Below are 57,671 nucleotides of genomic sequence, written 5' to 3' on the forward strand. Positions count from 1 at the left end.
GGTGTCCGATCCGGGCCAGGGCGCGGCCCGGAGTCGCGGCGGAGATGGTCACCGCGTCGTTGACCTCCAGAACGTCCATGCTGTCCATGCTGTCGGTGACACGCAGCGAGATCCGCAGGTTGGTGTTGGCGCGGATGTCGGCGGTGACGACGCCGGCGGGCCGCTGCGTGGCCAGGATCAGGTGCAGGCCGAGGGAGCGGCCGCGCTGGGCGATGGAGACCAGGCCGGGGATGAACTCCTGGACGTCCCGGGCCAGGGTGGCGAACTCGTCGATGATCAGCAGCAGCCGGGGCAGCGCGGCCAGCGACGGATCGCGCCGCCGCATGGCGCGGTACTCGATATGGTCCTTGGCGCCCACGTTGGCCAGGATCCGCTCACGCCGGGTGAGTTCCGCGCCGAGGGACGCCAGGGCGCGCTCCACCAGGTGGCTGTCGAGGTCGGTGACCATGCCCAGGACGTGCGGCAGTCGCACGCAGTCCTGGAACGCGCTGCCGCCCTTGTAGTCGACGAGCACGAACGTCATCTCGTCGGGCCGGTTCACGGCGGCGAGCGAGGCGACCAGCGTCTGCAGCAGCTCGGACTTACCGGCGCCGGTGGTACCGGCGACCAACCCGTGCGGGCCGTCCTTGACCAGGTCGAAGGTGACGGGACCGGTGTAGCCGACGCCCAGCAGCGCCGCGGTGGAGGCTGGCCGGTTGGACCACCTGCGGGCCAGTTCCTCGCCGCGCGGCGGCTCCAGCTCCAGTAGGCCGAGCAGCCCGACCCGGTCCGGCAGACCGTCGGAGCCGTCAGGAGTGACGTCACGGACGGGCGCGAGGGCCCGGCCGATCCGCTCGCACCAGTCGGTGTCGACCAGGTCCGGGCGGATCTCGGTGAGGTCGGCGCTGCCGGTGCGGCGCAGCGTCACGTCCCGGGCGTTGACGACGCAGACCGAGACGCACTCCTCGGGGAGCATGCGCTCCTCCTGGTCGATGCAGATCAGGAAGACCCGGACGGCCGGGCCCTCCTTCAGCACCTGCACGACACCGGGCACGTCACGCAGCCGCCGCGCCCCGTCGAGCACCACCACGAGGTCCGGTTCGCTGAGCAGCGCCCCGCTCATCGCGGAGTTGCGGGCGCGCATCCGGGCGCGGACGGCCGAGACCAGTTCCGAGACGCGGTTGGCGACGGTCTCCGGGTCGTTGCCGAGGGTGACGGCCGGACCGCCGGAGTTCTCCGCGGAGACGCCGCCACGGCCGGGCCGGGCGTGCGGCAGCCAGCGCACCCACTCCCAGGCCGGGGCTCCCGCTGTATCGGTGAGGACGGTGATCCGCACATCGCGGGGGCTGTGCAGGATCGCCGCCTGGGCCACGGCCCAGCGGGCGAGCGCGCGGGCCGCGTCGCGCTCGCCGGCGATGCCGAGCACACCGTCACCGGCCAGGTCGACGCCGACCGGCATGTCGGGGATCCGCCAGTTGACGGAGCGGTGGTTGTCCTCGCGGGAGGTGTCCTCGACAGTGAGCAGCGAGGACTGGTTGACCGTTCCGACCCGCAGTACGAGATGGTCCGGGTGACCGCGGCGGCGCTCCCACAGGCGGGCGCCGGGGCCGACCGCCCACAGTCCGGCGTCGGCCGGGTCGGGCCCGCCCGCCACCCGCAACCGCCGTTCCCGGTCGACCTTCTGCTGGATGTCCTGCTCCAGGGAGGCGCGCCGGGCGCGGTAGCTGGCGACGCCGTCGGTGTACTCCCGGCGTCCGCTCTTGCGGCCGCTCATCCAGTTGCCGATGGCCAGGACCGGGCTGAAGACCGCGAACATCAGGTAGAAGTACGAATGGAGGATGGTGACCATGCCGACGCCGAGGAGGAGCGGCGCGAACACCACCAGCAGCGGCACCGGGCGCTTGGTGGGCGGGCTCGGCGGCGACGGCAGGACGAAGCGTTCCGGCAGCAGCGGCGGAATGATCCGCGGCGGCCGGTTGAAGTCGAGGAACGCGCCGTCGGCGGAGACGGTGACGGCCGCGTCCGCCTCGGTGGGTTCCGCCACCCGCAGCAGGAATTCGCCCAGCACCAGTTCACCGCCGAGCGGCCACTCCTGCCAGCCTCGCGGCAGCGGCTCATGGGCGTCGGCGTACGGATCGGGCAGTTCCGGGGCGGGGGCGGGCGGCAGCGGGATCGCGTCGGCGCGCGGCCGGGCCGGCGGCGGCTCGGGCGCGGACAGCGCGACGCCCTCGGCCTGATGGGTGTTGAGCAGGACGGTCCCGTTGGGACGGACGGTGATCCGCACTCCCTGCGATGGAACGTCCCGGCCCTCCAGGAGGACCGCGCTGCCCGGCAGCGGGCCGGCACCGTGCGTGCCGGGCTCCAGCAGCCAGACCCGCCCGGCGTCCCGGCCGCCGACCAGCTGGAGTTCCACCCGGGGGCCGCGCGGCAGCCGTTCGCCGTCCGCGGACCGGGACGGCGGCGGCAGCAGGTCGCGCAGCGGGCCGTAACCCCCGCTCTCCGGCGCGGCCGGGCCGCCGAGGCCGAGCCTGGCTCCGTCCCGCACCCCGGCGGCGGACAGCGGCAGCTCGGCGGGAAGCCGGCGGTCCCCCAGATACAGCGGGGGCAGTTCATCGCCGCCATGAGCACCCGTCGTCTCCCGGCCGGCAGAGGCCAGTCTGGCGACGAGCGCGCCGACGGTGGTGGCGCCGGTGGCGTCGATCATGAGATCGCGGCCCTGGTCCGGCGTTTCGGCCGGAGTGATGCTGAGGAAGAGTCTCACGGGGTGGAAGAAGTCCGATCCGGGATTTCGCCGGGGGCGGCGGGCAGGGGACGTGACGCGGCGGAGATGCCCGCTGACCGCGCGGGCGCGGCGGCGGGCTCGGGCTCCGCGAGGTCGAGGTCCGGGTCCAGGGCGAGGGCTGGGACGGCGGCAGAGGCGGCGGCCGGGGCGGGGGTTGGAGCGGGTTCCGGGTCCAGTTCCCCTTCCAGGTCCGGGTCCGGGGAGGAGTCCGGTGCGGGCGCGGGGGCGGGGACGACGGCCGTCGCGGGGAGCGGATCGCGTTCGTTCCGGGAAGGGTCCGCGGGCCGCGTCGAAGAGCCGGCGGTGGCAGCGGGCGATACGGCGGCGGGTTCGGTGAAGTCCGGGTCGCCGGAACCGGGTTCGCCGGCCGTCGCTTCGGCGGTCGTCGCCACCGGCGGCGTTTCCGCAGCTCCAGGCGCTGCGCTCACGGAACGGGTCGTCACCGGAGCCGTGGCACGAGCGCGCGACCGGAGGCGCCGGATGGCGCGGCCCACGGCCCGGCCGAGCGAGGCCGCCTCGACGTCGATCTGCATGCCGGGGCCCAGCAACCGCCCGTCGGACTCCGCGTGCAGGGTCCAGCTGGAGCCGGGGAGGCTGCCGCCGACGAGTACCCGGGCCCTGCCCTCGGCGCTCAGCACGGCCAGCCGTTCCGCCTGCTCCGGCGTCGGCATCCAGCACGCCAGGATCGGCGGCAGCCCGGCGTACGAGCCACCGTCCGGGTCCGTGTCCCCGTCCGTATCTCCGTCCGATTCCCTGTCCGGATCGGCTTCCGGTGAAGCCTCCGTGCGCTCGCGCACGGACAACTCATCGATGAGTTCGTCGAGTTCAGGACCGGGAAAACGCGGATGCAGGCCCCGTGAGACGAGGACCTCCGGCCCGTCCGGCAGGCTGTCGAGCTGCGCGGTCAGCGCGTGCACGACGCTTCGCGCCACCCGCCCGTCGCCTTCGACCACCAGCGAGGGCGGGCCGCTCAGCCAGTCGACGAGGACGACCCCCGGCACTCTGCGGTCGACACCGACGACGAGCAGCAGCCGGTCCCGGTCCTCCGCGACGGACGAGGGCTCCGGCGGCTCCGCCTGCGCCGGGGCGGACCAGGTCCACTCCCCAGGCCCGTCGGTGGCATCCGTCCACTCCCCGGAGGGGCCGAGCGGATCCCGGCCGGCGATGACCACCCGCGTCCGGTCACGCGACGGAGCGATCCACACGGTCGGGGCGTAGCAGCCGACGCCCTGGGCCGCGTCGGCGCGGTCGAGCGCCGCGCCGGCGAGCACCCGGGCCTCCGGGTCGGCGAGGAAGGACGTCAGCATCCGCGCGCAGCGACGGTGCAGCCGGTAGGCGCGGAACGGCTGGGAGAACGCGAGGCGGGTCATCCGGGTCTCCCAGACGACGCGCCGGCACGTTCGCCGGAACCCGCCCTGGGACTTGATGATCCGGGCGGCCACCCAGATCAGCAGGACCAGCGCGACCAGCAGGCCGATGATGATCAGCCAGGAGTTCCGGTCCGGCATCGCCAGGGCGAGTGGCCGCGGGCCGGCGACGGGTGCCGTCCGGCCGGTCACGCGCACTCCCGCGAGTAGGCGGCCGAACGTCGCAGGTCGCGCATCGCGTGGTGCAGACGGGACTTGACGGTTCCGGTCGGGATTCCCAGGGCGAGTGCCGTGTCAGGGCCGGAACATCCGAGCAGGTACGTGTACACCAGAACCTCACGGTGGGGGCGGGAGAGTGGGGCGAGCAGCTCGACGAGGTGGGTGCGGTCGACCACCCGGGCCTGGTCGTCCGCGACGGCGGCGGTCTCGGGCAGATACGCGGTGGGCAGGGCGGGGCGGACACCGTCCCTGCGACTCCAGTCGATGACCACGTTGCGGGCCACGGTGCAGAGCCACGGCAGACCGGGCTGGAAGCCGTCGGCGCGCCGCGACCCCGAGCCGGTGGGGGACGCCAGCCAGGCCCTCAGAAGGGTCTCCTGCACGGCGTCCTCGGCCCGCTGCGGGTCGCTGGGCAGGAGCGAGCGCACGTAGCGCAGAAGCGGTTGGCGGTGGGGTCCGATCAAAGCGGTGAACCGCTCGTCCGTCTCGCGTGTCGCGTACCGCGGGGCGGAGAGTGCCGCTGAACTCATGGTGCTGCTGCCTCGGAGTGTTCGGGGTGATCGGGGCGCCCGGCGCGCGGGGAACCGGGCGAGGGAAGGGAGCGCCGGATAGGTGGATCCACCACAGACCGCACACCCTAGTCACCGGACGCAGCCGGAGGCAAAGGCGCCAATTGGCCAAATCACCCTTGGGGAAGGCAGTTTGCGCCATCTTCGCGTGATGCGTCACCCGGCCGCGTACGGCCGCTCAGCGGGCGTCCGGCCGCGGCCCACACCCCTTCGGGCCAACGGGCGCAAGGCCTCGGAAGCGATCACCCGGCCCGTGACGGCTCCGCCGGGAACGAGTCGACCATCACACTCGGTAGCCGCCCGTGCGGGAAGCGGGTTCCCTGGCTCGACCTGCGGAAAAGGCCGGGAATAGAGACGCGGGCCCCGCCGTTCCCGGTGATAGTTGAATCAGCAACTACATGGATGTGGTGAGCACAGTGCAGTTCGGGATCTTCAGCGTCGGCGATGTCACCGCCGATCCCACCACGGGGGCGACACCCACGGAGAACGAGCGGATCAAGGCGATGGTCGCCATCGCGCTCAAGGCCGAGGAGGTCGGTCTCGACGTCTTCGCGACCGGCGAGCACCACAACCCGCCCTTCGTGCCGTCGTCGCCGACGACCATGCTCGGCTACATCGCGGCGCGCACCGAGCGGATCATCCTCTCCACCTCGACGACGCTGATCACCACCAACGACCCCGTGAAGATCGCCGAGGACTTCGCGATGCTGCAGCACCTCGCCGACGGCCGCGTCGACCTGATGCTCGGCCGCGGCAACACCGGACCGGTCTACCCGTGGTTCGGCAAGGACATCCGCCAGGGCATCCCGCTCGCGGTCGAGAACTACGCGCTGCTGCACGAGCTGTGGCGCAACGAGGTGGTCGACTGGCAGGGCACGTTCCGTACGCCGCTGCAGTCCTTCACCTCCACGCCCCGGCCGCTCGACGGCGTTCCGCCGTTCGTCTGGCACGGCTCGATCCGCAGTCCGGAGATCGCCGAACAGGCCGCCTACTACGGCGACGGGTTCTTCGCGAACAACATCTTCTGGCCGAAGGAGCACTACGTGCGGCTCATCGAGCTCTACCGGGAGCGGTTCGCCCACTACGGCCACGGCACCCCCGAGCAGGCCGTCGTCGGTCTCGGCGGGCAGGTGTTCATGCGCAGGAACTCGCAGGACGCGGTGCGGGAGTTCCGCCCGTACTTCGACAACGCGCCCGTCTACGGCCACGGCCCGTCGCTGGAGGAGTTCACCGACCAGACACCGCTGACCGTGGGCAGTCCGCAGGAGGTCATCGACAAGACCCTGACCTTCCGTGACACCTTCGGCGACTACCAGCGCCAGCTGTTCCTGATGGACCACGCGGGCCTGCCGCTGAAGACCGTCCTGGAACAGCTCGACCTGCTCGGCGAGGAGGTCGTGCCGGTCCTGCGCAAGGAGTTCGCCTCGGTCCGGCCGGCCGGGGTGCCCGACGGCCCGACCCATGCCGCTCTGGTCGCCCGCCACCGGGCGGCCGACCCGGCCGGCCCGGCCGACGCCGCCTGAGCCGTCGTATCCGCCGACCCCTGTCGACCCTCCGGAGAGAAGGAGCCCATGAACACCGTGCATCTCGTCGTCGTCTCGGCCGGCCTGAGCCAGCCGTCCTCGACCCGGCTGCTGGCCGACCGGCTCGGTGAGGCGACCCGGCGCGCGCTGAGCGACCGGGACGAGGACCGTACGGTCACGGTCCGCGTCATCGAACTGCGCGAACTCGCCGCCGACATCGCCAACCACCTGGTGACCGGTTTCCCCGGTGCGGCACTGCGGGACGCCATCGAGGCGACGGAACAGGCCGATGGCCTGATCGCCGTGACCCCGATCTTCAGCGCCTCCTACAGCGGCCTTTTCAAGTCGTTCTTCGACGTGCTCGACAACGGGGTGCTGGCCGGAAAACCCGTACTCATCGCGGCCACCGGCGGTACCGCCCGGCACTCGCTCGCACTGGAGCACGCGATGCGACCGCTCTTCGCCTATCTGCGGGCGCTCGTCATGCCGACCGCGGTCTACGCCGCATCGGAGGACTGGGGCTCAGGCGGAGACGCGACGACGGACGGTCTCGCCGCCCGCATCGCCCGCGCGGCGGGAGAGCTGGCCGACCAGCTGGCCGGCAGGCCCGCCGCCGCCCCGGCCGCGGCCGAACAAGTGGTGCCGTTCGCACAGCAGCTGGCGGCACTCCGGCCCGCAGGCCGCTGACAGCATCCACGCACCTCGATGAACCCACCGCCGGCCGCCCTGCTCAACGGGGCGGCCGGCGGTGGCATTCCTCAGGCGGACGGCAGCAGCTGGAACACCGGATGAAGCACGGACTCGGCGGCGAACTCCTCGTCCGTCGAATCCTGAGTCACATCGAAGTACGCACGGGTGACCGGGACTTCGCGCAGGTACTGGCGCAGCACCGGGACGCTCTCCGCCGGCCCGAGCTCGACGCTGCGCAGATCCTCGGAGCGGCCGCCCCGGCTGATGGTGACCTGCCCCGCGGCCCGGGTGTTGTGCACCCAGTTGGTGACTCCGTACGCGGCGACCAGCCAGCGCCGGCCGTCGGACTCCATCACATCGACGGGCGTCGAACGCGGCTGCCCCGACTTCCGGCCCCGAACGGTCAGTATGTGCCGGTACCCCTTGCCGGTACCGAAGCGGGTCATCACCGCGAACACCCGGTTCACCACCCGTGTACCGGCACCGACCCGATAGCTCTTCGCCATCACCGCTCCTGCTCTCAGCAGAGGTCCAACGGGCCCCGCAGCACTGCGGGACAGACCCCATCACGTTCCTGGATACAAGCACATCCCCGGTCGGGGATGCCCTGGCCGGGGCTATCGCGGGGCGTTCTCCGGTTCCTGGTCGAACTCACCGTCCGACTCCGCCGCGGTGAACGGGAGAAGGGCCGGCGAGAGGAACGGATCCGTCGACGGTCCCGGGGACTGCTGGTTCGGGCTGGTTTCCGGGCGGAGCGTTTCGGAGAACAACGAAGACATGGGCACCTTCTGACAATCGGTCCCGTCCGCTGAGGCGAACGGGCAGCGCTACCCGAAAGGTACACGCGTACGAATCAGCCGAGATCACACCACGCCGCCGTGGCCGGTCCCCGCCCGTCGAAAGATCATCATGTCCGGGCACATTGACGGACCCTTTCGGCCGCATTAACTTCTGTGAGCGCTCTCCGACTTCGTGCCCGTCGCTCCCCGGCCGTCAAGTCTCCGGAGGTCCCGTGAAGGCAGTCCGGTTCTTCATCATCGTGCTCGCCGGAGCACTGTCGACAACGTTGTCAGTGCCTGCTGTGTCGGCTTCGCCGGAGGCATCCTCCCTCCCTCCGGTCCAGGCCGTCATGGCGCCCGTCTGCAACAGGTACTGCGACGGCCGCGATCCCGCCCTCTCCCCGCAGGACCGCGCGCCCGTGACCGCGGGTGTCTTCTCCCGTGTCATCGACCTGCACTTCGACGACCAGGACGCGATGGGCTGGGCGTCGATCGACAACGGCAACGCCGGCGATGAGGTCTGGCTCGACCGGTCCTTCGACGGCGGCCGTACCTGGAGCTCGGGCAGCCAGCTCGGGGACGGCACCGTGCCCGCGGGCCTGCGCGGCCGGCGGACGCCGATGTACAACGTGGACGACTGGAACGCCCACGGCGTCGGCGCCCTGCGCGCCTGCGGCAAGGCCGGCGACCGGGCGGACATCGCCTGCACCGCCTGGGCGCGCTCCACCTGGAACGCGGGCGAACGGCGGACCGCGGCGGCCACCGCGCAGATGCAGTTCTACGACTACGGCACCGGACTGTTCGACACGACGGGCTGGTGGAACTCGGCGAACGCCCTGACCGCGGTCATCGACAACTTCCGTGTGACGGGCATGGCGAGCTACACGTACGCCGTCGCGCGCACCTACGACCTGAACATCAACGCCCAGGGCGGCCAGTTCCGCAACGGTTATCTCGACGACTCCGGCTGGTGGGGGCTGGCGTGGGTGGCGGCCTACGACCTCACCGGCGACAGCCGGTACCTGAGCACCGCCCGCGCGGACGCCGACCACATGGCCGCGTACTGGGACACCACCTGCGGCGGCGGGGTCTGGTGGAACACCTCGCGGACCACCAAGAACGCCATTCCCAACTCCCTGTACATCCAGCTCAACTCCGCGCTGCACAACCGGATTCCGGGCGACACCGGCTATCTGCAGCGGGCCCAGGCCGGCTGGTCCTGGTTCCAGCGGACCGGCCTGGTCAACTCCTCGCACCTCGTCAACGACGGGATCAGCATGTCCACGTGCAGGAACAACGGCAGCACCGTCTGGTCCTACAACCAGGGGACGCTCCTGGCCGGCCTCACCGAACTGCACCGCGCGACGAACGACGCGGCGGTCCTGCCCGCGGCCCGCCGGATCGCGGTCGCGGCGACGACGTCCACGGTCCTCAACACCGCCGACGGCATTCTCCGGGACCCCTGCGAGACGGGCGGGTGCGGCGCCGACGGCCCGTCCTTCAAGGGCGCTCACGTGCGCGGCCTGGCCCGGCTCGACGCGGCCCTGCCCGACCATCCGTTCACCGCCTACCTGCACCGGCAGGCGGATCGCGCGTACGCGGCCGACCGCAACCCGCTGGCCCAGTACGGCCTGCGCTGGTCGGGCCCACCGGACGCGGCGGACGCGGCCCGGCAGCAGAGCGCGCTCGACCTGATGAACGCGGCGTCATGAGCCCGCGCACCAGGACGCGGCGGATCGGCGGCGCCCTCACCGTCACCCTCGTCGGAGCCGTGGCGCTGGCGCTGCTGCCTTCCGCAGCGCACGCCGCGGAGCCCGCCCCGCCGCCCGTCCTCCGGGTGATGCCGCTGGGCGACTCGATCACCTGGGGCGTCGGCAGCGCCACGAGCTCGTCGTACCGGCTGCCGCTGTGGAACCTGGTGGCCGGCCAGTCCCGCTACTCCGTGCGGTTCGTGGGCTCCCAGGCCTCAGGAACCCTGCCGGACTTCTCCAACGAAGGGCACAGCGGCTACACCATCGACCAGATCCGCAGCGGTGTCGACGGCTGGCTGGCGGGGACGCGGCCGGATGTCGTGCTGCTCCACATCGGCATCAACGACCTGGACCGCGGCATCGACATCGCCCATGCCCCGGACCGGCTCACCGCACTGGTCGACCGCATCTTCGCCGACCGGCCCGGCATCACCGTCCTCACCATGGGTCTGATCCCGACCACTCCCGGCCTGGAGACGCAGACCGGCGTGTACAACGCGCGGCTGCGGGCCCTGGCGGGCGCGGAGCAGCAGGCCGGCAAGGAGTTCCGCTACGTCGAGCCGCCCGCGCTGACCGCCGCGGAGCGGGTCGACCGTCTGCACCCCAACGACGCCGGCTACCGGCGCATGGCCCAGCCGTTCTACGGGGCGCTGGACCGGGCGTTCACCGATGGCTGGGCGGTGGGCGGAGCGCCGTTGGCCGCGGGGACCGAGGCGGGCGGTACGGGCAAGGTCCGCTGGGCCGACTTCGACGGTGACCGCAGGGCGGACTACCTGGCCGTCGCGAGCAGCGGCGCGGTCTCCGTGCACCTCAACCGCGGTGGCGACGGGCACGGCGGCTGGTCCGACCTGGGCCGGGTCGCCGCCGGTCTCACCACCGATCCCGCCAGGGTCCGGTTCGCGGACTTCGACGGAGACGGCCGCGCCGACTACGTCCTCATCAACGCCAACGGCTCGGTCACCGTCTACCTCAACCGCGGAGGCGACGGCCACGGCGGCTGGTCCTCACTCGGCCAGATCGCCACCGGCGTCACCACCGACGCCTCCAGGGTCCGGTTCGCGGACTTCGACGGAGACGGCAGAACGGACTACGTCCTCATCAATACGAACGGCTCGGTCACCGTCTACCTCAACCGCGGAGGCGACGGCCACGGCGGCTGGTCCTCACTCGGCCAGATCGCCACCGGCGTCACCACCGACGCCACCAAAGTCCGGTTCGCGGACTTCGACGCGGACGGCCGCGCCGACTACAGCGCGATCGCCGCGAGCGGTGCCGTCCAGACGTACCTCAACCGGGGCGGTGACGGCCACGGCAGCTGGTTGTCGCTCGGCGGGATCGCGTCGGGCGTGACCAGCAACGCCGCACTGGTCTCCTTCGCCGACTTCACCGGTGACGGAAACGCGGACTACGTCCTCACCGAGGCGGGCACCAACGCCGCAGGTGTGTACAGCTGGAACGGCGGCGACGGTCACGGCGGGTGGACCGACCGCGGGCGTGTCTTCGCGGGAATCCCCATCGGCTGACCCGCCCAAAACGGCCTTCCGACTCGGCGCTTGCATCATTGTTTGCCTTGGGTTTTGCCTTTGCGGTTCCTTTGCATTCGCCTTTGCGATCACCAAGTTGACAGGAGCCGCGCAGGCGTTGACGATGAGTGACGCCCCCAAAGCCCGCGTGCCCGAGACCGGTTTCTGACGGTCTCGACGTTCACGCGATGGCGCGGGGCACCGTGCGGACACCGTTGCCTTTGGCGCGCCCGCCGTCATGAACTGTGTGGAGGAATCTGTGATATCCAAGCGCGGGCTGGTCGCCGCCACCGCAGCCGGGGCTGGCGCGCTTCTGCTCGCCACCGGTCCCGCCGTCGCCTGCAGCATCGGTGACTTCAGTGCGAACGCCGTAGCGGCGTGCGACACGAGCACCGGTACGCCGATGGCTGCGATCACGGTCACGGACAAGGACCCTTCGGGTACTCCGGCCGACATCTCCGTGGTGCTCCGCATGGCGTCCGGCATGGCGGGACCGGTGTTCGGCACCGTGCACATCGCGCACCCGACCGCGGCCGGGGTCACCAGGAAGATCCTCGTGGAGTGGGCGCCCGGATATCAGTGGTACGTCCAGGTGACGGCCGGAAACCTCGTCGCGCAGAACCTGGACGTTCTCCCCACGTCCCCCGACACCGCCTGCACGGTCCCCACGAAGCCGACGACCACGCCGGCGAAGCCGTCGTCGACCCCGACGAAGGCCACACCCGTCTCCGCGACGCCGTCCACCACGCGTCCCGCCACGCCGTCCCCTTCGGACTCCTCCAGCGCAACGGTCCTCGCGACGACCGGTGGTGGCGGCGACAGCACGACGATCGCGGCGCTCGCCAGCGCGTTCCTCCTCGTCGGCGCCGGCGGTCTGTTCGTCCTGCGCCGCCGCGCCGACACGGGTCGGCACTGACACAGCACCCTCCGACGGCACAGCTCGCGGACGACACCTTCCCCCAGGCGCTCTGGGCGTGTCGTCCGCGAGTGGTTAACTGGTCACTGTCCGTAACGGATCGGTTCGCGGCCGCCAGGCCCTGTCGTCGAGGAGACACGTATGACTTACCGCTCGAAGCTGCGCGGTGCCGTGATCGGCGCCTGTACCGCGGCTCTGGTGGCGAGTTGTGGCCTGCTGGTCCTTCCGGCGCAGGCCGCCGACGGGGCGGCACCCGCCTCCGTGGCGGCCGTTCGTCAGGAGTCGAACGCCGTCAAGCGGGTCACAGCCTTCTACGACCAGTACCGGGCCGCCGTCGAAGGCACCAACCCGGCCATGAACCCGCGCGAGGTCCGCAACGAGTTCCTCACCCCGCGCTGAACCACAAGCTCGATGCCTGGGCCGAGACGAACGTGGCCGACCCGGTCTTCCGAGCACAGAACGTTCCGGCGGACAGGTCCGTGCGGTACGAGGGCAGCGGCGCCGGCCACGCGACGGTGGTCGTGACCGAGTACTGGGGCTCCGGCTCCCCCACCGAGGTCTGGTACCAGGCCCCTCTCGACGGCTCCCGCATCTCCGACCTGACAGACCCGCCCCCCGCCTGACCCGGCCGCCTCCCCGCCCCCGGCCCGGCGTCAGGTCCCGGGCAGCTGCTCCTGCTCGACATCATTGACCCCCGGCCGGGGCGCACTACGGGTATCAAGCTTGTTCCGGCACCCCTCCCCCAGCCCCCACAACCGCGATTCCGGATCGTTCAACGGCCGCCCACAGAGCCGACACAGCACCCGCGGACGCCCGCCGACCGGCTCGTCGGAGGTGGCGAAGCCGGGCAAGGTCGCGGGGTCGGATTCCGGTTCGTGAAGCATGGCCCCAGGTCTATCAGCTCGCGGTGCCGCCCGGGCGGCCCGGTGGGGTGATCGCTGATCACTACTATCGGGCCCATGTCCAGTGACAGCGGGATCGTAGGCGCCGACACCGGCCTTCCGGCGAAAGGGGTCTCCTGGGTCGAGCTCTCCTTCGACCTCGTCTATGTGTACGTCCACCGGCAGCGAACGCACTCACCGGCCGCCTGACGCCGGCGGACGACCCGACGACAGCCGCGACAGCCGCGGCGGCCACGCGGCGCCGCCCGCCCGGGGGCTTCCGGGCGGGCGGCGTTACTGCGACGACAGGACTCAGGACCGCGCCTAGTTGAACGGGTCCAGAGTGATGTACGCCTGCTGCGGGTTCGAGTCGTTCACCAGCGACTCGTGGTTGCCGACGTCGTCGAAGGCGAAGGCGTACGCCTTGCCGTCGACCATCTGCGCGTGGATCTTCCGGGCGAAGTGGTTGGTCACCGCGTCCTGGTAGAAGCTCGCTGAGCTCGTGTCGGGCTGGTTCGCGTTGACGAGCAGCGTCGAGCGGTTGTACGCCGCGCACAGGGTGCGGGAGATCGGGCCGCGCACCAGGTCGTTCGGCGCGTCCAGCAGCTTGTAACAGCCGAAGATGCTGTCGGCGTCGGGCTTCTGGAAGGTGGTGACCACCGCGCCTGAGCTGTTGGTGAAGTTCATGACGTTGCCGGAGACCTTGCCGAAGTACTTGGTGTTCGGCTGGTCGGCGAACGGCGTCACGGTCAGCGTGGAGCTCGCGTACTTGCTCCACACCCGGTTGATGTAGTCGTTCATCACGGTGGCCGGCAGCGCGCCGGACTCGATGCCGTGGCCGGGCGCGAGCGCGCGCAGCACGGTGCCGTCGGCGCGGGTCTGGATCAGATGGGCCCAGCCGCCCGGCTGACCGCGCAACGCGCTGTAGAAGCCGTTGTATCCGCCCGGCTTGAGGTGGCCGGTGGACTTGGTCGAACCGTTGGGAAGCTTGACGCCTACGGCGTAGGGCGCCGAGAACATGTCGACCTGGGTGCTGTTGATCCACAGCCCGGAGTCGTTGAGCGTGTATTCGGACCAGTTGAAGAGAATGTTGTGGTTCGGGTCGCTGGGATTCTGCACGGCGGGCTGCACCAGCCCGCCGAGGGCCAGTTTGAAGACGAGCTTCTGGCCGTAGGAGAAGTAGACCCGTCCGGAGAACTTCGGCATCCGGAGCGTCATGGACTTGCCGTTGGCAGGTCCCGTGATCGCGGCGTCCGGCGCCGGGGCGGGGGGATTGGCACCGCCGGGCCAGGCGTGGAACGTACCGTTCGCGTCGGCCCAGCCCTGCCGGCCCGTCGAGAGCTGCGTCCCGAGGTTGTAGATGTAGATCTGCTCGCCGCGGCCGGAGTTGTTCGTAAAGGTGAGCGGAATCGTCGCGGGTATCGCGGCTCCGGCGGGCGCGATGGGCCCGATGGTGGCGAGACCTGTGCCGATGACCGCCGCCGATATCAGCGACACCAACAGCTTCCATTTTTTGGCGAACACGCTTGCTCCTTGCTCTTGCACACCACGTGGGGGGAGGTGGGGGGTCGGGGCCGGTACGGCCGCCCGGGGGCCGGCTCCTGGCCGGGTGGTCCGGACCACCCGGGCTGAGAGCGCTCTCAGAATGCGAGCGCAGCAGTGCCCTGTCAATGGTCCGGACAGAAACTGCTCCAACTCCGACAAGCCCCCTGAGGAAGATCCCGGTTTGACGAACAGCCCGCCCGGGCCCGTACCGTCGACACGGTCGTCGACGCGATCGACGCCCTGCCGAAAACCTATGAAGGAGCCTCACCCGTGGCCAAGCCGATCGTCGGGATCCTCCACCCGGGCAGCATGGGTGCGGCCGTCGCCGCCCAGGCCGCGACCCACGCGGCGACCGTGCTGTGGTGCCGAGCCGGGCGCAGTGAGCGGACCGTGGCCCGCGCCACCCGGTTCGGGCTGGAACCCGTCCCGACGGCGGCCGAGTTGCTGGAACGGGCGGACATCGTCATCAGCCTGTGCCCGCCGGCCTCGGCCGAGGACGTGGCGCGGGAGGCCGGCACGCACGGGTTCGAGGGCCTGTACGTGGAGGCCAACGCCATCTCGCCGGAGCGCATGGAGCGGATCGTGGGCCTGCTGCCGGAGGCGCTGGTCCTCGACGGCGCGGTGACCGGGACTCCCCCGTCCGGCGGTGAGGCGCCGACGCTCTACCTCTCAGGGCTCGCGCCCGCGGCGGCCGTCGTGGAGAAGCTCTTCGCCGGAACGGACGTGACGACGAAGGTGCTCGGAGCCGAGGTCGGCCAGGCCTCCGCGCTCAAACTCGCCTATGCGGGCCTTCGGAAGACGTCCCAGGTGATGGCCGCGTTGTCGCTCGGGATGGCACAGGAGCACGGCGTCGGGCAGGAGCTCATCGCCCTCACGTCGCGCCTCACCGGCTCCCCACTCGCCGAACCGGGTCGCATCGCGGGTACGGCCGCCCGGGCCTGGCGTTGGGGACCCGAACTGGAGGAGGCCGCCGACCTGGCGGCCGCCGCCGGCCTGCCGGACGACCTGCTGCGGGCAGCCGCCCACACTCTCGCCCGCTGGAACGACAGCAAGGACGACGACTCCCTCAGCGCCGAGGAGGCCCTGCGGCGGCTTCGCCGCGCCTGACCGTCGTCGCAGCGCCGTGGAGCGGAGGTGGCGGCAACCGGCGGAAACACCGCGCCACCGTCCGCCCCGCCAACTGCCCGCCGGTGGTAACGCTCAGCCGAGTGGGATCGTGAAGTCGTCCTCGACCGGCGGGGCGACTTCCTGCTCGCGGTAGCCGGTGGCCGCGAAGCACCGGATCCGCAGGTCCTGCGGGGTGACGTCCAGGCGCAGGAAGCTCTTGAAGAACGGCGGGGTGTACGTCACCGAACCCGGTGAGAGCACCTGTGTGTAGATCTTGCGGACCGGGAGCCGGAACCAGGACCTGCCGTGCGGACGGGAGGGCACCCCGAGAAGGGAGGCGACCAGTCGGGTCCGCAGGGTCACCGCAGCCGTCGTCGTGCGTGTCGGGGGAATGCCGAGCCTTTTGGCGATGACCGCCGACGCCTGCTCGGAGGTGAGTGCGAAGAATCGTTTCATCCGCAACCGCCGACCGTAGAGCCCGCTGTAGAAGGCCAGCGAGTCCCCGCGCAGCGGATAGCAGCGGAAATCCTGCTCGGTGACTCCGGCCACCGTCACCCGCGGAATGATGTGGGTGGCGTGCATGAACGCTCCGCCGCCGCCCGAGACGACGTACTCGATGGTGCGGCCGTCCACATCCACCGGATAGTGCTGGTAGTTGTGGATGTCACCGCCGATGGCCGCCACAAAGTGGCAGTCCGCGTCGCGGACTATCTCATCGACGGTGCCGCCGCCCTCGATGGCGCACGGATGGTACTTGTCGTCCACGTATATCGGTGAACCGGTCACGAGGATCTTGGGCCTGGGGCCCTGGGAGACGCGGCGCAGCCACTCCCCCTGCTCCTTGTCGATCCCGCCCAGCAGCCCGGTGTCGATGCCGATGATGCGCAGCGGCCCCGAATCGATGGCCCAGTACGGTCCGGGCTGCTCGGACTGTTGCGCGGGGGCCGACCGCAGCGAGCGCGCCTCCGCCAGCCGCTGCTCGTCGGCGGCCGCCGGGCTCTTCCACAGCAGCGTCCGCCACCAGCCGGCCGACAGTACCTTCGGGCGGGCGGCCGCGGGCAGCGCCAGTGCCTCGCAGAAGACCCGCATGAATCCCGTCAGACCGTCGTACCAGTCGTGGTTGCCGGGTATCGCGTAGATCGGCGCGTTGTAGTCCCGGTAGGGCCGGAAGAACTTGGGCCCGTAGTCGTCGGCGCTGCCGACGGGGTAGATCACGTCACTCGACAGCACCGCGAAGCGGGAGCCCTCGCCTGCCTCCAGCAGTCCGGGAACCACGGCGTACTGGGGCGCGTCGCCCTCGCCGGTGTCCGCGATGAGCATGAACGAGTAGGTTTCCGGGTCGTCCCGCTCGATGACGAAGTCCGCCGGGACCCCGCGGTCTCGCTGCCGGGCCACCCAGCGTTGTCGTTCCTCGTTGGTCGGGTCACCGAAGAGGGAGGCGAGCGGTCCGTTGCGGGCGCTCCACAGGGTCGCCGGGTTCAGCCAGGAGAGCTTTTTGACCCGCTCCGGCATCAGGCTCTCGAACTGGCCGGGCTCCTGGCCGTGCCATCCGGCACCGGTCGCTGAATCGCGCGAAGAAACTGACACCGGCGCACCCTAGCAACCCCCCGTCCGGCGAACCGATTTGGAGCCCGTTCCCGGTTCGTCGCGAGGAACCGCAGGGAGTGGCGGGGAGCCGCAGGCGGTCGGAGCGGCGGCGCGGGCCGCGTCCGGACAACGTCCGTCCGGGCCCGCGCCGCGGCTCCCGCAGTTGTCACCGTTCGCGGCTACGCCTCGTCCGCGGCGGCGTAGATGGCGGCCACATCGAGCTTCTTCATCCCGAGGACGGCCGACATCGCCCGCTGGGCGCGGCCGGGGTCCGCGTCGTTCAGCAGCTCGTCCATTCCGGCGGGGACGACCTGCCAGGACAGCCCGTACTTGTCCTTCAGCCAGCCGCACGGGCCCTCCTCGCCGCCTTCGGAGAGCTTGCTCCAGTAGTGGTCGATCTCCTTCTGGTCGGCGCAGTTGATCATCAGCGAGACCGCCTCGGTGAAGGTGAACTCCGGACCGCCGTTGATCGCGATGTACTCCTGGCCGTCGAGCACGAAGGCGACCGTCAGCACCGTTCCCGCCGGCCGCGGACCGGCGTCGTTGTAGTGCGTGATGCTCGTGATCTCCGAATTCGGGAACACGGAGACATAGAACTCGGCGGCCTCCTTGCCCTCGGTGTCGAACCAGAGGTTGGGGGTGATCCGCGGCATGGGACTCTCCTCGCTTCGTCGGTGTTCTGCCCTGCTCCTGTATTGACCGTCGCACCGGTCGAAAGTCATCGCTACTCAGGAAGAAATATGGGAGCCCGGGGTGGCGGGGCACGGCCCGCCCCGACGGGCCGGTCCTCGACGTTCCCTGCCAAGACGCCCGATAGCGGCGAGGATGGGAGAACGACCTCGTCAGGAGATGCCATGACTGATGCAGCACACCGTCATGCCGGCCTTCGCCGGTCCGCCGCCACGTTCCAGGCCGAGCTGGTGGCACTGCGCCGGGCGCTGCACCGGGAGCCGGAGATCGGACTGGACCTGCCGTTGACGCAGGCCAGGGTGCTGGCCGCGCTGGAGGGGCTGCCGCTGGAGATCACCCTCGGCAAGCAGCTCTCTTCCGTCACCGCCGTGCTGCGTGGCGCGCTGCCGGGACCTGTGGTGCTGCTGCGCGGGGACATGGACGCGCTGCCGGTGCAGGAGTCCAACGACGTGCCGTACGCCTCCGCCGTGGCCGGGGTGATGCACGCCTGCGGCCACGACCTGCACACCGCGGCGCTGGTCGGCGCCGTACGGCTGCTCTGCGAGCGGCGCGACGAGCTGGCCGGGACGGTGGTGTTCATGTTCCAGCCCGGCGAGGAGGGCCTGGGCGGCGCCCGGCTGATGATCGAGGAAGGTGTGCTGGAGGCAGCGGGGAGCAGGCCCGTCGCCGCGTACGCCCTGCATGTCGCCGCCTCGCAGCTGCCCAACGGCTGGGTCGCCACCCGCCCCGGACCGATCATGGCTGCGGCCGACACCCTCACTGCGACGATGCACGGACGCGGCGGGCACGGCTCCAGTCCCCATCTCGCCCTGGATCCGATCCCGGCCGCCTGCGCGGCCGTCACCGCACTGCAGACCATGGTGACCCGCCGTTTCGACGCGTTCGATCCGGTCGTGGTCAGCGTCGGCAGCTTCCACGCCGGCACCGCCGAGAACGTCATCCCGGACGAGGCGGTCTTCGGCGCCACCATCCGCTCCTTCTCGCCCGAGGCGCGGGCCCGCGTGCTGGAGGAGGCGCCCCTGGTCGTCCAGGGAATCGGCCGGGCACACGGGCTGACGGTGGAGGCGGTCGTCACCGAGGGCTACCCGGTCACCGTCAACGACCCCGAGGAGATGGCCTTCGCGGCCGAGACGGCCCGCCAACTCCTGGGAGCGGGCCGCTACCTCGACATGCCGCGCCCGGTCGCCGGCTCCGAGGACTTCGCCGTCGTCGCCGAACTCGTCCCGTCGGCCTATCTGATGCTCGGCGCCTGTCCGGCCGACCGCGACCCGTCCACCGCCGCGTACAACCACTCCCCGCAGGCCGCCTTCGACGACTGCGTCCTGGGCGACGCGGCGGCGCTCCTCGCCGAACTGGCGCTGGGCCGGACGGTCAGAGGCTGAGAGCCTGCCGAGGGAATCGGGTGGCGGACCGTCCGCGGCCCGGCAACTCGCCGACGACAGAAGGACTTCGGGTACTCGTCGTCGCGGACGCGGAATTCCGGCTGCGCGGGCAACGGCAGCCATGGCAACGGACGACGACGGCCCCGGAGCTCCGGAAGAGCGACGGGGCCGTCGTAGGACGAGACGAGTACGGGTTTCAGTGCGCCTTTTCGTATGCCTCGCGAACCGCCGCGGGGACGCGCCCGCGGTCGTTCACGTCATAGCCGTTCTCCTTGGCCCAGGCCCGGATCTTGGCGGTGTCCTCGGAACCGGCGCCGGCGAGCTTGCGCGGTCCGCTCGCGCCCTTGTTCCGGCCCACCTTGTGTCCGGCCGCAATGAAGGGGTTCAGCGCTTCGAGAAGAGAGTCGAAGCTGTCAGGGGCGAGGTCGATTTCATAGACAACGCCATCAACGGCGAACGTGTGAGTGGCCGCCTCCGCCGACTCTTTGCCGGTGAGGTCGTCGGTGTAAATGGTTACGATTTTCTGAGCCATAGGCCGCAGATTAGCAGTAATGCGGGGGGTCGTATAGAAATCACTTACCGTCCGCTCACGTGTACGGACGGGTAGCACGACAGAGCGATCCGGTGCTCCGCCCGGGCCGCTATAGGGGCCCGCTCCGACTCCGCATAGCGCCCCGCCGGGAGTTCACGGACGGCCGCCCGAACTATGCGGGAAGCGCGGGGAGTACAGTACGTAGGCCCGCACAAAGTGCGTTTCCACCCGAGCATGGAGCAGATGCCCAGCGATGGCCTTATCGCCTGCTATCGCCAGAACGGCATGAATGTGAACGTCGCCGTCCCGGATCTCCCCCGTTCCGCCGAGTTCGGCGGGACAGGTGTAGTACGTGCGCTGATCCTTCGTGGCATCGGTCCCGGACATCGTCGAGACGGTAAAAGCGTCCACCGCGCCGATCAGGGACACGATGGCCCCGTCCGCGATGCCCGCAGTCGCCGCCTGGTCCGCTATCGACTCCATCAGCTCGCCGCGGCGTACCTCGAATACGTGCATACGATCACTCCCCAGCGCAATGCGGGCTACGGACCCGGAGCCTATCGGCGCGTCCCGCGGCCGCGGGTGGATTTCCTCCATCGACGTGGCCGCACCGCTTCAGGGCTTCTTCCCGCCTCCTCTTGGTCTCTTCCCGGCCGCTTCCCGGAGAATCGGCGGCTCACGCGATCGGAGCGGCATCCTTTTCCGTGCGCCCGCTCGGACCGCCGGACGATTCCCGCCACTCCTCGCGCAACATCCCGAACAGCACGTTGTCGTACCACTCCCCCGCCACCAGCACGGCTTCCCTTCGCCGGCCCTCCTCACGGAACCCGGCCTTGGCGAAGGCGTGGACGGCCCGCTCGTTGCCGCTCCAGGTGTCGAGTTCGACCCGGTGCAGTCGGCAGGTGTCGAAGAGATGCGCCACGAGCAGGCGCAGCGCTTCGGTCCCATGTCCCCGGCCCCAGCGGTCCCGTTCACCGATGGTGATGCCGACCGTGGCCCGCCCCGCGAACGGGTCGAGGTCGCGGTAGTCGGCCATGCCGATCGGCCTGCCGTCGACCAGGTCCTCCACGGTGAAGACCCGTGAGTCGGCGGGATCGAGGCCCAGCATCGTGTCGAAGCCGCGCTCCACGGCGACCCGGGTGACGGGGCCGAAGCGCGGATCGCCGCCGGTGGCCCAGTGCACCACCTCCGGGTCGTTGCGCCAGCGGACGTGATGGTCCAGGTCCTCCGCGTGCAACGCGCGGAGTCTCACCAGGTTTCCTTCGATCATCAGCGCATCGTAGATCGCCGCAGAAGCGGGGCACCAACCGCTGGACAGATAGTCGTCGCGCAGATAATCTATGGATAGATTAACCAGTCGAGGAGGCCACCATGTGGGAATACGAGAGCAGCATCGAGACCCGCGCCACCCCCCAGGCGGTCTGGCGGCTCTGGGCGGACGTCGAGAACTGGGGCGCTTGGAACGCCGAGATCGAGAAGATCGAGATCAGCGGCCCGTTCGCACCCGGCGCGCGGATCACGATGACGCCGCCCGGCGACGACCCGGTACTGCTCGTCGTCGCCGAGGCGGTCGAGAACGAGATGTTCGTCGACGAGGCCCGGTTCGGCGATCTGTTGCTGCGGACCATGCACAGGATCGAACGGCTCGGCCAGGACCGGATCCGAGTGGTGTACCGGATGGAGATCAGCGGCGCCGGCTCCGACGAGGCGGGACCGCAGATCGGCCCGGGCATCACCGCCGACTGGCCCGACACGCTGGCGTCGCTGGCCGCCCTGGCATCGCGGGGCTGATGGCGCCACTGCGGGACCTCCGAAACCCGGCCGGAGTCCGGCCCGATGGCCCGATCGGTCGGCGACACCGGTACGGCCCGCGGCCCCGGTCCGTCCCGCCGCTCCAGCGGAGCGGCGGGACCGGGCCTCGTCCCCTGCGTCTGCAGCACACGGCCCTTCGCTGCAGACACGGCCGGCCCCGCATCCGGGAGCCTCAAGGAATCAGAACGACCTTGCCGCGGTTGGCCCGCGCCTCGATGATCTCGTGCGCCCGCGCGACCTCGGCCAGCGGAATCTCGGCGTGCACCGCGGGCCACAGCCGCCCGGACAGCGCGAGCTCCCACAGCAGCTCGCCGTGCCGGTCGTACAACTCCCGCTGGGTGGCCGAGAATCGCGCCATGGTGAGACCGGTGATGATCTTGGCGCCCGCGAGGAGATCGAAGGCGGGGACCGTGCCACCACCGGAGCCGAAGAAGACCATCCGTCCGCCGGGCGCGAGTGCGGCGACAGCCCGCGGGAGGAGCTCGCCTGCGACACCACGGAGAGCAGCGAATAGCGCGCCGGGACCGTGCCAGGATCGCGCCGGGACCGTTCTCCGGTCACATCGACGGGGCTTCGCGGGTCATGGATAGGACACCGGGCGACGGGAGAATGTGACCGATGAACGACGAAGCGTTTCTCGCGGAGCGGTTCGAGGCCCACCGCACCCATCTGCGCGCAGTGGCCTACCGCATGCTCGGTTCGCTGAGCGAAGCGGACGACGCCGTGCAGGACGCGTGGCTGCGGGCCAGCCGCGCCGGCACCGACGGTGTGGAGAACCTGGGCGGCTGGCTGACGACCATCGTCGCCCGGGTGTCGCTCGACACGCTGCGGTCGCGCACCACGCGCCGCGAGGACCCGTTGGACGTCCATGTGCCCGACCCGGTCATCAGCAGCGCGGAAGGACTCGACCCCGAGCACGAGGTGCTGCTGGCGGACTCGGTCGGTCTCGCACTGCTCGTCGTCCTGGAGACGCTGCCGCCCGCCGAACGGCTCGCCTTCGTCCTGCACGACATGTTCGCCGTGCCGTTCGACGACATCGCCCCGATCGTGGACCGCTCCTCCGCCGCGACCCGGCAGCTCGCCAGCCGGGCCCGGCGCCGCGTCCAGGGAGCGGCGCCGGCTCCCGACGCGGACCTGAGCCGTCAGCGCGAGGTCGTCGACGCCTTCATGACCGCGGCGCGCGGCGGTGACTTCGACGCGCTGGTGGCGGTGCTCCACCCCGACGTCCTGATGCGGGCCGACATCGGCACCGGCTCCGAGGCCGGCAAGGTCTCCCGGCTCATCCGCGGCGCACGGGAAGTGGCTCAGCAGGCGGTCACCTTCGCGGCCTACGCCCCCTACGCCAGGCCCGCGCTCATCAATGGAGCACCAGGGATCGTCACGGTCCCCGACGGCCAGCTGTTCTCGGTCATGGGCTTCAACGTCGCCAACGGCAAGGTCACCGAGATCAACCTCCTCGCCGACCCGGACCGGCTCGCCAAGCTGGAATGGGAACTCCTCGGCGACTGACCGGGCTCTCCCGCTCCCGCCGCCCGCCGCCCTCCGCCCTCAAGGGGGCGGCGGCATCAGGCCTGTGCGGCGAAGACGTCGTAGGCGTCCTGGTCGAACAGCACGAACCGGGCCTCGGTCACCGCCGTCTGCGCCGCCCCGACCGTCGCCAGGGCGATCCGTGCCCCGTCCTCCATCGGCCATCCGTACACGCCTGTGGAGATCGCCGGGAAGGCCACCGTCCGCGCTCCCAGCTCGTCGGCCACCCGCAGCGACTCCCGGTAGCAGGACGCCAGCAGGTCCGAACGGTCCTCGTCCGGCGACCAGACCGGGCCGACGGTGTGGATCACCCAACGTGCGGGCAGCCGTCCCGCGGTGGTCGCCACGGCCCGGCCGGTCGCCAGCCCCTTCCCGTAGTGGGACGCCCGCAACGCACGACACTCCGCCAGGATCTCGGGCCCGCCCTTGCGGTGGATCGCCCCGTCCACTCCCCCGCCGCCCAGCAGCGAGGAGTTGGCGGCGTTGACGATCGCGTCGGCGTGCTGTCCGGTGATGTCGCCGAGGGCGAAGGTGATGTCGATCATGAGCCATCCTCCCAGACCCGCGGACGTCCGGGCCGGCGATTTCACCGCCGCCACCGGGAAGCCGTCCCGTCCGGTCCGGCGGAACGGCTCGTGCCGCACCGCCGGGCCGGACGTCGTTCACCTGCCCTTGCAGTCCACCTTGACCTGGCCGACGGCGATGTGACGGTTCGTGTTGCCACTGCCCCAGTCCACGCCCCGGTTGTCCAGGAAGACTTCGAGCCGGGGCGTCGCGATGTTGTACGTACCCCCGTTGACCCAGCGGCCGGGGTTCGCGGCCTGGTCGATCTTGAAGTACCCGAGGTGGTCGCTGGAGGACGATCCGCGGACCGCGTAGTGGGCGGGGTTGCCGCCCACCATGGTGATGTCCTTCGACGACGGGACGTACACATAGACCGTGCACGTCCCGCTCTTCACCGAGCCGGTGGAGAACAGCCAGCTCGCGTACTGGCCGCTGTCGGCCTTGGTCGCGGAACCGCTCATCGGCATGGCGTTGAAATCACCGTCGCAGCCGTTGCCGATCCAGCCGGAACTGCCGTACCGCCAGCCCTTGGTGCCGTCCTTGTACGTGCCCTTCACGGTCAGTCCGCCGCTTCCGCAACCGGGACCGATCAGCATGCTGAAGACCGGTACGGAAGCCGCCGGACGCGAGTTGGCGGGGCCCGTCGTGCCGCTGCCGCTCGGCCGGCCCTGCGGGGCGCCGGTGGAGCCGTTCGGCGCCGCGCCGGACGCGCCTCCGGAACTGGCGGAGCCGGAGGAGCCGCCGGAACCGGACGTCTGCGGCGGCCCGTCCGGCAATGCCTGCCGGTTGGTGTTGCCCTGGCCCGAGGGCGCGTCACCCGCCGGTGCGCCGGCCTGCGGCGGACCGCCGGCTGTGCCCTGGGTGGGCGCCCCGCCCGGATTACCGGTCGTCCCGGGCGATGCGGAGGACTGTGTGCCCGGGACCAGGCCCGGCAGCGTGCTGTCGGGGCCGATCGGGCTGCCGTCGGCGAGTTTGGCGGTGTTCTTGGCGGGAGCGTCGTCCGAGCCCGAGACGAGGAACGGCACCGCGACCAGGAGCAGACCCACCACGGCGGCCGCCGCGAGCATGGGCTTGCCCGGACGGCCCGGCACAGAAGCCAGCAACCCACGCGGACCACTCCCCGTACCGCCCGCGGCCACAGCGGCCGCCTCGGCCTCGCCTTCCGCCACGCCCTCCGCGGTCGCGGTCGCGGTCGCGGCAGCGGCAGCCGTCGCCTCAGCGGTCGCGCCTTCCGGAGCACTCGCGGCTGCCGCGGCCGGCTCCCGCTCCCCCGTCGCTGCGGACGCGGACGCGGGTACGGTGCCGGTCGCAGGATCCGGCGCGGTGACGGCAGCGGCCACAGTGGCCGGAGCGACCGGCACCGCGGCTGGGGTCGCGGAGGTCGATGGGGTCGCGGAGGTCGATGGGGTCGCGGCAGCGGCGGTCGCGGCAGCGGTCGCGGCGGCCACCGCCGGTATACCGGCACCCGGCATCGCCGCGCCGGGCAGCGCGCCCGCGCCCGGTTCACCGCTGACGACGGGGAGCACGGCGGCGTGCAGCACGGCGGGGCGTGCCTGCTCGGCACCTGACTCCCCGCTCGTCGCCGGACGTCCGCCTCCGTCACCTGACTCGTTCTCAGGCGTCCGAGGTGTAGAGGTACTCATGGTGCTGACCTGCTTTCCAGGGTTACGAGGCGGAGAGGTACGAGCCGAGTCGGCCGGTGCATTGCCGCGGCCAGGCGGTCGCGGAGGACGCGAGGTCGGTGCCGCAGCGGGCCGCCTCCTCCAGCCGGGAGAGAGTCGCGGCGGGCAGCGATCGTCCGCCGGCGCCGGACGGGGTCTCATGGAGCAGCAGCCGCCCGGGGAGTTCTCCGGTGGCGGCGTGGACGGCGCAGACGAGCAGCCGGGTGCCCGGCAGGATGACGATCTGTTCGGGAGCGCCGCCGCTGTCCGGCGCACCCAGCAGGGCGCCGGTGCGGCGACCGGTCGTGGTGTGGACCGCGTAGCGCCCCACCGCTGCCGGAAGGTACCGGGCGGCGGAGGCTGCGGGCAGCGCGGTGACGGGTTCCCGCACCAGGAGCGATCCGCCGGTTTCCTGCCCGCCGGCCGGATCGGTGCCGGGGTCCCAGGCTCGCAGCACCGGGCCGCGGTACACCGGCAGCCGTCGCAGTCCGGCGGTCAGACAGGCCCAATAGGCCGCGGTCCCCGCGTCTGCGCGCCGCATGCCCGCCACCAGGGCTTCCGGGCCGAACGGATCGGCGTCGCCGGAACCCAGGAAGAGGTGCGCGGCGCCCAGTTCGACCCTGGCCACGTCCTCGTCACGGGCCCGCAGTGCCGGCATCCGGACCATCGCCCGGGATACCGCGCCCGCATGCCGCTCCCAGCGGTCGCCGACCAGGTCACGAAGGGCTGCCCGGTCGGCAGCGGTGCACGCCGGTACGGGCCAGGACTCCGCCTGCAGCGCTTCGGACTCCGCGGCGGGAGGGGAGAACGAAGGCGCACTCACCGGGAGTGCCGGCGTCGAGGATGGCAACACTGGGAGTGGCGGCACCCGGGACGGCGGTGACGCCGGGGACGACGGGACCGGTGCGGCCGACCGGACTACCGGTGCGGCCACGGCAGCCGCAGATGCCGCAGCGGTCGCGGGACCGCCTGTCGCGGCTACCGCGGGCTCGGTCACGGACGCCTGTGCCCCGCCGAAGGAGGGCACGGTGGCGCTGCTGGTCGTCAGGGGTACCGGGGCCGGGGGTGTCGCGGGTGTCGCCGCTGCCTGCCCGTCCGGCTCCCGCGCCGGCGACTCGCCGCCCGTGAGGGGCGCGGAGTTCGGCGAAGCCGTCCGGTCCGGTGCGACGAGCGGCTCCGCCGTCGAGGCCAGGACGGATGCAGGCAGCTCGGATCGTCCTTTGCTCCGGGTGTTCTCCAGGCGATGTCCCACGGACAGGGCGGGAACGACGGTGCGGCCCGCCGTCGACGCTCCCTCCCGGGTCGCTGCACCGCCGGTGGCGGACGGCGACGCGGCCGGCTGGGCGCTCAGCGATGCCTGGGATGAGGCGACCTGGGCGACGGCCGCAACTCCGCACGTCGCAACGGTGACCGAGCGGGCCGCCACGGCGGCGGCCGGCTCGGCCACCGTTCCCGTGGGAGGCGCGGCAGCGGAGGTCGGCAGTGGTTCGGGCGCTGTCCCGCGTTCCGGCCGTACCGCCCCGGTGACGGCGGCGGCCTCGTTGCGCGCGGTCGGGAAACCGTGCCCCCTCGGCGGGTCCGCCGCGAGGGTGAACCGCCGGCCGGACGCCAGTCGGCGCAGCGCGTGCCGGTCCTGGAAGGTGAAGGCGCCCTCGGCCGTCAGCAGGGCGTGGTCGCGGAAGTCCGGTTCCAACGCGTCCAGCACATCGGTCAGCGCCAGCCAGAACGTCGCGTCCTGGGCGGACTCGGTACCGGCCGCGGACACGACGACCACCGCGGTCTCCGGGTTCACCGGCCGGGCGCCGAGATCCGTGGGAAGCCCGTCCCCGGCGCCGAACCACAGGCCCCAGCGGGTGAGGAGGACGTTCCAGCCGTCGCCCAGATCGAAGGTGCCGTCGCCGATGGGGCGGGCCCCGCGGATGGGCGGGCTCCGCCAGGACATCGGCGAGTCCGGCGGGCGGATGCCGTCCGCACCGACAGGGGCGCAGGACACCGACTCGACGAAGGGGCGCCAGAGCGCGGCCCCGTCGGCGCCGCCGACCAGCACCTGCGTCCGCCGGACCGCCGTCTTCCGCGTCGCGCTCTCCGCTGCCTCCGGTGCGGCACTGGTGGTGGACGTGGCGAGGGGCAGTCCCGTCAGCACCTCGATGTCCGCGCCCAGCAGGTCCGCCACCTCGTACGCGGCCGGGAGCAGGTCCCGGTGGTCGGCGGGCGCCAGCCGCAGGGCGGTGCGGGACCGGGCCGGCAGCGCGGCGAGCAGTTCGGCGAGATCCCCGGCGGGTACGGGGCGGCTGCGGGCGCTGCCGACGAGCAGGGTGGGGCGGTCCGCGTCGGCGGGCACCGCGAAGGCCAGGTCGCCCGCCGCCGCGGCGGACGACTCGGCGGGTCGCAGAAGCAGGCCCGCGGGTATCTGTTCGACGACGCAGCCACCGACGTCACGGGTCCCGATCCTGGCGATGTCGGACTGCCAGGCCGGGGCCGGGTGCCGCCGGCCGAGCGGCGCGGGCGGGAGACCGGGGGCGCATTCCCACCAACCGCCGCCGGGAGAGGCGGGGTCGGGGACGAAGAGGGTGCCACCGGGTGTCACGACCGCCGGCGCGTCGGGCGCCACGACGGTGAGCCGCCAGGCGTCGGCGAGTTGCTGGGCCGGCGAGGCATGGCCGGGCTGCCCGGCCGCCGCTCCGGACATCACGAGCCGGACGCGCTCGCAGCCCTCGCCCGTCAGCCGCCGCAGTGCCGCGCCCAGCGCGGGCCAGAGGGCGTCGGCCGCCGTATCGGGCACGGCGACCAGCACCGTCGGCAGCCCGGGCACCGGCTCTACGCGGCCGGCCAGCGCGATCAGCGCGTCGGTCTGCTCGGCTGCGGCCCCGGGGTCGCACAGCAGCACGGTGCTGCCGAGCCGATGTGTGCCGGGTGCGCACGCTTCCGGTTCGCCGGTGCCCGGGCCGGTGGCTGCCAGGGCGACCGCGGTGGGCCGGCCGATCGCCGGGGCGGGGGCACCGGCGGCAGCGTCCGGTGTCCCGTCGGTTCCTGGTTGCGGCCGCTCCGCCGCACCGAACCAGCGCGGCAGCGCGGGACGTCGCGGCGTCATACGACGCTCCGCGGTCCGACGCGCGGGCGGCAGCCGTGGCGGCCAGTTGTCATGCGTGTACTCCGATGTCCGGTGCCTGCGATGGTGTGCGTACGACCGTGCGCGCGGCGGATCACACTTCCGTCAAGGTGATCAGCTCGTACTTCCGTGGCTCCAGCGCGCCGTTCGGCCCTGGGACGTACCGCGTTCGCCACTCCCGCCCGGTGATCCGGAACCGGGCACCGGGGAGGAAGGTGACCTCCCCCTCCCCGTCGATCGCGGAGAAGGGGTGGATGTCCCGCCCGTTGGCTCCGTTCGGCGTGATCTCCAGGAGCACGCGGTGCGTCATGGGCAGCAAAGGGTTGTCGGTCGCGAAGCCCAGCGCAACGTCATGGTCGGTGCTGCTGCTCGCGATGCTGCTGGTCGTCACGGTGTCACCGGAATAGGTGAACATCAGCGAACCCAGGACCCCGAGTGACGTCGTGTCGGCGCCGGCCGCCCAGTCACCGCGCCACAAGGGTCCGGCGGTGGCGCCGGGAAGGATACGGAGCGCCTCCACGGCCATGTCGGCGTGCAGCTTGGCCTCCTTGACGATGCGGGGCAGGAGTTCGTCGACCCTCGCGTAGAGCTCCGCTTCGAGTCTGCCTCTCGTCACGAGGTCGGTCGCGGGAGCCGCGTGGAAGTCCCTGATGTTCTCGGCCACGGCCCGGTCGTGGAAGAACATGCTGGGGAGCTCCGGATCCGTCCCCGCCAGTTCCTTGGCCACGAAACCCCGGAGCTTGAGGCGAGCGGCGACCGAGATCGAGTCCAGGAGCGGAACCCTGCTGTCCGCGCCCAGTTGCCTCTCGATCGCCAGGTTGATCAGCGTGTGGTTGCTTCCGGTGTACGCGAGCAGCGCGATGATGTGCGCCTTGTTGAAGGTCACCACGAGGTCAGCCGCATCGAGGTGGTGGGCGGTGAACCAGTCGGCGAGTTCGGTGTTTCCCGAACTTCCGGGGGTCACGCTCTCCTCGAACAGCTCCCGTGTCAGATCCGTCGCCAGCTCCAGCGGATCGTCCGCCTGGGGATCGAGCGGATCACGCTCGAGCGCCAGGAACCCTTCGGGGCTGTGCGCCGCATCGCGGTAGAGAAGTTCGTGCGGCAGCAGGCCGTACCGCCAGGGGATCGGGTCGGGGTTGTCCGGTCCCAGCCGGTCGGCCACGGGTATCTCGCGGAAGGTCCGCATGTCGAAGGCCGGTCCGAGCGCGCTGAGGCTGCGGTACATCGACGCCGCGTCGGTCAGGTCGAACTTCCGGCCGCCCTCCCCCTCGAAACCGGCCATCTGCGCGCCGCGCAGGATCTCGTACAGCGAGTGGTCGTTGTGCAGGCGCATCCAGCCGATGAGGCCGACCAGGAATTCCGCCTGGGTCGCGCCGCTGACGTTGAGCCACTGGAACGCGCTGAGCATTCTCGTCGTGGTGCCGGACAGTCCCGCGATCACGGGGATGCCGCGCTGCTCCATGTCCCGGGTCCAGCGGGACTCGGCCAGCGTGTAGTAGGCCTCGCCTCCGATCGACCTCAGCGGCAGTTCCGGCCCCGAGACCGGAAGTCCGTTGATGAACGGCGGGAGGTCACCTTCCCGCGGCCGCATCCGCGCCTCCACCAGGACCGTCACTTCGTGGAGGGTGAAATGGCTCTCGAAGGCTCCGGGCAGCTCCACCGACGCCCGGTACCTCACGTTCACCGCCCCCGGCGTATCGCGCATGATCTGTTCGATGTCGGGCAGTCCGTTGGGCAGTCGGGGGACGGTGGCGAGTTCGGCGGCGGCGAGGTCGACCCCGAGAATGCGGACCAGCTCCTGATGGTCCTGGAGGAAGCGCAGTTCCCGCCCGCTGAGTTCGGCCTCGTGCCGCTCCAGTTGAGCCGGTGTGAGCTTCCCGGAACCGAACTCGTGGTCGTCCACCGGGCGGGCCGTGCGGTACATCTGGCTGAGCACCATCTCGACCAGGCTCGAGGTCGCACCGTCCTTCGACAGGATCAGATTGCCCAGCGCGAAGGGATCGTTGGCGAACATGTAGGCCTGCCCGGGGAGCGCCCGCTCCAGGAAACCGTGGAAGTTCTCCCGCCGCGGTCCGTACAGCTGCGCCCGGTAGGACTTCAACGCGTCGACGTCGAGTCCCATTCTTCCCGCGGCGGCCCAGTCCTCGGTCCTCATCAGTTCGATCAGGGCCTTCTTGAACCCGCGGTCCTCCGCGGGAGTTCCCGCGTTGGAGGCGTAGTAGGCGGCGTTGTAGAAGGCGGTGAACTTCTCCCGCGGATTTCCGCCCGTCAGCATTTCCACGACATGGCCGTCGGCGAGACCGGTGCGCTGGATCTGGCCCGCACTGCCACGGTCGTTCTTGAGGAACGGCCGCAGGGATACGACCGCCGACGCGGTACCGAAGAACTCGTCAAGCCCGTTCTTGAGCCGTGCGAGGGCCTTGGTGACCGGCGAGTTGGTGTCCAGAGCGGGGCCGGCACCCCTGCTCAGCCGGTAGGCGTGCTTCGCGACCCGGGTCTCGAACGACTCGGCGGCTGCCTTCCAGCCGGGAAGCTCGACGGCCGGCCGCCGGGGGAAGAGCCGTTGCAGGCCCTCGCCCTCCCCGCCGGGCAGCATGCCGAAGTCACGGCCCGACGTGCCTTCCGCATGGTCGTGGTACAGCGACTCGTCGTACTGTCCCTCACCCCTGAGCAGCATGCCGTCACCGTCACGGACGTGCGCCCACACGCTGTGCCGCGACGAGTCGTCGGGCAGCGGCGGGGTGGTGTCGCCCTGCGTGATGTCGTGAACGGTCCGCTGCTGGGGGTCGATCAGCTGGATCCGCCCGTCGGCGGTGTGCAGCACCGTGACGGCGTGCCCGACCTCACCGTTTCCGGCGACGAGCACCAGAGCACGGGTGCCGGGGCCGCCGTCACGGACGAGCGTGCGGACCTGCTCCATGCCCTGGGGGCCCTCGCCGAAGTGCCAGGCGGGGCCCTGGAGCTTGCTCAGGGACCAGACGGCGAGCCGCTCGGGGCTGCTGCCGGGCAGCGTGCCGGCCGCGCGGGGGCGGCCGTCGAGGGTGTCCCAGAGGGACAGGTTCGCTTCCAGACAGTTCGCCCGGTCCTCGGTGGGTGCGACAAAGCGCAGCAACTCGGGGGTGACGTCCGGCAGTTGGCCGTCAGCGAGGTTCAGCGAGGCGACGTGGTCGTTCAGGGCACGGTGCTGTTCCGGGGTGGGCGGCACGAGTCCGCGGTCGATGAGTCCCCGGTCGCCCTGGGGGGCGTCGGTGTACGGGCGCTTGGCCGGTGGCGTCTCCTGCGACGGATCGGTGTGCGCGTCCGGGTCCGCGTCACGGAGTCGCTTCGTGCCCTGTGGGTGTTCCGGGGCTGCCGTGTCCTGGCCGCCGATGATGGCGAGGAACGTCTCGTCGGCGAGGGAACCGGGACGAGTGGAAGCCGTCGTGGAACCGGGACCGCCGGTCTCCGTCGGCAGTTCCGAGGAGAGTGTGCTCATGTTCCAGGCACTGCCGAGCAGGCCGTCGGAGGAAACGGTGTCCGGAACCGGTTCCGCGACGGCGCCCGGGACGGGTTCCGGGTTCGCCGGCAGGTCGTAGACGCCCATGTAGAGGGAGTCCACATCGCCGTACTCGATGAATCGCGTGCGGTTCGTCAGGAGTCTGGAGGCGTTCGGGCGTTCGGCGCCGTCGGCGACCTTCACCTGACGCATCGCCCCTACGGGCTTGGGGTCCTCGATGATGGTGCTGTGGTCGGTGGCGTCGTTGAAGACGCCGATGCCACCGTCCCGGAGAGCGGAGTTGCGGAGATCGGAGCCGTGCGCCACGAGGATCTGGACATCGGCGGGAGTCCGCTCGTTGACCGCGCGCCGGTTGTTGTGGTCCTGGCAGATCTCCAGAGCGATGGTGCGATTGCCGACGGTGAACGTGGCTCTGTCGGTGACCTGACTGCCCGCGGCGTTGAACCCGTTGTAGAGATCGTTGGCCAGGGCCTGCGCCTGCCGCTTCCGGTCCTCCTTCCAGTCGGCGCGGTCCTCCCGGCCGGGGGTATAGCCGTCGACGTCGAGTCCCTCCCGCATCTTGGTCGTTTCATGGACCAGCCGGCCGTTCAGCACCGCGGACGATCCGGCCTTGATGACGATGCCGTTCCCGGAAGGGTGCGGCTCCGCCCACACCGTCGACCCGGGAATGATCAGAAGATCCGGGTGCTCCCGGCTCAGGGCGACCATGGACGTAATGATCATTTCCTTCTCGCCCAGGGTGAACGGGACCTTCGGGCGCTTGAAGTACCACTCGGGGGCGGTGAACAGCCCCAGAAGGGCGTCCGGGTCGGCCTCCGACCGCTGCCGCACCAGAAAATCACGGTGCGCCTCGCGGACCCGGTCGCTCAGCATCTCGATGCGGATGTCGACCTCGGTGGCCGTGCTGGGCAGTCGTGTCATGACGCGGTCGTGCGCGGCCTCCGACTCACGGAGAAAGGCACCGTTCCGGTCCGTCATGGCGCCGGCCCCGTAGACGGCGATCCGCTCGAACCGCCGGGCAGGACCCGGATCGGGGGCGAGGGACGACCGCAGTTCGAGTGTGAGGTTCCTGCGGACCTCGTCCACCGATCCCCGCAGCCCGGCGACCGCGCCGGAACGGTCGCTGACGACGGCTGCTCCGGTGAAGTCCCGTTTCGTGCTCTCCCAGGCCTCGATGGCCTTCTGTACGGTGCCGAGCCTGCTCAGCCGGTCCTGCGGAGTGAGTGTCCGCTCCGATCCGGACGGTGCGTGGTAGGCGTCGAGAGCGGCATCGATGTCCCGCAGTCGCCGCGACCTCAAGGAGCCCGAAACCTCCGAGGACGCCTTCCACTCGGCGGTGGACGGCATCCTGGGCGGCGTGCTGACCGACGGGTTGTCCCGGTCCGTCGCACCGAGCGGCCCCTCCCGTCCTTCGTCGCCGCCCGCGTCCGCCACGTGGTGCGGCGACGGGTCCCGCTCGGGGAAGTCGCCGTGTGTGGGGAGGAATTCCAGCCGGTCGGGCGCGGGCGGGAGGTCGGCGAGACGCCCGGTCTGGCCGTCGAGGAGCACGACACCGTTCTCGTCGTGGACCACGTTGAAGACATGTGCGACGGGATCGCCGGCGGTCCCGACCACCACCATGCCCCGGGCCCCGGGCCCTGCCTGGTGCATCGCCGCCACGACCTCCGCGTACGAGGTGACGGTGACCGGCGGGCGGTCCCGGTAGTTGGCCAGGTCGTGGGCGGGGCTGAGCTCGCTGGGCGGGGCCTGGTGGCCGACGCCCTCGGACAGCGACAGATCGGTGGCGATCGCGGTCAGCAGACAGTTCGTCCGGGCCTGCTCGATCGTGTCCCGGAACGGGTTCACGCCCGGCAGCCACGGATAGTCCCGCTCCACCAGCCCGGCGCGGGTCAGCTCGTCGGACGAGCCCCCGTGCACGACGCGCTGCGTGCCCAGATCCGGTTCCGCTCCCACCGTCGGCAGGTGGTGGCCGCCGGACACGGCACCCAGGAGGTGCTGGGCAGCGCCGGGCAGGTCGTGGATGCCCATGTCGAGGTTGCGCACGTCGGCGTACGTGTGGAACTCACGCACCTCCGTCGCCGGCCTGGCATTCCCCGGCGGCCGCGGGAAGTGCACCATGGCCTCGTCGTCGACCCGGTGCACCGAGCGGACGGCGCCGGCCGTGTTCCCGGAGTGGTCCGAAGCATCGTTGTGGACGGCGATACCGCCCGCCCGCAGGGCGGAACGGGTGAGTGCGGCGCCGTGCGAGACAACGATCTGGAGATCGGCCTTCGGGGCTGCGCTCAATTCGTCGAACGCCCGGCTCTTGGCGTGGTCGAGGCAGATCTCGACGGTGATCGTCCGGTTTCCGACGGTGAAGGCCGCCGTGTCGGTGACGCCGGATCCCGCGCGGTTGAAGTCATGGGCGAAGTCCTCACCTCGCTTCTGCGCGACGGCCGCCCGGTCCGGGCCCATGGTCCGGCGGGTGTCCCGGTCCGGCGTATAGCCCGTGACGTCCATGCCCTCGGACTTCTTCGTCGTCTCATGGACCAGCCGTCCGTTCAGCACAGCGGACGTACCGGCTTTGAACGTGGTGTCGCCGCGGAAGACCTGCCCGTCGGCGGCAACGCTCCCGGGCGTGCCGGGCTCGGACCACACCGTCGATCCGGGCACGATCAGCAGCCCGGGGAGTTCCGCGCTCAGGTTGAGCATCGACGTGATGATCATTTCCTTCTCCCCGAGGGTGAAGGGGATCTCCGGTCGCTTGAAGAACCACTCGGGCGCGGTGAACAGACCCAGCAGGTCCTCACCCGGCGGATGCGCCTCCTGCTTGCGCACGAAGTCGGCGTGGGCCTCCCGGATCCTGGTCTCCAGCATCCGGACCCGGATGTCGGCCTCGCGGGCCGAGCCGGGAAGCTCCTGCCTCGCCGCCTCGTAGTCCGTCCTCGACTCCCCCAGGAACGTCCCGTCCCGCTCGGTCATGGCACCGGCGGAGTAAACGGCCACCCGGCGGTACTCCACGAACGGCAGGGGGTCGCCGGCCTGCGGACCCCGCAGGTCAAGAGCCAGCCGCACCCGCGCCGCGTCCACCGAGCCGCGCAGGTCCCGGACCGCGCCCACCCGCTTCTCGGTGATCTCCTCGCCGGTGAACGTCCGGTGCTTGTCCTCCCAGCTCTCGACGGCCGTCTGCAGGGCGTCGAGCCGGCTCCGGCGCTCGGACGGTGTGGCCGACGGGGCGGCGTGGAAGGCGGTGACGGCGTGGTCGAGGGCGGTCAGCGCGTCCGGCCGGGACGCCAGCGCCACACTTGACGAGCTCTTCCACTGCTTCTCGGACGGCACATCCGCCGGCCAGCGGTTCTTGCTGACGATGGCGCCCAGTGGCCCGCTTCCGCCGTCCGGTACGCCCTCATGGTGCGGGGTGGTCGGTTCGCTGAAATCGCCGTGGGTGGGAAAGAACTCCAGCCGGTCGGGGGCATGCGGGAGATCGGCGAGAAGGCCGGTCTGGCCGTCGAGGAAGACGATGCCGTTCTCGTCGTGAACGACGTTGAGGACGTGCGCGACGGGGTCGCCGGCGATCCCGATGACGACCATGCCGCGCGCGCCGGGACCGGCCTGGTGCATCGCCGCCACCACGTCCTCGTACGAGTGCACGGGCAGCGGAGGGCGGTCCTGCCGGTAGTTGGCCAGATGGTCGGCCGGACTCAGCTCCGCGGGCGGCGCCTGGTGGCCGACGTTCTCCGCCAGTGACATGTCGGTGGCGATCGCGGTCAGCAGACAGTTGGTCCGCGCCTCCTCGATCGTGTCCCGGTGCGGGTTCACGTCCGGCAGCCACGGATACCGTTCCGTCACCTGCCGGATCTGCTCCTGCACGGAACCCTTGAACACCACCTGCCGGTCGCCGAAATCCGGCGCGGGGTGCGGGGAGTCCGGGTGTGTGGCGCCCACCTGGTCAGGGCTGTGGAGAGCGGTCGGTGCCGTCGGCTCCTCGCTGGTGGTGTGGATCGGGGCGGGGACGTCCTGGTTCTCCCCGAGCTGGCGCTTGAGCGTCTGGTGGTAGCCCGTCGCCTGCTCACCGTCCACGCGCCGGGGCCGCTCCGCATCGAAGGTCGCCGGGTCCACTTCCAGCAGTTTGTACGAGCCGAATTCGGAGAGCCCGTCGAACGCCTCGTGCTTGAAGGACTCCCCCAGCACCTTTCCGTCCGGGCCGAGTTCTCCGTCCGCCCGGAGGGAGAGCAGCTCGACCCGCCGTGCCCACTCCTCGCGGGCCGACGTGTTCGCGAACCAGTCGCCGGGGTCCTGGAACATGCCCCGGGGCTTGCCGATCCCTGCGTAGGTGCGGTGGATGCTGTCCGTGTTGATGTCCTGGTGCAGGGCGAGGGAGTTGACGACGACGTCGGTCCGGTCCTTGTCGACGAAGTACTCACCCAGCAACCGTTCGGCCGCGAACAGGGAGAGGCCGCCCTGGGTGTAGTCGATGAGCACCACGCTCTTGCCGAGCGGGATCTCGGGGACGAACTCGTCGAAGTGAGCGAACAGCATGTCCCGCTGTTCGAGCGTCAAGGGAGCCGACGGTATGCGCTGGGGCCCCTGCAGGAACGCCTGGTACTGGATCGAGCCGGGGCTCTCCGGCCCCGGACGGAACGCCGACAGGGGTATCGAGTGGGCCTGGGTCTCCGTGGTCGCGTTCACCTGAAGTGCCGCGATCACCGCGCCCGGACTGCGTCCGAGCCCGATGTAGACGTGCTCTTCCGGTGGATACGTCTCGGTGATCCTCCTGGCGAGCCCTGACACCGCCTGCAGGACCCGCTCCTGCGCCTCGGCGTGCTTCGCCGAGGACTGGGCGGCGAGTTCCGTCCTGAACTGCCGCGCCTGATCAGGTGTGTAGACGACGGGAGCGTCCCGCGCGGTGTCGTAGAGGAAGTGGTCCAGGGCGTCCCGGATACCACCCGGCGGCAGCGCGATGCCGTGTTCCGCGAACCAGTCGGTGACCTTGTCGGGTGTGAGGCCCTCCTCGCCGTTCGGCCCCAGCAGTTTCACCGTCGCCGAGTCCTCGTAGCTCTGCCACGTGTATTCGCCCGCCCTCGGGCCCTCGGTGGGCACGTAGTAGCGGCCGGCGATCCGCAGGAGCGGCGGGGCCTGCACCGGGGGCTGAACGGGGGGCTGAACGACGGCGACGTCCGGCGTCGCCGTGACGACGGGGGTCTGGGAGTGATCCTGCGGCGTGGTCACATCCGGCGCGTGTGCGGTCTGGGTGCCCGGCAGGGCTCCCAGCATCCTGGTCGGCGGTGGCTGTACGGCGGCGGGGGGCTCGGTCGGTGGCGTGGTGGGCGGCCTTGTGGGGTCGTTCGCCGACGTCGTGGCCACGGAGACGGGCGCCTCGGTTTCCGGCGGCGCGGTGTGGTGGTCGTCTCCGACGGCGAGGTACTGCAGCTCCCCCGACTCGGTGTCCGGCTGAACCCGGGGGGAATCCGGCGTCCCGTCCGGATTCCCGTCCGGGGTTCCATCCGGCGTCACGTCCGGCGTCACGTCCGGGTTCAGGTCCGGCGAGGAGTCCGTCGTGGTGATCGGCGTCGGCGAGCTCTCGCCGCCCTCGGACGCACCGCTGCCGGTGCCGGTGCCGGTGCTGCGGGGAGTCTCCGCGGCGACGGGGGTGCCGCCGGGCTTCTCCTGCTGTCCGGATACGGTCCGGCCCGCGTTCCCCGGGGTTGCGGTCGTCGGGGTCGTAGGAGTAGTCGAGCTGGCCGGTCCGGAGGCCGTGGGAACGGCGATCGGTGCCGCCATGACGGGAACAGGAGGGCTGCTCTCCCCGTCGCCCTTGTCCGTCGTGGAGTCATCCGCGCCGGAATGAGCGTCCGGCGCACCCCAGTACTCCTCCCAGTCGCTGTCCGTCACTTCACTGAGGGGAAGCACGGGGAGCGTCTCGTCGGTCCCCGTTCCGGTGGTGGAATCGCCGGTCGTGGTCGGGGCCTGTGTCGTTGTCGTGTCGCCGCCGGTCGTCGCGGCGGCCGCTGTCCCGCCGTTCCCGGAGCCCGCCGTGAGCCCTGTGGGAGGGGTACCGATGCCCGCTGCCTGCGGTGGCCCGCCGAACACCTTCTCGTGGAGCCCGACGCCGATATGACTGCCGGCGGTCTCCGCCAGATGCCCGAGCCGGCCCCCGACCACACCGGAGCCGAAGGTCAGCGCGGACGATTCGAAGGTGTGGTTCTCGCCGAAGATGAGGTTGTAGGTGCCCTCGGCCAGTACCTGGGTCACGCCCTCGGTCAGGCCCTGGCCGAGGTGATTGCCGAACGAGCGGGCCAGATCGCGGGCGAGCGTGTCGGGCACGCCCTTGCTCAGCGCCTTCATCAGGTCCTTGCCGATGACGCCTTCCAGCCCGGCCAGCGAGGTTCGCAGAGCGGCGGGCAGCGTCGACTTCCCGAAGTTGCCCAGCAGTTCTCTGGCCCACTTCTCACCTGCTGCGCGTGCGATCTCCCGCTCGCCCGCGGTGCCCAGCCGGTCGGCGAAGGCCTTCCCGACGTTCCTGGTGAGCGCGTTGGCCGCCGCTTCGCTGAGCGGGCCGTTTCCGCGGGTCAGCGCGGGGCCGAGGATGTCCCCCAACTCCTTGCCGAACGCCTTGTTCCCGAGGGTGTTGCCGACCGTGTTGCTGATCTCCCTGGAGATGTTCTTGCCGAAGAGGTTGCCGAGACCCTTCCCGAGCAGCCCGCCCACCGCGCCCATCGGCAGCGTGATCAGACCCTGGATGGCACCGAACTTCACCGCTTCGATCAGCGACTTGGTGTCGAAGTGGTCCCGGGTGCCCTGCAGCAACTGGATCCACTGGACCATGCTGTCCATCGCCGCACCCATGCCGATGCTGATGACTTCGTGCAGCAGGATCTGGCCGAGGATCCTGGCCAGCATGTTCTTCATGAAGAACTCGACGACGGCGCGGCTCGCCAGATACTCGAGGATCGAGGCGCCGCCGGTGAAGAAGGCGAGCGCGAGCGCGATGGCCAGCTCCAGCATCAGCTCGATGCACTGAGCGATGATCATGTACTTGGCGTACTGGATCTGGGTCGCCGTGTCCGAGGTGAACTCGGCGATCATGGCGGCCTGTCCCGACATCGACTTGATGTAGTCGATGCCGGTGCTGTTCAGGAAGGGCGCCATCGCCTCCCGGTACTGCTGCGCGGCCGGGCCGCTGAACGAGCCGGCGGTGTAGGACACGCAGTCGTTGAGCATCTGTGGCAGATCGTTGAGCCGCTTCTCCAGATCCCGGTGCACGCCGGCGAGCGCGAACATCTTGTCCTCGTTGCCGTCGGGCATCTTCATGCCGCTCAGCACTTCCATGAAGGACTTGAACTCCGACGGGATCTGGATCGCCACTGGGTGCTACTTCTTCCCGCTGTGGTGCGGCATGGCACCGTTCGCGTTGTTCTGGGTGTGCTGCAGCCGGGCGGCCCCGTCGAGAACGGTCTGGGCACTGGATTCGACGGCGGTGCCGTAGCCGGTGACCGCGTCCGCGAGTGCGCGTCCCGACTGGTCGTACTTCTCGCGGAACGCGGCGCCGATCTCATCGGTGCCCGCGTAGGAGGACCAGCCCTGGACACCCTGCGTGAAGTCTTTGATCATCTCGTGGACATAGGCGGACACATCGCTCGTCGTGACGGCCCCCGCCTTCATGCCGTGGGTCGAGGCGTTCAGGGCGCTCATCGTTCGTCCTTCCGGTCGGTGGGGAAAGGGGCTGCCGGGGCGGCGGGTTCGTCGTCCTCGGTGATCTCGTCGGAGAGTGCGGTGCGTGCGGGACCACTGCCCGAAGGGGGCCGGACGGGCGGGGTGGTCATCCCCTCCGCCCGCAGCGGTGCGAACAACTGCTCCCAGTCCAGGCCGCCGCCTCCAGCACCGCCACCGCCGAGCTGCTTCCCGCTCAACGGCTGGAAGGCCTCCAGCACCTGCTGGGCCACCTGCGCGCGGGCGTCACCGATCGTCTGCATGAGCACGGCCGCCAGTTCGGCGGACGGCATGGTGCGGTACTTCGTGTTCAGGAAGCGCAGTCCCGTGATACCGCCCTGTGCGTCCACGGTGACCTCCACCGTCCGGTCCTTGCTGGTGGAGGTGACCGCTGCGCTCTGGAACTCGCGTTGCAGCTCCATGATCTGGGCGCGGCGCTCCTCGAACTCGGCGAGCGACTTGTTGATGCTCTCCTCCATGGAACTGCCCACGGTGGTTCCTCCTGACTGCGGGTGCGGTGGGGTGCGGTTTGTGCGGTGCGGTGTACGGGAGGTGCGTGGGTCAGCGTCCGATGACGGCCGGTGCGCCGCCTTCGTCGGTGCCCCAGACGTCCTCGTCCGCCGCCAGCCAGGTGACGCGTTCCCGTTCGTCGCTCTGGGTTCCGGCACCGGGGGCGCCGCCACCGCCACCGCCCGGCGGCATCATCGGCATTCCGGATCCGGAGGTGGTCGCCGGACGGGCTCCGGCCTTGAGGGCGGCGGCCTCCTCGGCCGCCGCCAGTGCCGAGCCGGACGCACGCGTCGACGTGGTGCGGACCGCCGGCCCGCCGGCGGTCTCGCCCGGCGCGCCGGCCGGCCGCGATGACAGTCCGCTGCCGCCTCCCAGGCCGGGCGGCGGATGCGAAGAGCCCAGCGGGATCGGCGTGTTCAACGGTCCGCTGCGGTGCATGGAGTCCTGCAGCAATCTGGTGGCGTTCGACGGTGTGGTGGTCACCCGGCCGTCGGGAGCCGTGGTGTAGGTGCTGCCGTCCCGATAGGTGGTGGTCACCGTGCCGTCCGCCAGCTTCTTGGTGACCGTCCCGTCGGAGTAGGTCGTGGTGGTCGACCCGTCGTTGCCGTGCCGCACGGTGGGACCGCCCGGGTTGCCGGCCGAACCGTCGTCGGTGGCCCCGAGGTGAGTCGTGGTGCTGTGGCCCGACGGGTCCTTGGTCGTCAGCGTGCCGTCCTGGGCGAGGACAGTGCTGCTGCCGTCCTTGTGGTGCGTGGTGACCCTGCCGTCCTGGCCCACCTCGGCCGTGCTGCCGTCGGCATAGCGGATCGTCGAGGTGCCGTGCTGCAGATCGGAGACGGTCCTGGTGCCGTCCGGGTCCGTCGTGGTGACGATGCCCTTCGGGTCGATGGTGGTCTTCGTCCCGTTGATGTGCGTCGAGGTCGTGCTGCCGTCGGCGTTGTAGGTCGTGGTGCCGCCGTCCGGGTTGTGGACCACGGTTCCGGGTGGCGGGCGGGTGACCGTGCTGTGGCCGGACGCGTCGGTGGTGACGAGCTTCCCGTCCTTGGTATGGGTGGTGCTGCTGCCGTCCTGGTAGTGCGTGCTGGACGTGCCGTCCTTGGTGATGGTGGTGCGGGTGCCGTCCGGATAGGTGACGGTCTCACTGCCGTCCTTGTGCAGCACCGTGGTGGCACCGTCCGGGTTGACGGTCGTGGTGGTGCCGTCCTTGGCGATCGTGGTGGTGGTGCCGTCGGGGAACTTCGTGCTGCGGGAGCCGTCCGCCGGGTTGTACGTGGTCTGGCTGCCGTCCGGGTTCCGTACCGTCCGCGGACCGCCGCCGCCCGGATTGAGGGGGTTGCGCGGGTCGGAGCCGGGAGGGATGTGCGACTGGGGCGGCGGGGGCGGGAGCAGCACGTTGGGACCCCCTGCATGGGTCTGCCCGTTCCGCTCCGTCGTGATCTGACTGCCGTCCGGCCTGCGGACGGTCACGCTGCCGTCCGGGTTGTGTGTCGTGGTGCTGCCGTCGGGGTTACGGGTGGAGGTACTGCCGTCCGGGTTCTTGATGGTCCGACCGGGACCGCCGGGCGGCTTGATGTGCGAGGTCACCTGATTCGGCGGAATGTGGCCGCCCTTACCGCCTGGATCGTCCTTGTCGCCCGCCCCGCCGGACCCGTCCTTGTCCTTGGTGTCGTTGCCGTCCGGGTCCTTCTTGTCGTCGAGAGTCCCCTTCGTCACGTCGTCGGCGAGGTCCTGGGTCAGTGTGTGGATCACGCCCGGATTGAATCCGCCGCCCGTGACGGAGCTGCCGTCGCTGATGTCGTTCCAGGCATCGTTGAGCGCGGACAGAGCGATGACCACCTGGGCGTCGAGCTGCGCCTTGATGTTCAGTTTCCAGCGATTGACCGCCTCGTCCGCAATGGCCTTCCAGGTGGCCATGTCACTGAGCTTTCCCCATGTCGTCGTGGACTTGAACGTGCTCTCGCCCGTAGTGACGAACGTGCCGTACTGGATCTTCCCGGTGTTGTTCGCATTGACCCAGTCGACAATTTCGTTCAACAGAACAGTGGTGGTGTTGGTGGGCAGGTAGTGGGCACCCGATGTGCCCGCCGTCCCGTCCGGCAGCGTGGAAACCACTGTCGCCTTGTCGGCTTTGATCCACTTGTCCCATGCGGTCTGGAGGGTCTCCACACAGGTGTGCAGGGCGATCTGCGCCCGGATCAGCCCGTCCCCCTGCAGCGTGAGGCTTGAGTACGAGGGGTCGGTGACCGAATGATTGGTGGTGGTCCAGCCGGTCGGCTCCAACTGCTTCTGGTAGCTCTGATAAGCCGTGTCGAGTTCGTCGATCAGATGGGCGAACATTCCTGCGGCATTTCCCCGCCAGGCCGATTCCGGCTCACCCAGGCTCTTGGACCAGGCCGCGAGAGTGTCCGCGTGCGTCCTGAAGAACTCTCCCGCCCGGTCGAAAGCCCTGGCCGTCTTCTCGAAGCTCGTCAGATCGACGGCCGCGGTGTCGTCCACGATGTAGTCGAGACCGACGGAGAATCCCTTGGTGGTGTAAGGAGCGCTCTTGAGCTTGGCCAGTGCGTTTCCGTACCCCCAGTCGTAGACCCCCGCTATGCCACCGTTGCTGAAGTCCTGGCCGCGGGTCGCCCCGCTGAACGGAAAGTCGACCGTGATGTATTTGTAGGTGGGTTCGAGGAGAGTCACACTCCACGCCCCGTCCGGTTCGTCGCAGTACTTCAGCGTCAAGGTGTGGGAGGTCGACGGCGAACTCTTGGAAATGTTCACCTTGAGCCACGGGATCTCGCTGCTTCCGGGTATCTTCCCGACCTCCTCCCGGGTGGGTCCGACGAAGCCGGTGACCAACGCGACCGCCCCCTCCCAGGTGTGGGGGTCGGCGGGTGTTTTCTCTGCCATGACGGTGCGTCTCCAGAAGCAATGCGGAACAGGGCGGAAGGACCGGGCCGGTGGTGTTCTACGGCTTGGTCACCGGCGGCGGTACGGTCGGCGGGACCGTCGGCGGCTGGCCCTTGGGCGCGAGGTCCAGGTCCACGTCCTTCATGCCTTCCAGGAATTTCTGGCCGTCGATGGAATCGAGGTTGTCGCCCTGGGCTTTCAGGTATTTGTTGATCGTCGCCAGGAGGTCCTTGTTGATGTCCCTGAAGAGCTTCTCGTGCGACGTCATGACATCGCCGACGGACTTCGCCACCGCCACGGTGTTCGCGATCAGCGCATGGCCGACGATGCCCCCGCCGTCGTTTCCCATGTACCCGATGTTCAGAGGCGGGGAGAGATGAACCGCCTTGGTGTCGGCCAGCCGCTCGGCCATGTGAGGCATGGACGCGATGCCGTCGGTGGTGTCGTCCTGGATCGCCTTCAGATCATTGGCGAACGGCATCAGGTGGTCCTGGAGGAAGGTTTTCAGGGACGCCCCGTCGAAGTGCGTCAGGTTTACGGCCTCTGCCACGACTTGCTCCTGCTGGTTGTCCGGACCCCGCTGACAGGGTGGGGGAAGGGGGAGTCGGGTGCGGCGCCGGCTGTCGCCACGGGGGCGGGCGGCGGCCGGCGCCGCGGCTATGGGGGACCGGCGTCAGCCGATCTTCACGGAACTCCACATCTGCTGCAGGCTGTTCTCGGTGTACTTGTAGCTGTCCGAGATCTGGCCGAGCAGACCGGCGTGCGAGGTGAGCATCTGCTCCAGTGCCTTGACCGCGTTGTCCCACGCCTGCTGCTTGCCGGTGTAGGTCTCGGCGTCGGTACCGGACCAGCTGGCCTTCAGGGTGCTGAGTTCCTGGTCGAGACTGGCGATGGTCGCCGCGATGGCCTTGGTCTGCTGGACCATGTCGTCGGCGGAGTTGTTCATGGAGCTGTAGTCGACGTGGATGAAGCCGTCGCTCGTGTTGCCGGCCATAGGGGGTCTCTCCTCGGTGAGCGTGCCCGCGGTTCGCGGGCACCGTGCTGGGGGAACGATTCGTCAGGAACCTGATTCGGCCGGGGTCAGCCCTGGCCGACCGGAGTCGGCCAGGGATCAGCCCGTGATGGCCTTGAAGGCGGCCTCGGACCGGCTGAACGCCGAGTCGATGTCCTGGTTCGTGGACCCCTGCTGCTCGTTGTGCTTGGCCATGGTCTGGTTGAGCGTGTCGACCATGCTGTCGAGGTTCCGCAGGATCACGTCCACCTGCTCGTCCCAGGCGGTGAGCAGCTTCTGGAAGCCGCCGCCGTCGGAGCCCTGGTAGCCCGAACCGAGCGTGTGCTGCGTGGAGTTGACGTCGTTGCGGATCCGCATGATGCCGCTGAAGGCCTGCTCCAGCGCCGCGATACCGCTGCGGGTCGACGCGACGGACGACTTCTGCCCGTTCATGATGTTCCCTTCCGCCATGGAGGAGTCCTTCCCTGAGTCGGCACCGCTCTGACGGGCGGTGCTGAGGTCTGAGGTCTGGCGCCGCACATCTGACATGCGGAGTCGCGATGATCAAACATGTGACCGGGGAGAGTGCCGCAGGAACCGTCCGGTTCCACCGTGGCGCAATATATCCGGCCGAACTTCGACAACGTCTGATATCTGCCGTTCGTCAACTTCCCTTCCACCGGGCGTTGGTGCCGCGGCTCGGGTCCTGTACCGGGTCAGCCCCGGCACCCGGTGGAGAGAGGCGGAGCCGTCACCGTTCGCGCGGCGACAGCCGGATCCAGCGTCGGTCCGGTGGGGAGCATGGCCAGCAACCGGGACGGCACCCCCTGAGCGGCGGTCCCGTCGTAGCCCAGTGCCTTGGCCGTGGCCTTCGACGCCAACCGGTACTTCACTCCGGTGTCCGTGACCAGGTACGCGGTGGATCCGATGCTGCCGCCGCCCGCGCCCAGCGCCTGGACGAGTGCTCCTCCCCCGGCCGACACCGACACCTGGTCCACCGGCAGGCAGGCCGGCGCGGTACCCAGTCCGGTGGGCGCAGCGACCGTGGTGACCGCGGCCCGCGCATCCGGCACGACGGTGAGCCCGACACGGGGATTGGCCCCGTCCGGCAGCACCGTGACGCACAGTCCGTCTCCGTCCGCGGGTGCCAGCAGCCGGGGAGGCACCGCCGGCAGCCCGTCCGAGGCACCCGGAACCGTCGTCCCCCCGGTCGCGGGCGGCACGGCGCCCGCCAGCTGGTCGGCGCCCAGCGGCAGGGCCGTGGCCGGCCTTCCCGCGTAGGCGTGTTGTGTGGTCCGCGGGTCACCGAGCACCAGGGCCGCCACCGTCGCGGACACCGGCCGCAGTCCACCCGTGGTCATCAGGTAGTACTGCTCCTGGCCACCGGGCGGACGGACCAGGAAGACCTGCCCGACTCTCGTCGCGGCTCCACCCAGCGAGCGCCCGGAAGTGCCACCGCCGGAGATCTCCGGCGCCGTCAGATCGGGGCCGGCCGGCACACTGTCGAGGAACGCTCCGCTGACCGGGCGGGCAGGAGCGGACGCGTAGCCGAGTGCCTGTGCCGCGCCGTGGGCCGTGTCGAGCCGCAGTCGCTGATTGCGCCACAGGACGTACCGGGCACCGTCCGGAGCGGACACCAGCAGTGCCTGGTCGCCCGGGTCCCGGCCGGCAGCCACCGGGTCGGGACCGGAGCGCGGAGTCCCGATCCTCAGTGAGGTCCGCGCGAGCGGGGTTCCCGACGGGTCCGCGACCGTGGTGGCGCACACGAACCACATGCCCTGATTGAGATCACCGGGCGCGGGCAGTGCTCCCGGCGCACCGGCGATGCCCATCGGCAGTCCGTGCGGCAGCCCGCTCAGCGAACGGACCGTGACGGTCCGCACCTTGGGCTGCTCGCCGAGAATCAGCCGCACCGAGGCGTAGTCCGTGACGGGCCGCAGGGTGCCTTCGAGCAGCAGGTACCGGTTGCCGGTCTCCTTCTCCACGATCAGCGACCGGCCGTCTCCGAACGACTGGCCGCCGCCGGGCGAGAGCATGCCGTACAGCCCGAAGCCCACCGAGAGCAGCAGCGACACCGCGATGCCGACGCCCAGCCCGCGCATAGTGCGGCCCACCGGGCTCTCCGGGGCGTCCGGGTCCGCCCGCAGCATGCCCGAAGTGAGCCTGCCGACGACGAACATGTGCGCCTGTACCTGATCACGCCTGGACTGCATGATGTCCCTCCCCCGTTGTCGTCGAAGCCGTAGTCGCCGGAGCCGCAGTCGCCGGAGCCGCAGTCGTCGGAAGCGCCGTCGGAAGCGCTGCCGTGGAACGCACTGTCACCGGATCAGCTGCCGAGGCCGCGGAGTGCGCCGAACGCGCCGAGCACCCACAGCGCCAGCGGCAGCAGCGCGACGGCGGCGATCGAGTGCAGCAGGTCGGCGATCCGGCCCCAGTACGGCACCAACCGCCGGCCGGGCACGGACCACGAGGCGATCGCCGCGGCGGCCGCCACCGCCAACAGGACGCCCACCAGGACCGGTCGCGTGCCCGGGGAGATCGCGGCCGACGCGACGCAGGCCATCAGCAGCCCGCCGGCCAGTCCTGGCAGCAGCACCGCCAGCCGGGACCACGCACCGCCGATCCCGCGTGCGTGCAGGAGCAGGACCAGGGCCAGCACTCCGGCCGTGATCAGGGCCGGGAGATTCGGATGGTCCAGCAGCAGACCCGCCAGGCAGCCGCCGCAGACCAGACCGGCCGCCGCGAACAGGGCCGTCATCCACTCCTCGGCGAGCGCGGCACGCACCACGACCAGTTCGTTGCTGTGCGGATCGATGCCCTGCTGCAACTCCTCGGCATTGGTCGGCAGCGCCGGCAGTCGCAGTCCGGAGAGCCGCGCGGACAGCGCCGGCACCAACGCGCCGAACACCAGGGCCAGTACGGCCGTCATGCTCGCCGCATGGGACGCGGGAACCTCCATCAGCAGCATCAGCGAACCCCACGCCACCCCCGCCAGGGCCACCAGAGCCGGTGCCGTCAGCAGGGGCACATACGCGGCCACTGCCGCCACCGCCAGTACGGCGCCACCCGCTCCGGCGGCGGAACCGGCCAGCAGCTGGGCTCCCAGCAGCTCTCCCACCGGCGCCTTCCCCGCGCCGCCGGACGGCAACAAGGCACCGGCCAGGGCCAGATACGGCGCCGCCATCAGGCCGATCGCCGCACCCGCGGCGGAGTCTCCCACCGCCCGGCTCGCCGTTGCGGCGCCGGCCAGCACGACGATTCCTGCCACCGCCGCCACCGCGGCACGCAGTTGCCGGTCGCCGCCGGGCAGCGCGAGCGCCAGCAGACCCGCCGCCAGCACCGCCATCACCACAGCGCGGAGCACAACCCGGCTGCACCGCGCGTCCCAGGCGTTGCCCCGGGCCCGCATCGTCGTGGCGACACCGTCGACGAGGTCGTCGAAACGTACCTCGGGCAACTGCTCGGCGCGAGGCCGCAAGTAGAGCACTTCGCCGTCGCGAAGTCCCAGCGACTGTGTGGTGCTCTCCTCGTCCAACGGCTCGCCGCCCAGCTTCTGGAGTACCCAGCCGCTGTGTTCGAGGCCACTCTCCGCCAAGTCGTCGCCACCGTAGGAGACGAGAGCGGGCAGCAGGTCGGCGATCGGGACCGCGACGGGTACTGCCAGGTCAACGACCCTTTCTGGGGTGCGGACCGTCAGCCGGCACAGGCCGGCCACCGTGGATTCAGTCATGGGAGCGCCACACTTCGATGAGGGGTTGTTCCGAGGATGAGGAGGCACGTTACCGCTGTGGCGTTGCCTCACGATCACCTGACGATCGGACAGCATCATGACAGAGCGGTGATTCGAGACCTTAGCTCGCCATCGGGCGCACTCCTGACGTACGGTCTCCCTGAGCCGTGATCGGGAAGGGGTTCCCCGGATCGGCTCAGCCAGACCAGCCCGTCGTTCGCAGTCCGCCGCCACGCCATGGGAAAACCCGTGACGCGGAGATCCCTGGACGATCGATCGTCGTGCGAAACCAGTACGCAGATGGCTTCGCCCCGCGCGTGAGCGCCTTGGCAGGACAGAGCCCCGATCCGTAGGAGTCTTCCCCTTTGAGCACGGTTCTGTTCCGGCGGCCTGCCCGGCGCCGGGGTCCCGACATGCCCCAGGGCGAGCTGAGTCTGCAGGAGCCGCCGACGCTCCCGGAGGCCCAGCCGAACTCCTCGGCGATGTGGATGTACCTGCCGATGGGACTCACTTCGGTCGCGATGCTGCTGATGTTCGTCCGCCCCGGCGAGGCCACCGTCATGAGCTACATGGCGATCGGCCTGATGCTGCTCTCCTCCGTCGCCATGGTCGTCGGCCAGTTGGTGCGCACCTCCGGAGACCGCAAGCGCCGGCTGCGCGGCGAGCGCCGCGACTACCTGCGGTACCTGGCCCAGACCCGGCGCCGGGTCCGGCGCACCATCGGTGAACAGCAACTCGCCCTGGCCTGGCGCCATCCCGAGCCGGCCGGACTGTGGGCCCTGGTCCGCACCACCCGGCTCTGGGAGCGCCGGCCCACCGACGAGGACTTCGCCGAGATCCGGGTCGCGGTCGGCGACCAGCGGTTGTCCGTCCGACTGGCACCGATGTCCACCAAGCCGGTCGAGGACCTGGAACCGCTGTCCGCGCACGCACTGCGCAGCTTCATCCGGGCCTACGGCACCGTGCCCGACCAGCCCATCGCGCTGTATCTGCGGGCCTGGTCACGGGTACTGCTGCGCGGTGACGAGGCGCAGAGCCGGGCCCTGGTCCGCGCGATGCTCGCCCAACTCGCCGTCTTCCACTCGCCCGAGGATCTGTGGATCGCGCTGTGCGTCAGTGACGAACGGCGCGCCGAGTGGGACTGGGTGAAGTGGCTGCCGCACACCCAGCACCCGGGCGAGCAGGACGGCGCGGGCCCCGCCCGGCTGGTGGGTGCCACCCTCGGCGAGTTGGAGGACCGGCTCGGCGCGGACTTCACCGCCAGATCGCCCTTCGACCCGGAGGCCATGCCCGGCAGGGAGGAGCCTTACACCGTCCTGGTCGTCGACGGCGGCAAGGTTCCCGGCGGGCACCGTGCGGACGGCCCCGGCTACCGCAACACCGTGGTCATCGACCTGTCCGGCGAACTGTCCTGGAAGCCCGGCCGCACCACCCTGCGGCTCCAGGTGGACGACGGGACGGTGGGTCTGGTCCGCACGGACCGCGAACGCAAGGAACAGACCACCGACCTGGGCCGCCCCGACGCGCTGGGACCGGTCGGCGCCCGTGGCCTCGCCGCCCTGATCTCCCCGTACCGCGTGGGCATCAACACCGATGCCGGCGAGCCGATGGCCGCGGACACCGAACTCACTGCCCTGCTCGGCATCCCCGATCTGCGGCGGCACGTTCCGGCCACCTTGTGGCAGCGCCGCGCCGAGGGTCCCGACCGGCTCAAGGTGCCCATCGCGATCGGCGAGGACGGCACCGCGGTGGAGCTGGACATCAAGGAGTCGGCGCTCGGCGGCATGGGACCGCACGGCATGCTCATCGGCGCCACCGGCTCCGGCAAGAGCGAACTGCTGCGCACCCTGGTACTGGGCCTGGCCCTCACCCACTCCTCGGAGACACTCAACTTCGTCCTGGTCGACTTCAAGGGCGGCGCCACGTTCCTCGGACTCGACAGCCTGCCGCACACCTCAGCGGTCATCACCAACCTCGCGGACGAGAGCGCGCTGGTCGGCCGTATGCAGGATGCCCTGCACGGTGAACTGATGCGTCGGCAGGAGCTGCTCCGCAAGGCCGGGAACTACACCTCGGTTCTGGAGTACGAGAAGGCCCGCGCCGCCGGGACACCGCTCGCCCCGCTTCCCTCGCTGTTCGTCGTCGTCGACGAGTTCAGCGAACTGCTCGCCGCGCACCGGGAGTTCATCGAGCTGTTCGTCATGATCGGACGGCTCGGGCGCAGCCTCGGCGTACACCTGCTGCTCGCCTCCCAGCGCCTGGACGAGGGGCGCATGCACCAACTCGAGAGCCATCTGTCCTACCGGATCGGACTGCGCACCTTCTCCGCGATGGAGAGCCGCGGTGTTCTGGGCGTCCCCGACGCCTATCACCTGCCGCCGCAGCCCGGCAGCGGCTACCTCAAGAGCGGAGTCGAAGCCCTCACCCGCTTCCGGGCCGCCTACGTGTCGGGACCGCACCGCGGCAGCAGGGCCGGTGCCATTCCACCGTCACGGGTCGCCGGCCAGATCGTGCCCTGGACCACCTCCTGGACGGTCCCCCGCGATCTTCCCTCGACGCCCGACCCGGACCCGGATCCCGTCGGACCGGAACCCGACAACGGGGAGACGCTGCTCTCCGTCGCGCTGGAGCGGCTCGCCGACGCCGGACCGGCGGCCCACCAGGTGTGGCTGCCGCCGCTGGGTCTGCCACCCACCCTCGACCAGGTGCTTCCGCCGCTGGAGCCCGACGCCGCACATGGACTGACCGTCTCCGATCCCCAGGTACGGTCCCGGTTGGTGGTCCCTGTCGGCATCGTCGACAAGCCCTTCGAGCAGCAGCGCGAACTGTTCACCGTGGACCTGTCGGGAGCCGGCGGCCATGTCGGTATCGCGGGCGGTCCGCAGAGCGGCAAGAGCACCCTGCTGCGCACCCTGATCGCGGCTCTCGCCCTCACCCATAGTCCGCGCGAAGTGCAGTTCTACTGCTTGGACTTCGGCGGCGGCACCCTCGCGGGGCTCACCGGCCTGCCGCACATCGGCGGCGTCGCGGGCCGGATGGACACCGAGCGGATCGGCCGCACCGTTTCGGAGGTCACCTCACTGCTGAACCAGCGCGAGCTGTTCTTCGCCGAGCGCGGGATCGACTCGATGGCCACCTACCGCCGGCGGCGCGCGGCCGGGGAGTTCCCCGAGGAGCCGTTCGGCGATGTCTTCCTGGTGATCGACGGCTGGTCCACGCTGCGCAACGACTTCAACGACCTGGTCTCCGTCGTCAACGGGGTCATCGGCCGGGGCCTCAACTACGGCGTGCACGTGGTCATCACCACCGCCCGCTGGGCCGAACTCTCCCCCGCCGTCCGCGACCAGACGGGTACCCGCCTCGAACTGCGGATGGGCGACCCCATGGAGTCCGGCATCGACATCCGCAAGGCCGCCGCGGTTCCGCGGGTACCCGGCCGGGGGCTGACGCCCGACAAGCTCCACTTCCTCGGTGCGCTTCCGCGCATCGACGGTATCGAGGATCCCGAGGACCTCTCCGAGGGCGTGGCCGCGTTCGTCGAGGCGGTCGCGGAGAGCTGGGACGCCCCGCCGGCCCCGCGGGTCCGGATGCTGCCGACCTCACTCAGCGCCACCGAAATGCCCGCACCCGACGGCGATCTGCGGATGGCCATCGGGGTGGACGAGGATCTGCTCGCCCCCGTGTGGCACGACTTCGCGGACAACCCGCACCTGATCGTGGTCGGCGACAACGAGAGCGGCAAGACGTCCGTCCTGCGGCTGGTCGCCAAGGCGATCACCGACCGCTACACCCCGGCCGAGGCCAAGGTGCTGGTGGTCGACTACCGCCGCGGTCTGATCGACGCCGTTCCCGAGGAGTACCGGCTGGGACACGCGGTCTCCGCCGACCCGCTGCGTGACCTCATCGACGGCACCGGCCGGGCGATGACCACCCGGCTGCCCGGCGAGGACATCACCCCCGCCCGGATGCGGTTGCGCGACTGGTGGACCGGGCCTCGTATCTTCGTCCTGGTCGACGACTACGACATGATCGGTTCCACCGCCATGCGCAGCCCGTTCGACGCGATCCTGGAGCATCTGCCGCTCGGCTTCGAGGTCGGACTGCATGTGATCGTCGCCCGCTCGGCGGCCGGCGCCGGCCGCGGCCTCAACGACGCCCTGCTGCGCCGCATGCAGGAGGTCAACACGCCCGCCCTGCTGATGTCCTGCCCGGCCGCCGAGGGATATCTGTTCGGCAACGTCAAGCCGCGCACCCTGCCGCCGGGCCGGGCGCTGCGGATCGCCCGCCGCAGGACGACGATGGTCCAACTGGCGCTCCCCGACGCTCCGCAGGAGCCGGCGCCCGCACCGTAGGAATCCCGGGACGCCCCGACCACCGCACCGGCGGCCGGGGCGTCCCGGTGTACGTGCTCAGGCTCCGAAGGTACCCGGCCGCCAGCGGCGGGCACGGCCCCGGGGAACCACGGTCATCAGCACCACGGAAAGCACCAGTACACCGGCCGCACCGCCCGCGACGAGCAGCGCGGTGTGCCGCGCACCGCCGCCCACGACCGCGGCAGGCACCGCTACCGTGCGCGGCCCGACCGCTCGCTCGGGGCGCGCGCTCGGCGGCTGCACCGCCGAGACCGCGGCGTACACATCCAGCGCGGGCTGCGCTCCGGGGTACGCCGTCGCCAGCAGCCGGTCCCGTACCCCGGCCCCGGTCAGCTCCGGGTGGTACGAACGGACCAGCGCCGCCGCCCCGCCCACCACGGCTGCCGCTTCCGCGCTGCCGGACGCCGTCCAGTGGCCGCCGCCGCGCGGTCCCACGCTCACCATTCCGTCGCCCGGCGCCGACAGATCGGCCCGCTCCGGCACCGGCGCATTCTGCGGCCTGACGCCCTCCGGGCCCGTGTCGACCACCGAGAGGACCCCGGGCAGCGCCGCCGGATACGCCGGGGCCGGTGCGGCGTCCGGTGACGAGGTCTCCGGCGCGGCGGGGGCCACCACCAGGGCGTCCTTGTCCACCGCGTGCCGCACGGCGGCCCGCAGTGCCGGGGTCTCCTTCGACAGCGCCGTTCCGACCACGATGACCTTGGCACCCGCGTCGGCGGCCGAGGTGATACCGGCGGCCAGCCGGCCGGCGTCCGGCTCCCCGCGCTCACCCGTACCGCGCACCGCGAGGATCCGGGAGCGCGGCGCGATCCCGGAGAATCCCTGGCCCGCGCTCGGCCGCGCGGCGATCAGACCGGCCAGGAACGTACCGTGGCCGACGCAGTCCGTACCGGCGTCCCCCAGCGCGGACACCTGTCCGGTGAGGGTGGGCGCGGTGCCGGACACACCGGTGCCGACCACCGCGACCGTCACTCCGGCGCCTTGGCCGAGCTTCCACACATGGGTGAGATCGAGGCTCTGCTGCGCCCAGGGAACCGCGCGGGCCACCGTCGACGAGGCGGCTGTGCACGGCTTGTCGCGGTCCACCGCCGTCGGGACGGGCGGGAGGTCGATCCCGTCCGCGGACGCCACGGACGGTACGGCGGCGACGGTCAGCAGGACCGCACCGGCGGCCGCGGCCGGCCAGCGGCGCTGCGCGAAGGGGCGCGGACGGGCGGGGACGGTGGCATTCACGCGGTGTTCCTCGGGGTCGCGCCGGTTGGCCGGTTCCGTCCGGCCGCCGTTCGTACTCATCCGCCGACTCCGTGCCGGGCACCGGCCGGCGGAATGTCCTTCACCAGCAGCATGCGCAGATCCTCGACGTCGGGCTCCGCCAGCGCGGCGACCCGGCCCGCCTGACGGGTCATCATCGCCTCGACCGTCTGCCGCGCCAGCCGGGCGTTGCCGAACGATCTGCCCCTGGGCGCCGCGTCGAAGAGTTCGGTCAGCACGGCCGCGGTTCCCGGAGCGCACTCGTACCCGTTGGCCAGCGCGTGGTCGCGGACGATGGTGACCAGTTCCTCCGACGTGTAGTTCTCGAACTCCACATGCCGGGTGAACCGCGACGCCAGACCGGGGTTGGACGCCAAAAAGCGGTCCATCTCCTCGGTGTAGCCGGCCGCGATCACGACCACCTCGTCCCGGTGGTCCTCCATCAGCTTCAGCAGGGTCTCCACCGCTTCCTGCCCGAAGTCCGAGCCGCTCCCCGCTTCCGGGGTGAGCGCGTAGGCCTCGTCGATGAACAGGACACCGCCGCGCGCCCGGTCGAACGCCTCCCGGGTCAGCTGCGCGGTGTGCCCGATGTAGCGGCCGACCAGGTCCGCCCGGGACACCTCGATCAACTGGCCCTGCGGCAGTACCCCGAGCGAGGCCAGCAGTTCCCCGTAGAGCCGGGCGGTCGTGGTCTTGCCGGTGCCGGGCGGCCCGGCGAACACCAGATGGTTGCTGATCCGGGGACCCGGCAGCCCGGCCTCGGTCCGGCGCTTCGTCGTCGCCAGCAGATTGACCAGGTCCGTCACTTCGCGCTTGACCGCGGCCAGACCCACCATCGCCTGGAGCCTGTCCAGCGGTCCGGGCCCGGCGGTTCCGGCGGTGTCATCCTCGGTGGAGACCCCGACGTCCTCGGCCACCAGGAGCGTCAGGTCGCGCTCGTTGGCGTCCGGCAGTTCCGCGAGCCGGAACGCCTGCCGGTCGACCATCTCCTCGAAGGTCTTGCGCGCGGTCCGGCCGTTGCCGAACAGCGCGTCCCGCGGGATCCGGTCGAAACACACCACGAGCGCCTCACGGGCGGACGGGTCCAGTTCGTAGCGGTGCGCGGTGCACATGCTGTCGACGATGGTGACCAGTTCGTCGGTCGTGTAGTCGACGAACTCGATGCTGCGGGTGAACCGCGAGGCGAGTCCCGGGTTGGACGCCAGGAACGACTCCATGTCGGGGCCGTAGCCCGCGGCCACCACCACAACGTCGTCGCGGTGGTCCTCCATGAGTTTGACCAGGCTGTCGATCGCCTCCTGGCCGAAGTCGGCGCCCGAACCCTTCCCGTCCGAGAGCAGGGTGTACGCCTCGTCGATGAACAGCACACCGCCCAGCGCCCGGGTGAACGCCTCAGTGGTCTTGATCGCGGTGCCGCCGATGACCTGCGCCACCAGATCCGCCCGCGACACCTCCACCAGATGACCGGAGCGCAGAACGCCCAGCTGCGCCAGGATGCTGCCGTACAACCGGGCGACCGTAGTCTTGCCCGTGCCGGGCGGTCCCGCGAACACCAGATGACGGCTCATGGGCGGCAGCGGCAGACCCAGGCTCGCCCGGCGCTGCGCGAGCCGGTTCAGATTGATCAGTGTCAGCACCTGCTGCTTGACGCCGGCCAGGCCGATCAGCGCCTCCAGTTCGCCGATCGGACCCTCGGTCGCGCGCCCGGGGACCGGCGCGGGTGCCGTCCCGGCGGGCAGCCGGCCACCGCCCGCCTCCCGCGCGGCCTCGGGGGTGCCCCAGATGTCGGGAACTCCGTTGCCCGAACTGTCGAGTTCCGCCACGACCAGCCGTTCGCCGGCCACCGTCTGCCGCAGTCCGCTGTCCCGGTTCTCCCGTACGGAGCAGGCGGTGATCGTCACCGGCCCGGTGCTCTGCACCCTGATCCCGTCACCGTCGCTCGTCGACACCTCGCATGCGGTGAACGAGGCGCGGCCGCCGGCCGCGACCAGCACTCCGTGGGTTCCGGACCTCTCCACCCGGACGCGGGTCGCCGCGACCTCTCCCCCGTCCTCCACCAGGACGCCCCCGGCCACGGCGCCCTCGACATCGCAGTCGCGCAGCGTGACCGTGCCGGACGACCCCACCGACACCCCGAAACCCTCCGGCGCGCGCACCACGGTGCCGGCCACGCTGAGGGTGCCCTGCACCTCCACCCGGATCGCCGCTCCGCCGGTCCGGTCGATGCTGCTGTCCTCCAGCCGGCCGCGGCCGCCGGCCGTGACCTCGACCCCGGGTCCCGCGCCGTCGGATATCCGTACGCGGCGCAGCACCGGAGCGGCGCCGGACCGGACGCGGACGGCCGCTTCCCCGGCTCCCTCGACGTCGAGTCCGTCGAACTCCGCGGCCGACTCCTCTTCCAGGAGCACGCCGACCGCGGCACTGTTCTGTACCCGGATCCCGGTGAACACGGGCGAGGACGGTCCCGCGACCCGGATCGCCGCGCCCTCGGCGGTGTGGAACACACACTCCTCGAACGTGCCACGGGCCCGGTCCGTCACCAGCAGGCCGTGGCCGCGGGTGCGTTCGCTCCGGCAACGTGTGAGGTGCGGTGCGGTGCCGGCGGTGAGGACGAAGCCGTGGCCGGTGGTTCCGGTGACCGACACGTCCTCCAGGACGCTGCGGCCGCCGGAGGTGATGTAGACACCGACCACCGCGTCGTGCACCTCGGTCCTGACGACCCGCAGGGCGCTCTCGCCCTCGAGCGCCACCGCGGGTTTCTCGGTTCCCGAGATCCGGCAGTCCTCCACGACGCCCTGCGCCTCGCCGTTGGCGAGTATGCCGTTCCCCCGGGCGTCGCGGAGGACACAGCGGCGTACCGTCGCGCTGCCGCGTTCGGCGATCACCACACCGGAGGTGCCCAGGTTCTCCATGACGCAGGCTTCGAGGTAGCTCTCCGCGCCGGAGGTGATCACCACGGCCGCACCGGTCGAGTTGGAGATCCGGCAGTCGCGCAGTGCCAGCGAGCCGCTCGCACGGCTGAGGATCGCGGTCCAGGCGGAGCCGGTGATGTCGCAGCCGTCCATGGCGAGCTGGCCGCGCGGTGTGTCGGCGACCGGCAGCTCGGCATCGTAGCCGCGCAGTCCGAGGTCGGTCAGCTGGACGGCGTCGGTGAGGAGGGTGAGGGCGGTTCCGTGCCGGGGGGCGATCTCCACCGTGCCGGGACCCTCGGCGGCGAGCAGGGTCACCGAGCAGGTGATGGTGAGCCGTTCCTCGTACTTGCCCGGGAGGATCCGCAGTACGGCTCCGGACCGGGCCCGTTCCAGGGCCTCACCGATGGTGCGGAAGGCATCCGGCCGGTCCGGACCGACGGTGAGTACCTGGCGTGACACGTTGGATCCTCCCCGGCCCTCGTGCCCGGAGGCAGTGCGAGGGCAGGCCGGTGCATGTAGTTGGCGTAGAGACCGTCCATCGGTCGCCGGTTTCCCCCTGCCGTCCCGGCCGGTCGGACGGCCCCCCGGCCGCGACCGTACGCCGGAAGTGCGGCATGTGGCGTTGATCAGCCTATCGTCCCGGCCGCCACGAACCGAGCACCGAACCGGGTCCCGGGCGCGCCCACCCGCGCGGGTGGACACGGTCCGTAATTCGCCAGGCAGTGCCAGGGTCCCGGCCCTTGGGGTGCCTGTGCTTTGGCATGATCCTGGCTGGTGACAACGCGGGGTGCACAGGCGATCTCCTTGGTGATCAGCCCACTTGCAGCCCGCCAGGGCCCGGCCCTGGCCCGGAGGGTGTGCTCCGCCGGGCCCGGCCGCCCTGGTGACGAGCCGTCTCCGACGGCCTCGCCCGTTGTGAGGTACCGCGCCGCGGTGGATCCAAGGGCCCCTCCGGTGCCCGCTGCCACGGGGCGGAACGAGGGGGAGATCCGCATGTACACGTTCGTTCACCTCGCTGATCATCAGCTGCTCCTGATCAGTGACGCACGACCCGGCCGGCCGACCGTTCAGCCGGCCGGGTCGTGCCCCGACCGAACTACGCGGGGGAATCGGCGTGGTGCCGTTGGTAGTGGCGTGCGACGCGGGCGCGGTTGCCGCAGTTCGCCGAGCACCATTCCCGGCGGGGGTGGGCCCGCACGAAATACAGCACGCAGCCGGGAGCCCGGCAGGCCCGCAGCGCTCCCCGGTCCGGTCCGGCGAACAGTTGGACGGCTTGTTCCGCGATCCGCGACAGGGCTGCGGCCGCCGCGGTGGCGTGTGACGGCGCAC

Annotated in this window: 40 protein-coding genes and 1 pseudogene (2 of these 41 running past the window's edge); 13 read left to right on the forward strand and 28 right to left on the reverse strand. The window is 70.9% G+C overall.

The window, feature by feature from the left end:
- The 3 genes in view from G3I60_RS05945 to G3I60_RS05955 are tightly spaced (each overlapping or abutting the next) and all read right to left on the reverse strand, a layout consistent with a single transcriptional unit that may run on beyond the window.
- Nucleotides 1–2,740, reverse strand: the 5' portion of a protein-coding gene (locus G3I60_RS05945) for an FtsK/SpoIIIE domain-containing protein (protein ID WP_164293884.1). 1,943 nt of this gene lie to the left of the window's left edge; 2,740 of the gene's 4,683 nt are visible here — the first part of the coding sequence; the start codon lies at nt 2,738–2,740; the stop codon falls past the left edge of the window.
- Nucleotides 2,737–4,320, reverse strand: a complete 1,584-nt coding sequence (locus G3I60_RS46270) for a hypothetical protein (RefSeq protein WP_343241021.1) — start codon at nt 4,318–4,320, stop codon at nt 2,737–2,739. Before G3I60_RS46270 ends, G3I60_RS05945 begins: the two co-directional genes overlap by 4 nt.
- A complete protein-coding gene (locus G3I60_RS05955; protein ID WP_138358501.1) occupies nt 4,317–4,877 on the reverse strand; it encodes a sigma-70 family RNA polymerase sigma factor in 561 nt (186 codons plus the stop codon). Before G3I60_RS05955 ends, G3I60_RS46270 begins: the two co-directional genes overlap by 4 nt.
- A 455-nt stretch (nt 4,878–5,332) precedes the next feature.
- Between G3I60_RS05955 and G3I60_RS05960 the strand changes: the two genes are divergently transcribed.
- Nucleotides 5,333–6,439: an LLM class flavin-dependent oxidoreductase gene (locus G3I60_RS05960; RefSeq protein WP_164293960.1), complete on the forward strand. Its 1,107-nt coding sequence runs from the start codon at nt 5,333–5,335 to the stop codon at nt 6,437–6,439.
- A 48-nt stretch (nt 6,440–6,487) separates the two neighbouring features.
- The gene (locus tag G3I60_RS05965) at nt 6,488–7,126 is read left to right on the forward strand and encodes an FMN reductase (protein WP_164293885.1); all 639 of its coding nucleotides are present in this window, start codon (nt 6,488–6,490) and stop codon (nt 7,124–7,126) included.
- A gap of 71 nt (nt 7,127–7,197) precedes the next feature.
- Here the strand turns inward: G3I60_RS05965 and G3I60_RS05970 are convergent, their stop codons facing one another.
- Both G3I60_RS05970 and G3I60_RS44485 read right to left on the reverse strand, forming a co-directional pair.
- Nucleotides 7,198–7,635 carry a nitroreductase family deazaflavin-dependent oxidoreductase gene (locus tag G3I60_RS05970; protein ID WP_164293886.1) on the reverse strand — a complete coding sequence of 146 codons (438 nt, stop codon included), beginning with the start codon at nt 7,633–7,635 and terminating at the stop codon, nt 7,198–7,200.
- Between the two features lie 111 nt (nt 7,636–7,746).
- A complete protein-coding gene (locus G3I60_RS44485) occupies nt 7,747–7,908 on the reverse strand; it encodes a hypothetical protein (RefSeq protein WP_164293887.1) in 162 nt (53 codons plus the stop codon).
- A 350-nt stretch (nt 7,909–8,258) separates the two neighbouring features.
- Here G3I60_RS44485 and G3I60_RS05975 point away from each other — a divergent pair, with 350 nt between their 5' ends.
- The 5 genes from G3I60_RS05975 (at nt 8,259) to G3I60_RS05995 (ending at nt 12,721) form a co-directional block, all read left to right on the forward strand.
- The gene (locus G3I60_RS05975) at nt 8,259–9,620 is read left to right on the forward strand and encodes a glycoside hydrolase family 76 protein (protein WP_164606816.1); all 1,362 of its coding nucleotides are present in this window, start codon (nt 8,259–8,261) and stop codon (nt 9,618–9,620) included.
- Nucleotides 9,617–11,182, forward strand: coding sequence for an FG-GAP-like repeat-containing protein (locus G3I60_RS05980; RefSeq protein WP_164606754.1), 1,566 nt, complete (start codon nt 9,617–9,619; stop codon nt 11,180–11,182). Before G3I60_RS05975 ends, G3I60_RS05980 begins: the two co-directional genes overlap by 4 nt.
- 259 nt (nt 11,183–11,441) lie before the next feature.
- Nucleotides 11,442–12,098, forward strand: a complete 657-nt coding sequence (locus G3I60_RS05985; RefSeq protein WP_138358509.1) for a hypothetical protein — start codon at nt 11,442–11,444, stop codon at nt 12,096–12,098.
- A 141-nt stretch (nt 12,099–12,239) separates the two neighbouring features.
- Complete coding sequence (locus tag G3I60_RS05990; RefSeq protein WP_164293889.1) at nt 12,240–12,497, forward strand: hypothetical protein; 258 nt, start codon at nt 12,240–12,242, stop codon at nt 12,495–12,497.
- An 80-nt stretch (nt 12,498–12,577) separates the two neighbouring features.
- On the forward strand, nt 12,578–12,721 hold the full coding sequence (locus tag G3I60_RS05995) for a hypothetical protein (RefSeq protein ID WP_164606756.1): 144 nt from the start codon (nt 12,578–12,580) through the stop codon (nt 12,719–12,721).
- A 30-nt stretch (nt 12,722–12,751) separates the two neighbouring features.
- Here G3I60_RS05995 and G3I60_RS46275 read toward each other — a convergent pair whose 3' ends face one another.
- A complete protein-coding gene (locus G3I60_RS46275) occupies nt 12,752–12,982 on the reverse strand; it encodes a DUF6011 domain-containing protein (RefSeq protein ID WP_275405907.1) in 231 nt (76 codons plus the stop codon).
- A 75-nt stretch (nt 12,983–13,057) separates the two neighbouring features.
- Here G3I60_RS46275 and G3I60_RS46280 point away from each other — a divergent pair, with 75 nt between their 5' ends.
- The gene (locus G3I60_RS46280; RefSeq protein WP_275405908.1) at nt 13,058–13,189 is read left to right on the forward strand and encodes a hypothetical protein; all 132 of its coding nucleotides are present in this window, start codon (nt 13,058–13,060) and stop codon (nt 13,187–13,189) included.
- A 114-nt stretch (nt 13,190–13,303) separates the two neighbouring features.
- Here G3I60_RS46280 and G3I60_RS06000 read toward each other — a convergent pair whose 3' ends face one another.
- On the reverse strand, nt 13,304–14,467 hold the full coding sequence (locus tag G3I60_RS06000; RefSeq protein WP_343241024.1) for a glycoside hydrolase family 64 protein: 1,164 nt from the start codon (nt 14,465–14,467) through the stop codon (nt 13,304–13,306).
- A 327-nt stretch (nt 14,468–14,794) separates the two neighbouring features.
- Here G3I60_RS06000 and G3I60_RS06005 point away from each other — a divergent pair, with 327 nt between their 5' ends.
- The gene (locus G3I60_RS06005) at nt 14,795–15,631 is read left to right on the forward strand and encodes a DUF1932 domain-containing protein (protein ID WP_164606758.1); all 837 of its coding nucleotides are present in this window, start codon (nt 14,795–14,797) and stop codon (nt 15,629–15,631) included.
- 93 nt (nt 15,632–15,724) lie between these two features.
- Here the strand turns inward: G3I60_RS06005 and G3I60_RS06010 are convergent, their stop codons facing one another.
- Nucleotides 15,725–17,218, reverse strand: coding sequence for a metallophosphoesterase (locus G3I60_RS06010; RefSeq protein ID WP_164293893.1), 1,494 nt, complete (start codon nt 17,216–17,218; stop codon nt 15,725–15,727).
- A gap of 179 nt (nt 17,219–17,397) precedes the next feature.
- Nucleotides 17,398–17,871, reverse strand: a complete 474-nt coding sequence (locus G3I60_RS06015; RefSeq protein WP_164293894.1) for a VOC family protein — start codon at nt 17,869–17,871, stop codon at nt 17,398–17,400.
- A gap of 201 nt (nt 17,872–18,072) precedes the next feature.
- Here G3I60_RS06015 and G3I60_RS06020 point away from each other — a divergent pair, with 201 nt between their 5' ends.
- Nucleotides 18,073–19,290, forward strand: coding sequence for a M20 family metallopeptidase (locus G3I60_RS06020; protein WP_164293895.1), 1,218 nt, complete (start codon nt 18,073–18,075; stop codon nt 19,288–19,290).
- A gap of 196 nt (nt 19,291–19,486) precedes the next feature.
- On the opposite strand, the gene G3I60_RS06025 is transcribed toward G3I60_RS06020, so the two are convergent.
- From G3I60_RS06025 to G3I60_RS06035, 3 genes are all read right to left on the reverse strand, one after another.
- Nucleotides 19,487–19,822 carry an Lsr2 family protein gene (locus G3I60_RS06025; RefSeq protein WP_138358523.1) on the reverse strand — a complete coding sequence of 112 codons (336 nt, stop codon included), beginning with the start codon at nt 19,820–19,822 and terminating at the stop codon, nt 19,487–19,489.
- Nucleotides 19,823–19,975: 153 nt separating this feature from the next.
- Nucleotides 19,976–20,338: a DUF296 domain-containing protein gene (locus G3I60_RS06030; RefSeq protein ID WP_164293896.1), complete on the reverse strand. Its 363-nt coding sequence runs from the start codon at nt 20,336–20,338 to the stop codon at nt 19,976–19,978.
- Nucleotides 20,339–20,498: 160 nt separating this feature from the next.
- On the reverse strand, nt 20,499–21,092 hold the full coding sequence (locus G3I60_RS06035) for a GNAT family N-acetyltransferase (RefSeq protein ID WP_164293897.1): 594 nt from the start codon (nt 21,090–21,092) through the stop codon (nt 20,499–20,501).
- A 101-nt stretch (nt 21,093–21,193) separates the two neighbouring features.
- Here G3I60_RS06035 and G3I60_RS06040 point away from each other — a divergent pair, with 101 nt between their 5' ends.
- Nucleotides 21,194–21,613, forward strand: coding sequence for an SRPBCC family protein (locus tag G3I60_RS06040; protein ID WP_164293898.1), 420 nt, complete (start codon nt 21,194–21,196; stop codon nt 21,611–21,613).
- Between the two features lie 193 nt (nt 21,614–21,806).
- Here the strand turns inward: G3I60_RS06040 and G3I60_RS06045 are convergent.
- Nucleotides 21,807–22,130 (reverse strand): annotated as a pseudogene (locus G3I60_RS06045) (zinc-binding dehydrogenase); the annotation flags it as partial.
- 122 nt (nt 22,131–22,252) lie between these two features.
- Here G3I60_RS06045 and sigJ point away from each other — a divergent pair.
- On the forward strand, nt 22,253–23,143 hold the full coding sequence (gene sigJ / locus G3I60_RS06050) for an RNA polymerase sigma factor SigJ (RefSeq protein ID WP_164293899.1): 891 nt from the start codon (nt 22,253–22,255) through the stop codon (nt 23,141–23,143).
- 56 nt (nt 23,144–23,199) lie between these two features.
- Here sigJ and G3I60_RS06055 read toward each other — a convergent pair whose 3' ends face one another.
- From G3I60_RS06055 to eccD, 12 genes are all read right to left on the reverse strand, one after another.
- Entirely contained in the window at nt 23,200–23,706 is a 507-nt protein-coding gene (locus G3I60_RS06055) for an O-acetyl-ADP-ribose deacetylase (protein WP_164293900.1), read from the reverse strand.
- A gap of 117 nt (nt 23,707–23,823) precedes the next feature.
- Nucleotides 23,824–25,266 (reverse strand): hypothetical protein, encoded by a 1,443-nt coding sequence (locus G3I60_RS06060; protein WP_164293901.1) that lies wholly within the window; start codon nt 25,264–25,266, stop codon nt 23,824–23,826.
- A 124-nt stretch (nt 25,267–25,390) separates the two neighbouring features.
- On the reverse strand, nt 25,391–28,477 hold the full coding sequence (locus G3I60_RS06065) for a hypothetical protein (protein ID WP_164293902.1): 3,087 nt from the start codon (nt 28,475–28,477) through the stop codon (nt 25,391–25,393).
- Between the two features lie 112 nt (nt 28,478–28,589).
- Nucleotides 28,590–39,335 (reverse strand): toxin glutamine deamidase domain-containing protein, encoded by a 10,746-nt coding sequence (locus tag G3I60_RS06070; protein WP_164606760.1) that lies wholly within the window; start codon nt 39,333–39,335, stop codon nt 28,590–28,592.
- Nucleotides 39,336–39,341: 6 nt separating this feature from the next.
- Nucleotides 39,342–39,662: a hypothetical protein gene (locus G3I60_RS06075; RefSeq protein WP_138355673.1), complete on the reverse strand. Its 321-nt coding sequence runs from the start codon at nt 39,660–39,662 to the stop codon at nt 39,342–39,344.
- On the reverse strand, nt 39,659–40,171 hold the full coding sequence (locus G3I60_RS06080) for a YbaB/EbfC family nucleoid-associated protein (protein WP_138355671.1): 513 nt from the start codon (nt 40,169–40,171) through the stop codon (nt 39,659–39,661). The genes G3I60_RS06075 and G3I60_RS06080 overlap by 4 nt, the downstream gene beginning before the upstream one ends.
- Nucleotides 40,172–40,241: 70 nt before the next feature.
- On the reverse strand, nt 40,242–43,085 hold the full coding sequence (locus tag G3I60_RS06085) for an AAWKG family protein (RefSeq protein WP_164293904.1): 2,844 nt from the start codon (nt 43,083–43,085) through the stop codon (nt 40,242–40,244).
- Nucleotides 43,086–43,143: 58 nt separating this feature from the next.
- Complete coding sequence (locus tag G3I60_RS06090) at nt 43,144–43,635, reverse strand: type VII secretion system-associated protein (RefSeq protein WP_164293905.1); 492 nt, start codon at nt 43,633–43,635, stop codon at nt 43,144–43,146.
- Nucleotides 43,636–43,758: 123 nt separating this feature from the next.
- On the reverse strand, nt 43,759–44,079 hold the full coding sequence (locus G3I60_RS06095; protein WP_138355667.1) for a WXG100 family type VII secretion target: 321 nt from the start codon (nt 44,077–44,079) through the stop codon (nt 43,759–43,761).
- Nucleotides 44,080–44,196: 117 nt separating this feature from the next.
- A complete protein-coding gene (locus G3I60_RS06100) occupies nt 44,197–44,547 on the reverse strand; it encodes a WXG100 family type VII secretion target (protein WP_239069566.1) in 351 nt (116 codons plus the stop codon).
- Nucleotides 44,548–44,792: 245 nt separating this feature from the next.
- Nucleotides 44,793–46,289, reverse strand: a complete 1,497-nt coding sequence (gene eccB, locus G3I60_RS06105; protein WP_164293906.1) for a type VII secretion protein EccB — start codon at nt 46,287–46,289, stop codon at nt 44,793–44,795.
- 113 nt (nt 46,290–46,402) lie between these two features.
- Complete coding sequence (eccD, locus tag G3I60_RS06110) at nt 46,403–47,806, reverse strand: type VII secretion integral membrane protein EccD (RefSeq protein WP_164293907.1); 1,404 nt, start codon at nt 47,804–47,806, stop codon at nt 46,403–46,405.
- Nucleotides 47,807–48,171: 365 nt separating this feature from the next.
- On the opposite strand from eccD, the gene eccCa reads away from it, so the two are divergent.
- Nucleotides 48,172–52,158, forward strand: coding sequence for a type VII secretion protein EccCa (eccCa, locus tag G3I60_RS06115; protein WP_203672309.1), 3,987 nt, complete (start codon nt 48,172–48,174; stop codon nt 52,156–52,158).
- A 57-nt stretch (nt 52,159–52,215) separates the two neighbouring features.
- Here the strand turns inward: eccCa and G3I60_RS06120 are convergent, their stop codons facing one another.
- From G3I60_RS06120 to G3I60_RS06130, 3 genes are all read right to left on the reverse strand, one after another.
- Nucleotides 52,216–53,472, reverse strand: a complete 1,257-nt coding sequence (locus G3I60_RS06120; RefSeq protein ID WP_164293908.1) for a S8 family serine peptidase — start codon at nt 53,470–53,472, stop codon at nt 52,216–52,218.
- Nucleotides 53,469–56,801 carry a right-handed parallel beta-helix repeat-containing protein gene (locus G3I60_RS06125; RefSeq protein ID WP_164293909.1) on the reverse strand — a complete coding sequence of 1,111 codons (3,333 nt, stop codon included), beginning with the start codon at nt 56,799–56,801 and terminating at the stop codon, nt 53,469–53,471. The genes G3I60_RS06120 and G3I60_RS06125 overlap by 4 nt, the downstream gene beginning before the upstream one ends.
- Before the next feature lie 637 nt (nt 56,802–57,438).
- Nucleotides 57,439–57,671 carry the final stretch of an ABATE domain-containing protein gene (locus G3I60_RS06130; protein ID WP_164293910.1) on the reverse strand. 421 nt of this gene lie beyond the right edge of the window, so the window shows 233 of its 654 coding nt (coding positions 422–654); its start codon lies beyond the right edge, outside the window; it ends in the stop codon at nt 57,439–57,441.

It is taken from the genome of Streptomyces sp. SID13666, assembly GCF_010548325.1.
GTDB lineage: Bacteria > Actinomycetota > Actinomycetes > Streptomycetales > Streptomycetaceae > Actinacidiphila > Actinacidiphila fildesensis.

Coding starts and splice junctions, on each gene's coding strand:
- G3I60_RS05955 (WP_138358501.1), bottom strand. CDS start 4,877: ATGAGTTCAGCGGCACTCTCCGCCCCGCGGTACGCGACACGCGAGACG.
- G3I60_RS05965 (WP_164293885.1), top strand. CDS start 6,488: ATGAACACCGTGCATCTCGTCGTCGTCTCGGCCGGCCTGAGCCAGCCG.
- G3I60_RS05970 (WP_164293886.1), bottom strand. CDS start 7,635: ATGGCGAAGAGCTATCGGGTCGGTGCCGGTACACGGGTGGTGAACCGG.
- G3I60_RS44485 (WP_164293887.1), bottom strand. CDS start 7,908: ATGTCTTCGTTGTTCTCCGAAACGCTCCGCCCGGAAACCAGCCCGAAC.
- G3I60_RS05975 (WP_164606816.1), top strand. CDS start 8,259: ATGGCGCCCGTCTGCAACAGGTACTGCGACGGCCGCGATCCCGCCCTC.
- G3I60_RS05980 (WP_164606754.1), top strand. CDS start 9,617: ATGAGCCCGCGCACCAGGACGCGGCGGATCGGCGGCGCCCTCACCGTC.
- G3I60_RS05990 (WP_164293889.1), top strand. CDS start 12,240: ATGACTTACCGCTCGAAGCTGCGCGGTGCCGTGATCGGCGCCTGTACC.
- G3I60_RS46275 (WP_275405907.1), bottom strand. CDS start 12,982: ATGCTTCACGAACCGGAATCCGACCCCGCGACCTTGCCCGGCTTCGCC.
- G3I60_RS46280 (WP_275405908.1), top strand. CDS start 13,058: ATGTCCAGTGACAGCGGGATCGTAGGCGCCGACACCGGCCTTCCGGCG.
- G3I60_RS06015 (WP_164293894.1), bottom strand. CDS start 17,871: ATGCCGCGGATCACCCCCAACCTCTGGTTCGACACCGAGGGCAAGGAG.
- G3I60_RS06020 (WP_164293895.1), top strand. CDS start 18,073: ATGACTGATGCAGCACACCGTCATGCCGGCCTTCGCCGGTCCGCCGCC.
- G3I60_RS06025 (WP_138358523.1), bottom strand. CDS start 19,822: ATGGCTCAGAAAATCGTAACCATTTACACCGACGACCTCACCGGCAAA.
- G3I60_RS06030 (WP_164293896.1), bottom strand. CDS start 20,338: ATGCACGTATTCGAGGTACGCCGCGGCGAGCTGATGGAGTCGATAGCG.
- G3I60_RS06035 (WP_164293897.1), bottom strand. CDS start 21,092: ATGATCGAAGGAAACCTGGTGAGACTCCGCGCGTTGCACGCGGAGGAC.
- G3I60_RS06040 (WP_164293898.1), top strand. CDS start 21,194: ATGTGGGAATACGAGAGCAGCATCGAGACCCGCGCCACCCCCCAGGCG.
- sigJ (WP_164293899.1), top strand. CDS start 22,253: ATGAACGACGAAGCGTTTCTCGCGGAGCGGTTCGAGGCCCACCGCACC.
- G3I60_RS06055 (WP_164293900.1), bottom strand. CDS start 23,706: ATGATCGACATCACCTTCGCCCTCGGCGACATCACCGGACAGCACGCC.
- G3I60_RS06065 (WP_164293902.1), bottom strand. CDS start 28,477: ATGACGCCGCGACGTCCCGCGCTGCCGCGCTGGTTCGGTGCGGCGGAG.
- G3I60_RS06075 (WP_138355673.1), bottom strand. CDS start 39,662: ATGAGCGCCCTGAACGCCTCGACCCACGGCATGAAGGCGGGGGCCGTC.
- G3I60_RS06085 (WP_164293904.1), bottom strand. CDS start 43,085: ATGGCAGAGAAAACACCCGCCGACCCCCACACCTGGGAGGGGGCGGTC.
- G3I60_RS06095 (WP_138355667.1), bottom strand. CDS start 44,079: ATGGCCGGCAACACGAGCGACGGCTTCATCCACGTCGACTACAGCTCC.
- G3I60_RS06100 (WP_239069566.1), bottom strand. CDS start 44,547: ATGGCGGAAGGGAACATCATGAACGGGCAGAAGTCGTCCGTCGCGTCG.
- eccB (WP_164293906.1), bottom strand. CDS start 46,289: ATGCAGTCCAGGCGTGATCAGGTACAGGCGCACATGTTCGTCGTCGGC.
- eccD (WP_164293907.1), bottom strand. CDS start 47,806: ATGACTGAATCCACGGTGGCCGGCCTGTGCCGGCTGACGGTCCGCACC.
- G3I60_RS06120 (WP_164293908.1), bottom strand. CDS start 53,472: ATGAGTACGAACGGCGGCCGGACGGAACCGGCCAACCGGCGCGACCCC.